Source organism: Massilia sp. Root133, from assembly GCF_001426525.1.
Classification (GTDB): Bacteria; Pseudomonadota; Gammaproteobacteria; order Burkholderiales; family Burkholderiaceae_D; genus Telluria; species Telluria orientalis.
The window spans coordinates 1-57671 of sequence record NZ_LMEW01000001.1 but is presented as its reverse complement, the minus strand read 5'-3'; the positions used below and the strand labels follow the sequence as shown (position 1 = coordinate 57671).

Here is a 57671-nt window from a genome sequence, read left to right as displayed (position 1 = left end):
GCCGAAGCCGAACGGCTGCATGAAGTCGTGCAGGCGGTCGATGCCCATCTCGTTGCCGAGCTGGTAGTAGTAGGTGTCGCACGACATCACGATCGACCGGTACATGTCGATGTAGCCGTGGCCGCCGCGCTTGTCGTCGTTGAAGCGGTGCCCGCCCAGCATAAAGAAACCGGGGTCGTTGATGCCGTACTCGGGGCGGCGCAGGCCCAGCTCCAGCGCGGCCAGCGCCATGTACGGCTTGAACGTGGAGCCGGGCGGGTACGTGCCCGACAGCGGACGGTTCATCAGCGGCTTGTCGAGCGACGTGTTCAGCTCCGTCCAGCTCTGGGTGTCGATGCCGTCGACGAACAGGTTCGGGTCGAAGCCGGGCCGCGACACGTACGCGAGCACATCGCCCGTCGCCGGCTCGATGGCGACCAGCGCACCGCGGTAGTCGCCGAACGCCTGCTCGACGACCTTCTGCAGCTCGATGTCGATCGACAGGATCAGGTTGTTGCCCGGCGTCGGCGGCGTGCGCGACAGGGTGCGGATCGCGCGGCCGCCGGCCGAACGCTCCACTTCCTCGTAGCCCGTCTGGCCGTGCAGCTGGCGCTCGTAGCTCTTTTCCAGGCCTTCCTTGCCGATATGGTCCGTGCCGTTGTAGTTGGCGGCATCGTCGCTGGCGTCGATGACCTTGGCCTCGGCCTGGTTGATGCGGCCGATGTAGCCCAGCACGTGCGAAGCGACTTCGCCCAGCGGATACTGGCGGAACAGGCGCGCCTGCACTTCGACGCCGGGGAAGCGGAAGCGCTGCGCGGTGAAGCGCGCCACCTCGTCGTCGGTCAGGCGGGTGCGGATCGGGACGCTGGAAAAATTCTTCGACTCTTCCATCAATCGTTTAAAGCGTTTCCGGTCTTTCGGTTCGATCGCGACGAGCTTCGCGAGTTCGTCGATGACGGAATCGAGGTTCGCTTCCAGCTTCGACGGCGTGATCTCGAGCGTGTAGGCGGAATAGTTGCTGGCCAGGACGACGCCGTTGCGGTCGACGATCAGGCCGCGGTTCGGCACGATCGGGACCAGTGCGATGCGGTTGTCCTCGGCCTGCGCCATGTACTGGCTGTGCTTGACGACCTGCAGCCAGACGAAGCGTGCGACGAGCAGGCCGAAGCAGATGAAGACGAACAGCACCATCGCCGTCAGGCGCATGCGGAACAGGTGGATCTCGCGATCGCTGTCTTTAATCTCGGTCATTCGGGGAGGCGATGAATAAATGCTTCAGATCGGACGCGTATGGTCCTTGTCGACCGCGCGGCGCTGCGGCGCCAGCAGCAGCCACGTGATCACGGGCCACAGCGCGACGGCGATCACGCTTTCGATGAACACGAGCGCGCCGGGGAAGCGGCCCGTGACGAAGAAGCGCACCATCACCTGGATCGCCTGCGTGAGCAGCAGCAGCGGGAACACGTGCATCGCCTGCGTGACGAGCGGGAACCACAGCACGCGGCGGTGGATCATGATCGCCAGGTACGACAGCAAGGTGTACGCGAGGGCGTTCTCGCCCAGCAGCGTGGCGTCGTGCACGTCCATCAGGAGGCCCATGCAGAACGCGATGCCGATGCCGACCTTGCGCGGCTGGTGGATGCCCCAGAACACGAGCACCAGCGCGACGAAGTCCGGCGCGCCGACCCAGCGGCCCCACGGCAGCAGGTTGAGCATGAACGCGCAGACCAGGCTGAACGCGATGAACAGCGGGCTGACCGGCAGCAGGATGTAGTGCGGACGGTTCGTCGTCGGCATCAGGTGCCCTCCTTCGGCCGGGCCGCGGTGTTGGCTGCGGCCGGCGCGGCGGTGGCCGGCGCCCGGGTGGCCGCCGGTGCGGCCGCAGCCGGGCTGCGCGCCGCGGCAGCGGAGTTCGCACGCGCGGGCGTGGGGTTCTGGTTCGCGGGCGCCGCGGCCGGACGCGCACCGGCGGCGGTACCGGCGGCCGCGGGCGGCGCGACGGCAGGCGCCAGCGGTTGCGGCGGCAGCGGCAGCGGCGGCACGGGTTCCATGCGCGGCAGATTCTTGCGGGACGTGGTGTTGGCGTTGGCCTTCGGCGCTTCCGCGGCCGGGCGCGGCGGCAGCGGCTGGTCGGACATCACGATCAGCAGCTGGCGGTGGCGGTCGATGCCGGCCAGCGGCTGGCAGACGACGCGGCCGAAGGCGCCCTGCGCCACGTTCTCGACCTGGATGACTTTCGCGACCGCGAGGCCGGCCGGGTAGACGCCGTCCAGGCCGGACGTCACGAGCACGTCGCCGACCTGGATGTCGGCATTCGGCGCGACGAAGCGCAGGTCGAGCAGACCCGACTGGCCGCGGCCGTAGGCCACGCTGCGCAGGCCATTGCGCAGCACCTGCACGGGGATCGCCTGTTCCTTGTCGGTGAGGAGCGTGACTTCGGACGTGAACGGGAACACGCGCGTGACCTGGCCGACGACGCCGGCGTTGTCGATCACGGGCAGGCCGAGCTTGACGCCGCTGCGGGTGCCGCGGTCGAGCACCACGCGGCGCGTGGACGGGTCGCGCGCGTCGTACAGGATCTCGCTCATCTGGGAGCGTACGGGCAGGTGCTCGCGCGCGTCCATCAGGCGGCGCAGTTGCGCGTTCTCGGCCATCTGGAGCTGCGCCTGCTGCATGGCCTGGGCCATCGCGACCTGCTGGCTCTTCAGGTCGCGCACTTCCTTCTGCAGCGCGGAGATCGAGGAAAAATACGTCCCCATATTGACCAGCGCGTCGCGCGGCGCGAGGGCAGCCATCTGGAACGGGTACAGGACCGTTGCCGCCACCTGGCGCACGGCGGTGAGCGCGTGCAGGCGGGCGTCGACCACGAGCAGCGCGATCGACAGGAGAGCGAACACGGTCACCTTGACCCTTGCGGGGGCGCCTTGCTTGAACAGCGGCGGAGGACTGTATTCCATGACTTCCAATAATGCGGGGCCTGCGGCGCCCGCGTCAATCCAGACGCCCGGCGCGGGTACGCGTCAGACGGGCACCAACAAACGCGGACGGCGCGTGCCGCCCCCGGATCGCCGGAACGGTCACACGCCCTGTCCGCGCAGCCACGGCCGGGTTACTCGTACGAGAAGATCGAGCCCAGCTTGTCCATGCGCTCGAGCGCCATGCCCGAACCGCGCACGACGCACGTCAGCGGATCCTCGGCCACCAGCACCGGCAGGCCGGTCTCTTCCATCAGCAGGCGGTCCAGGTCGCGCAGCAGTGCGCCGCCGCCGGTCAGCATCATGCCCTTCTCGGCGATGTCCGCGCCCAGTTCCGGCGGGGTCTGCTCGAGGGCGTTCTTGACGGCCGAGACGATGTTGTTCAATGGATCGGTCAGCGCTTCCAGGATTTCGTTGGACGAGATCGTGAACGAACGCGGGATGCCTTCCGACAAATTGCGGCCCTTGACTTCCATCTCCTTGACTTCGGAGCCCGGGAAGGCCGAACCTATTGCTTTCTTGATCGACTCGGCGGTCTGTTCGCCGATCAGCATGCCGTAGTTGCGGCGGATGTAGTTGACGATGGCTTCGTCGAACTTGTCGCCGCCCACGCGCACGGAACCTTTATAGACCATGCCGCCCAGCGAGATGATGCCGACTTCCGTCGTGCCGCCGCCGATGTCGACGACCATCGAGCCGGTCGCCTCGGACACCGGCAGGCCCGCGCCGATCGCGGCCGCCATCGGCTCTTCGATCAGGTAGACCTGCGACGCACCGGCGCCCAGCGCCGATTCGCGGATCGCGCGGCGCTCGACCTGGGTCGAACCGCACGGCACGCAGATGATGATGCGTGGCGACGGACGGAAGAACTTCGAATCGTGCACCATGCGGATGAACTGCTTGAGCATCTGCTCGGTGACGGTGAAGTCGGCGATCACGCCATCCTTCATCGGACGGATCGCTTCGATGTTGCCGGGAACCTTGCCGAGCATTTGCTTGGCTTCCTTGCCGACCGCCTGGATCGTCTTCTTGCCGTTGGGACCGCCTTCCTGGCGGATCGCGACGACCGAAGGCTCGTCCAGCACGATGCCCAGGCCGCGCACGTAGATCAGCGTGTTGGCGGTACCCAGGTCGATGGCCAGGTCGTTCGAGAAATAGCTACGTAAAAAACCAAACATGTGTGTCCTGATATGCGCAATAGGGTGCGCCTAACATTAATCGGGGAATCCTCGCCGCGACTGCCGAGCGCCTCGCGGGCTTTTCATGCGTGGATGCGGGGCAGGTTTCGCCCGGAGAACGCATTAGCCCGCCATTCTACCTTATAATTTACCGATTAAACGCTGAAAAACGGGTGGTTTCGTGCCCATATCAGCCTGTGAGATCGACGGTATTAGAAAGCTTTTATCAGCTTTAGCGCGCCGTTGTCCAAATTTCATTATCTACACACTCATCTTTGAACGCGGTGCCGAACCGCGCCTTTTGCCATGTCCCTGACACTTTCAGACGTAAAACGGATCGCCAACCTGGCCCAGCTCGATATGGACGAGGCCCATGCCGAAATCGCCTTGAACGAGCTGAACGGGATCTTCGCCCTGGCCGACCAGTTGCAGGCTGTCGACACCACGGGTGTTGCGCCGTTGTCGCAACCGCTGGCCAGCGTGCTCGCCCTGCCCCTGCGCCTGCGCGAGGACGTGGTGACGGAAGAAAACCACCGCGACGATTACCAGGCCCCGGCCCCGAAGACCCAGGACGGCCTGTACCTGGTGCCGAAAGTCATCGCCACCGAATAACCCGCAGCGAACGTCGACCATCATGATGCATCAAAAAACCATCAAGGAGCTGTCCGCGCTCCTGCACTCGAAACAAGTCTCGGCGACGGAGCTGACCCGGCACTTCCTCGACCGCATCGCCGCCAGCCAGCATAACGCGTTCCTGGACGTGAATCCGGACCTGTCGCTCGCGCAGGCGCAGGCGGCCGACGCCCGCATCGCGGCGGGCAACGCCGGCCCGCTGACCGGCATTCCCATCGCCCACAAGGATATCTTCGTCACGCAAGGCTGGCGCTCGACTGCCGCGTCCAAGATGCTGGGCAATTACGTCAGCCCGTTCGACGCCACCGTCGTCACGAAATTCGCGGACGCCGGCATGGTCACGCTGGGCAAGCTCAACTGCGACGAATTCGCGATGGGCTCGTCGAACGAGAACTCGGCGTTCGGCGCCGTGAAAAACCCGTGGGACGCGCTGGCCGTGCCGGGCGGCTCGTCGGGCGGCTCGGCCGCCGCGATCGCCGCGCGCCTCGCGCCGGCCGCGACCGGTACCGACACCGGCGGCTCGATCCGCCAGCCGGCCGCGTTCTGCGGCATCACCGGCATCAAGCCGACGTACGGCCGCGTGTCGCGCTTCGGCATGATCGCGTTCGCCTCGTCGCTCGACCAGGGCGGCCCGATGGCCCGCACGGCGGAAGACTGCGCCCTGCTGCTGAACGAGATGGTCGGCTTCGACGAGCGCGATTCGACCTGCCTCACGGCCGAGCAAGGCAATGCGCGCGAAGACTTTACGCGCGACCTGAACGCACCCTTGACCGGGCTGCGCATCGGCGTGCCTGCGGAATACTTCGGCGAAGGCCTGGCCACAGACGTCGAACAGGCCGTGCGCGCCGCGCTGGACGAATTCGTGAAGCTGGGCGCGACGCTGGTCGAGATCTCGCTGCCGAAGACGTCGCTGTCGATCCCCGTGTACTACATCATCGCGCCGGCGGAAGCGTCGTCCAACCTGTCGCGCTTCGACGGCGTGCGCTACGGCTACCGCGCCCCGGAATACACCGACCTGCAGGACATGTACAAGAAGACGCGTGCGCAAGGCTTCGGCAAGGAAGTCCAGCGCCGCATCATGGTCGGCACGTACGTGCTGTGCCACGGCTACTACGACGCCTACTACGTGCAGGCGCAGAAGATCCGGCGCCTGATCGCCGACGACTTCCAGGCCGCGTTCCGCGACAAATGCGACGTGATCATGGGCCCGGTGGCCCCGAGCGTCGCGTGGGACCTGGGTTCCAAGGCGAACGACCCGGTGGCGAACTACCTGGCCGACATCTTCACCCTGTCGACGAGCCTCGCCGGCCTGCCCGGCATGTCGATCCCGGTCGGTTTCGGCCAGGGCGAGAAAAATGAAAAACGCCCGGTGGGCCTGCAAATCATCGGCAACTACTTCGCCGAGGCGAAGCTGCTGAACATCGCCCACCAGTACCAGCAAGCCACGGATTGGCATACCCGCGCGCCCGAAGGCGTTTGACGCACTGACATACAAGAGAGAACACCATGCAATGGGAAGTCGTCATCGGTCTTGAGAACCACGTCCAGCTCACGACCAACTCCAAAATCTTCAGCGGCAGCTCGATCAAGTTCGGCGCCGAGCCGAACACGCAGGCGAGCCCTGTCGACCTGGCGCTGCCGGGCGTGCTGCCCGTGATGAACAAGGGCGCGGTCGAACGCGCCATCTGCTTCGGCCTCGCGGTCGGTGCGAAGATCGCGCCGCAGTCCGTCTTCGCGCGAAAGAACTACTTTTATCCCGACCTGCCGAAGGGTTACCAGATCAGCCAGTTCGAAGACCCGGTCGTGCAGGGCGGCAGCCTCACGTTCGCGTTCGAAAAGGACGGCAAGCTGGAGACGAAGACCGTCAACCTGACCCGCGCCCACCTCGAGGAAGACGCCGGCAAGTCGCTGCACGAGGACTACCACGGCATGAGCGGCATCGACCTGAACCGCGCCGGCACGCCGCTGCTGGAGATCGTCTCCGAGCCGGAAATCCGCAGCGCCGCCGAAGCCGTCGCCTATGCGAAGGCACTGCACGGCCTGGTGATGTGGCTGGGCGTCTGCGACGGCAACATGCAGGAAGGTTCGTTCCGCTGCGACGTCAACGTGTCCGTGCGCCCCGTCGGCCAGAAGGAATTCGGTACCCGCTGCGAGATCAAGAACCTGAACTCCTTCCGCTTCATGGAAGAAGCGATCCACTACGAAGTGCGCCGCCAGATCGAGCTGATCGAGGACGGCGGCAAGGTGGTGCAGGCCACGCGCCTGTGGGATCCGGACCGCAAGGAAACGCGCGAGATGCGCACCAAGGAAGACGCGCAGGATTACCGCTACTTCCCGGACCCCGACCTGCCGCCGCTGGCGATCTCGCAGGACTGGATCGACCGCGTGAAGGCCAGCATGCCGGAACTGCCGGCCGCGATGCGCGAACGCTTCATCGGCGACTACGGCCTGCCGGAATACGACGCGCTGATCCTGACGTCGTCGCAGGCGATGGCCACGTATTACGAAGCCGTCGTCGCCAAGGCCGGCAAGGAAAGCGCCAAGGCGGCCGCGAACTGGCTGATGGGCGACGTGTCGTCCGCGCTGAACCGCGCCGACGTCGCCATCGAGGACTCGCCGGTCGAAGCATCGCAACTGGCCCTGCTGCTGAAGCGCATCGCCGACGGCACGATCTCGAACAACGCGGGCAAGAAGGTCTTCAGCCTGATGTGGGAAGCGCAGTCGGAAGACGAGCACCTGGCCGACACGATCATCGAACGCGAAGGCCTGAAGCAGATTTCCGACACGGGCGCGCTGGAAGCGATCGTCGACGAGGTCCTGGCCAACAATGCGAAGTCGGTCGAGCAGTACAAGGCCGGCAAGGAAGCCGCCATCAACGCGCTGATCGGCCAATGCATGAAAGCGTCGAAGGGCAAGGCGAATCCGGCGCAGGTGACCGAGCTGCTGAAGAAGAAGCTCGCGGCCTGATCCCTGTCAATTGCCTAAAACCGGGGTCAGAGCCCGGTTTTAGGCAATGTTCGCCGGGATATTGCCAAAAAAAGGGCTCTGACCCCGGTTCTTATTCGTAGCGGAGCGCGTCGATCGGGTCCAGGCGCGCAGCCTGGCTGGCCGGGACGACGCCGAACACGACACCCACGCCGCCCGAGAACAGCACCGAAAGCGCCACCGCCCACCACGGCACGACGGCCGGCGGGAAGTCGGGGATCATCGCGGCAATGCCGACGCCCAGCGCGTAGCCGATCACGAGGCCCAGCAGGCCGCCCAGCAGCGACAGGGTGACGGCCTCGATCAGGAACTGCAGCAGGATGTCGCGGCTGCGCGCGCCGATCGCCTTGCAGATGCCGATCTCGCGCGTGCGCTCCTTCACCGACACCAGCATGATGTTCATGATGCCGATGCCGCCCACCAGCAGCGCGATGCCGACGACGCCGCCCATCACGAGCGTCACGGTGCCGCTCAGCTTTTCGAACGATTTCGCGATCTGGTCGGCCGATTCGATCTCGAAATCGTCCGTGTCGTCTGGCTTCAGGCGGTGCGCCTGGCGCATGACCATGCGGATGTGGCTGCGGGTCGCGTCCAGCCGGCCCAGGTCGCGCACGGCGACCGTGATCTGCAGCTGCGGACGCGTGTTGTTGCCGATGATGCTCTGCCCCGTCTTGAACGGGATGATCATGTAGTTGTCCTGCGACATACCGAAGATCTCGCCCCGCTTTTCCATCACGCCGACGATCTTGAACCACTCGTTCGCGTACAGGACGAATTGGCCGACCGGGTTCGGCGGCAGGTGCAGGTCCTCGATCAGCTTCTCGCCGATGACGGCCACGCGGCGCGCGCCGGCGTCGTCGGACTCGCTGAGGAACCGCCCCAGCCGCGCGTAGCGGCCATTCACCTCCTGGTAGCTGGCCGTCGTGGCGAACACCTGCGCCGTCGCCGACATGCCCGTGAAGCGAACCTCGGAAAAACCGGGCGTGAACACGGGGCTGAGGTTGCGGATGCCGTCCACGCGCAGGCGCAGCTGCTCCACGTCGTCGAAACGCAGGTAGTTCACCTTGCCGCGCATGACCTCCTTGAACTCGTTGTGCGGCCGGACCGTCAGGCCGTTGCCGCCCAGTCCTTCGAACTGGTCGGTGACGCTTTTCGACAGGCCCTGGATCAGCGAGATCACCGTGATCACCGACGCCACCCCGATGATGATGCCCAGCGACGTGAGGAAGCTGCGCAGCCGGTGCGCGCGGATCGATGCCAGCGCCGAGCGCAGGCTTTCGAGGAACAGGTTCATGCCGCGTTCTCCGCATCATTCCTCGTGTCCGACACGATGCGCCCGTCGCGCAACCGCACGACGCGCCGGCACTGCGCCGCGATCTCGGGCTCGTGCGTCACCATGACGACCGTCTGCCCGCCCGCATGCAGTTCGCGGATCAGGGCCAGGATCTCTTCGCTGGTGGCGGAATCGAGGTTCCCCGTCGGTTCGTCGGCCAGCAGGATGGAAGGTTTGCCCACGAGCGCACGGGCGATCGCGACGCGCTGGCGCTGGCCGCCCGACAATTCGTTGGGCCGGTGATGCAGCCGTCCGCCGAGGCCCACGCGCTGCAAGGCCTGTTCGGCCAGCGCGAGGCGTTCGCGCAACGGGATGCCGCGGTAGATCAGCGGCTGCGCCACGTTGTCGAGCGCACTCGCGCGCGGCAGCAGGTGAAAGCTCTGGAAGATGAAGCCGATCTCCTGGTTGCGCACGCGCGCCAGTTCGTCGCCGGACATCGTCGCGACCTCGCGCCCGTTGAGCCAATACGCGCCGCTGCTGGGGCGATCGAGACAACCCACGATGTTCATCATGGTCGACTTGCCGGAGCCGGACGCGCCGATGAACGCGACGAATTCATTGGCCCGGATGTGCAGGTCGACGCCCTGCAGCGCATGTACGGTCTGGTCGCCCATCGTGTACTGCCGCGTCACGCCTTCCAGCCGGATCACGGATGCGCTCCTTCCGCGACCTTCACGTCGGCCTTCTTCGCGACCACGGCATCGCCGTCGTGCAGCTCGCGCAGCAGGCGCGCGGGGCCCACGGCGATCGTCTGGCCCGCCACCACGCCCTTCGTCACTTCCTGGTTGGCGTCGTCCGACAGGCCCAGTTCCACCGTCGTCTTCTTGACCTTCCCGTCCTGCACGACGAACAGGTAGCTGGTGTTCTTCACCTTGTCCTTCGCACCCGGGATTTCCTCGCTCAGCACGGCCTGGATCGGCACCGCGGCGCGCGCCGCGCCGTTGCCGACCACGATCTCGACGCGGCACGTCATGCCGGAGCGCAGTGCGAGCTTCGCGTCGTCGAGGCGCAGCTTGACGACGTAGCTGCGGCCCTGCGTCTGCGCGCCGAGGACGGTCTTCGGCGCCATCGCCACGCTTTCCACGCGGCCCGTCACGGGCTGGTCGGGGAACGCGGCCGGGAACACCTTGGCCTGCTGGCCGACGCCCACGCGCGCGATGTCCGCCTCGTCCACGTTCACCTCGGCCATGATCGAGCCGACGTCGGCGATCGTCATCAGCGACGATCCCGCGATGCCGGTGGCGCTGGCGACGGCCGTCTCGCCGATCTTGATCGGCACGGCCGTCACGGTGCCGTCGATGGGCGCGCGCACTTCCGTCTTGGCCAGGTGCTCGCGCGCCTGCGACAGCAGCGCGCTGGCCTGCTCGAGCGTCTCGCGGCTGGCGCGCAGCTCGACCTTGGCGAGATCGACCTGGTGCACGGCGTCGTCGTACTTGGAGATGTCGATGTACTTCGCCTTGTACAGCTGGCCCGTGCGGTCCAGGTTGCGCTGCTGGTTCGCGAGGTTGATCTGGGCGCGCTCGATCGCGATGGCGGCGTTGCGGCGGTTCGCCTCCTGCTGCGCCACCTCGGCCAGGTACACGGTCGGATCGAGCCGCAGCAGGATCGTCCCGCGCTCGACGTGGTCGCCCTCCTTCACCAGCACGCCGGCCACCTTGCCGATGACCTCCGCCGACAGCTGCACCTCCTGGCGGAACACGAGGTTGCCGGTCGCGAGGATGGCCGGGTGGATGGCCAGCTTCTGCACGGTCGCCAGCTCGGCCTCGCGGCGCGTCTGCTTGCCCGCGAACTTCACCGCCACGGGGACGATGAAGAACGCCGCGACGACGGCCGCGCCTATCAGTTTCTTCTTCATGCGCTTATCCGAGGAAGGCGATCTTCGCGGCCCAGATGCCGTAGACGACCGCGTACGGCAGCACGGCGACCGTCACGCAGGCGGCGGTCGAGCGTCCCGTCCACGCCTTCAGGCCAAGCACGGCCAGCGCGATGGACCACACGGACGAGAGGTCGAGATTGGTGGCGAAGCCGAACCAGGGGCTGGACATGGGCACGTGCAGCAGCAGGTAGTTGAGCGACACCATGTTCATGTCTTCCGGCGCCAGGCGGCCGCCCGACGTCAGGATCTGCAGCGCCGACAGGGGCACCGTCAGCAGGCGCGGGATGCTGGTCCAGACGGCGAAGCCGAACCACTTGCCGTAGCCGATGCCGGTGCCCATCACCTTGCCCGCCAACAGGTAGTACAGCGCCACGATGGCGCAGATGAGCGGCGTGCCCAGGACGGCGCCGGCGCCGGAGCTCCACATCATCGTCTTCGGCGTCAGGAACTGCGCCATCGCGGCCCGCGCTTCCGGCTTCATGGGCCCCTGCGCCGCCAGCATGTGCTCGCGGAACCAGGCGAAATCGAGCGACGAGACGTACCAGCAGCTGACGGCCAGCGTCAACAGGATCAGGACGAGCAGCGGGATGAAAGGGCGAGGCTTGTCCTTCAGCCGTGCGAAGGTGGGCGAAGGCGCGAGAATGACGTTTCCGATGTCGAAGAGCGGCTGCGTGGGCATGTATTGACTCCCTGGTTATTGTGACCAGGTAGCACCCGCCACCCGGTGCCAAGCAGTCTAGGGTGTTTACGCCACGAAAAACTCACCAATTGTCATGACAACGGGGAGACGCCCCAATTTATACGCGGCGTTTACATCGCTTCCAGCAGGGCCAGGGCCTGCGTCCTCGCGGCCGCCCGCAGCGAGCGGCGCAGCGCGGCATCGTCCGTCGTCCGCGCCAGCACCATCCCGCCCACGCACAGCGCAACGATGGCCTGCGCGCGCTGCTCGCCGTCCGCTTCGTGCGCGAGCGCGCCCGCGTACACGTGCACGAGATTGCGGATCAGCTGCGTGTACGCCTTCTGCGGCGACAGCCCCGCGCGCGCGACGTCGCCCGGCAATGCATACAACGGACAATGCGCCTCGATGTTATCGAACACTTCGTCGCTCAGGTAGATGTCGACCAGCATGCGCGCCAGTTCGCGCGGCGCGGGCGGCGGCGAGTCCTTGAAATCGGGCTTGAACGGGTTGCAGGTGCTGAAGCTGGCGACGGCCGCCGCGTACAGATCGTCCTTGCTGTCGAAGTGGTGATAAAAGCCGCCGCGCGTGAGGCCTGCCTCGGACATCACGCGGTCGATCGACACCTGTTCGAAGCCATGGCGGTTGAACAGCCGGCGCGCCGCATGCACGATGCGTTCGCGGGTCTGGGCCTTGTGTTCGCTACTGTAGGGCATTCGCGTCTCCTTTCGAGAACGGCATTATGCGCGTATTCACATTATGTTCTTGAACATATTATGTGGCCGCGTATTCTGGTTTCCATTCACCACAAGGAGACGACACATGTACACGCTGACCACCTTCCGTTCGGTTCCCTCGTTTGCCGTGGGCCACGTGCGCGACCTGCGCGTGCGCTGGGCCCTCGAGGAAGCGGGCCAGTCCTACGACCTGCGCCTGATCGGCTTCGAGGACAAGGAATCGCCCGCCTACCGCCGCGAGCAGCCGTTCGCCCAGGTGCCCGTGCTGCACGACGGCGACCTGGCGCTGTTCGAAACCGGCGCGATCCTGCTGCACCTGGGCGAGCGCCATCCCGTCCTGCTGCCGCGCGATCCGGCCGCGCGTGCGCAGGCCACGATGTGGATGTTCGCCGCGCTGAATTCGGTCGAGCCCTACGTGGGCAACCTCGCCAACCTCGTCGCGTTTTCCATGGACCAGCCTTGGGCCGAGGCGCAGCGCCCCGTGCTCGAAGAGATCGCGCTCAAGCGCCTGGGCCAGGTGGACGACTGGCTGGAAGGCCGCACGTATCTCGCCGGCGAATTCGGTGCGGCCGACATCCTCATGACGACCGTCGTGCGCCTGCTCGACGGCATGGGTTATGTCGAGCGCTTCGCCCGCCTGACGGCCTGGCGCGACCGGTGCACGGCCCGTCCCGCCTATCGCAAGGCGCTGGCGGCCCAGGTGGCGCAGTACGTCGTCGAGCCCACGGTCGCCTGATTCAATCGGTCACGGGTACCAGCGGTATCGTGGCCGGCCCGCGCCGGCGCGCGAAGTCCGACGCGATGCCGGCGCGGATCGCTTCGAGCCGGCGGCCGTCGCGGTACAGCAGGTTGTAGCTTTCGAACGGGACGAGGCGGCCGTCCGGCAGCGCGAAGTGGATGCACGATTTCTTCAGCGCGCGCACGTCCAGCGAATACGCGTCCATGAACTGCACGATCAATACCCGGAACACGTTGTCGTAGCGGAGCGCGGATGGCGCCCTGACGAGCGGCAGGCAGCACATCAGCTCCGACAGGCAGTTGGCCTGCGATTCCGGCGAGTGGTTCGTCGAGAACAGTTCAAAGATGCGGTCCTTCACGGCGCCGTGCAGCGCGGGGTCGCGTTCGAACACGATCGTATTGCCGCTGCCTTCGACGAGCGTCTGCGGATCCAGCCAGCGCGTCAGCGGCACGGTGCCCTCTTCCGTCTTGATCGCGTACGCCATCGCCAGCGTGTCCGGATTGCACGGCACGGGCACCACGTCCTCCAGCGTGAACAAGCCGCTTTGCTCGGCGATGCGGCGGCGGATCTCCGACACCGTCAGGCGGTGCAGGCGCGGATCGTAGTCTTCCACGCGGCCGGCATCCTGGATCGGCTGCAAGGTCACGCCGCGCACGCAGGGCTGTTGCAGCGCGAAGTCGATGATGTCTCCGATCTCGCCGTCGTTCAGGCCCTTCTTGAGCGTGACGACGAGCGTCGTCGACAGGCCGGCTTCGTTGAGGTTGTCGAGCGCCTGGCGGCGGATGCGCGTGAGGTCGGCGCCGCGCAATTCGCGATGCACCTCGGCGCGCAGCGAATCGAATTGCAGGTAGACCTCGACGCCGGGCGCATAGCTCGCGAGGCGCCGCACGAATGCCTTGTCCTGCGCGAGCACGATGCCGTTCGTGTTGATCATCACGTGCCTGATGGGGCGCGCTTTCGCGGCGTCGAGGATGGCCCAGAACTGCGGATGCAGGGTGGGCTCGCCGCCGGACAGCTGCATCACGTCCGCCTCGCCTTCGTTGGCGACGACGGCGTCGAGCATGCGGATGACCTCTTCCAGCGGGCGATGGCGTTCGCGGTGCGTCCCGCTCTCCGCATAGCACACGGGGCAGTTCAGGTTGCAGTTGTCCGTGATCTCGACGACGGACAGGCACGAGTGCTGCATGTGGTCCGGGCACAGGCCGCAGTCGTACGGGCAGCCGTACTCCATCTTCGTGTTGAACTGCTGCGGCATCTCGGGGTGCTTGACGAAGACTTCGCGGCACAGGCGGTAATATGCGACGTCGTCGCTGACGAGCACGCGCTCGGTGCCGTGCGCGCCGCACCATTTGTCCATGTAGACCTTGTCGTCCTTGAACACGATCTTCGCTTCGACCGGATGCAGGCAGGTCGAGCAGACGGACGTCGTCGTGTCGTAGAACAGATAGGGGCGGGTCTTGCGGGTCATGGGAGCTCCTTGCGCGGCGGCGCGGGATAGTCGCGTTCGGACGCCGCGACCTGGCGGCGCAGGTCGTCGGCCAGGCGGTCGGCGGCGGCGACCATATCTGCAGGAAGCATGGCTTTGGCGCCTGCGACGGCCGCGGCGTTGCCGGTCAACGTCAGCAGCGCCAGCGCATCGATGCGCTCCACGGGGGAAGCGCGATCTGCTTTCGCCTCCCACGACAGATAGTTCACGTCTCCGCCGCCGCAATGCAGGATGTTGCGCGCCCGCCAGAGCCGGGACTCGTCGGCGCGGCCGGCACGGGCCAGCAGCTGCGCGGCCCGCAGCGCGGGCTCGACGCGAAACATGTCCGGTCCGGGCTGGACCACGCAAATTTTGGTGGCGGCACGCTGCAGCAGGACGATGCCGCGCGCTCGATCCCGTGGGTTGGCGCCGAAAGGTTCGTAGCCGCCCCACGACCTCATACCGCCCAACATCTCGCCCAACAGCGCCTGGGCCGGGGCGTAGTCCTGCGCGCTCGCCTGCTCCAGCAGATCCAGCGCACGCGGCACGTCCGCCTGTTTCCGGTCCCGCGTCGACACCAGGGTATACGCGAGCGAGGTGCGCGCTGCCGGGTTGCCCGCCGCGGCAGCGCCCGCCAGCTCGGCGATGCGGCGCTGGCGGGCTGCTTCCGCGTCGCGCTGCTGACGCTCATCGCGGTTCTTGTTGACCGCATCGATCGCGACGCAGCCGGTGCCGCCGATGAAAGCGAGAGCCAAAATCAGCATCCCGCCACGTGCGCGGGAATCAGCGAAAAGAGTCATGTACGGACAAGCTCCCGTGACTGGAGGAACACGAACGGCAGGTAGCACACCAGCGCCGCGATGCACACCCACTGGATGCCCGACAGCCCGAACGCATACGCATACGGCACCGGCTTGATGGCGTCCACGACGAGGCGCCAGGCCAGGTAGGACGCGAGATACAGCTTGAATGCGAGCCCCGGACTGCGCGCGAGCGGCGCGCGCCAGCGCCACAGCAAGCCGCCCACGCCCAGCACGAACAGCATGTCGTAGACCTGCGTGGGATGGCGCGCGATGCCGTCGCCGAAATCGACGCCCCACGGCAGCGCGGTCGGCACGCCGTACGTCCCATCGTTCAGGCCCGCGAGGAAGCAGCCGATGCGGCCGACGACCGTACCGGCGACGAGGGGCAGGATGAACTGGTCGCCCGTCGAGCGGCGGATACGCGTGAGCTTCTTCGCGATCTCCACGCCCAGCAGGCCGCCCAGCAGCCCGCCGACGATCGACTGGCCCGACGCGATCAGGCGCCAGTCCGGCACGGTGCCCTGCCACAGGTGCGGCATCTCGATCCAGAACACGAGCTTGTTGCCGATGGCGGCGCCGAGGATGCAGCCGACGACGACGGCGAAGGAGTCCGGCTGCAGCAGCGCGGGTTGATGGGCGCGCCGGCGCTGCCAGCGGTACAGTTGCACGCCGCCGGCGAGGGCCAGCCATTCGAATACGAGATGGACCGGTTGCGCGGTCGCGGCGGAAAGCGCGGGACCGTTCATGCGCCGCCGGGCGGACGCTTGCGCCACAACCTGACGACAATCCAGCCGCACACGAAGGCGATGCCGAGCCCGATCAGGCCGAAGACGAGCGCGACCGACGAGAAGTTCTCGGGCCCGGGCGAGGACAGGCCGGCCAGCCCGCCGAAAGTGCCGGCGGCGCCGCACAGGCCGAAGCCCGCGAGCGCCAACGAGAGAATGGCAGTCAGAAAACCGCGCGCGACATTGTTCATGGCAGCTCCCAAATAGTTGCCGCCATTACATCACAATCCTCGGGTTCAGGCCACGCCGTATTGCTGGCGGTACGCCGCCACGGCGTCCTTGTGCTGGGCCAGCGACGGATCGGCTTCCAGGTAGCAGAACAGGTCGGCCAGGCTGGCGATCGAGATCACGGGGATGCCGTAGGCCTGGCTGACTTCCTGCACGGCCGACAGCGGCGACAGCACGCCGTCCTTGCCGCCCCGTTCCATGCGGTCGAGCGCGATCAGCACGGCGGCCGGTTCGGCGCCGGCGGCGCGGATCATCGCCACCGATTCGCGCACCGAGGTGCCGGCCGAGATCACGTCGTCGATGATGACGACCTTGCCCGCCAACTTGGCGCCGACGATGGTGCCGCCTTCGCCGTGGTCCTTGGCTTCCTTGCGGTTGTAGGCGAACGACGTGTTGCGGCCTTTCGCGGCCAGCGCCACGGCGGTCGCGGAGGCGAGCGTGATGCCTTTATAGGCCGGGCCGAACAGCATGTCGAATTCGAGGCCGGAATCGAGCAGGGTCTGGGCGTAGAAATCGGCCAGCTTGCCGAGCGTGGCCCCGTCGTGGAACAGGCCCGCGTTGAAGAAGTACGGCGACTGGCGGCCCGCCTTGGTGATGAACTGGCCGAACTTCAAGACTTCGGCTTCGACTGAAAACGCAATGAACTGTTGGCGCAGATTGTCCACGACACGACCCTCGAACTGTGAAAACCGGTATTGTAATCCGCCCCGCCCCCGCCCGCGAAGCCGGTATTCCACCACCCGCGCGAGACGGTGCAGGCGCCGTTCCGTGCGCGGCGCTCGCAGCGCCCGGCCGACCATGGCGAGGAATGCGTCCTCGGCGCGGCGGACGTCCTCCAGTTCGGCCTGGATGCGCACATGTTCGGTCGTGTCGCGCACGAAGCAGCGGGTGTAGCGCAGGCGGCCGTCCTCGAAACAGGCGTTCGAGCGGATGAGCACGTGCCGGATCGAACCGTCCTTACAGCGCAGGCGCGCCGGCTGGTCCAGCACCGTTTCGCCGGCCGCCAGCCGCGCCAGCATGTCGGCGGCGATGGCCGGATCGGCGTGGAACCGGGCGGCGTTGTGCCCGACGTATTCTTCCCAGCGGTAGCCGAGCATTTGCAGCTCGGCCTTGTTGGCCCACAGGATCGTGCCGTCGGCGCCGACCTGGTGCAGTCCCTCGGCCGCGTTCTCGACCATGTCGGCGAACTCGCGTTCGCGCCGCAGCAGGTCGCGCTCCGCCTGGCGCCGCCGCGCCGCCTCCGCGTGCAGCGCATGCACTTTCTGCTCGAGCCGGACCAGGTTGATGTCGACGGGTTGCCCGGACGGCAGCGGCGCCGCCACGTCGGCGCAAGCGTGGTCGTGCCCCGCGCAGACCTGGCGGAACACGTGCGCCGCGTCGGGCGACGGAAACAGGGTCCAGGGATAAGCGCAGAACAGCGAGAAATCGAGCTTGCGCGCCAGCTCGTTCCACAGCCGCTCCAGGTGCAGGGCCGCGTCATAGCGGCCGCGCGCGCACAGCAGCGCCACCATCTCGCCGAACGCGTGGACGGGCGCGCCGCCGGCACAGGCTTCGGCGACCACGCGACCGACCTCGTACTCGAAACGGGCGCGGTCGGGCCAGCCGTCGACCATCAGGCGCGCCAGGGTCGTTTCGGCGTCGAACCATGTGACGTCGCGCGACGGCGGGGCGGAGCGCCCTTCCGCCCGCGCCAGTTCGTCCAGGCGCCGGCGCAGCGCATCGGTGTGCGCGCCGGTGGCGATGACGATGGCCCGTCCCCGCGTCCGCAAGGCCCGCTCGATGAAGGACGCGACCTCGTCGAGCAGCATGTCGCTGTCGTCGTAGAAACGCACGAAATGCCCCGTCTTGCCGTGTTTGCCGGACAACAGGTCATCGGTCTTGATCAGCATGGGGGTTTCTGATGGATGAAAGATGTCATTCTATCCATGTCAAGGGCGGTCAAGACGGCGGCGGCCGTTCAGGTCGCCGTTGTATTGACATAAATCAAAACGTCAGACGTTCAGTCGGTGCCCGCAGCCAGCCGCACGACGACATCGGGATTGACCGGTTTGACGAGGTGCGCGTCGAACCCCGCCCGGGCACTTTGCTCGCGGTCGGCCGGCAGGCCGTAGCCGGTCAGGGCGACGAGGCGGCAAGGGTGGTCGTGCAACAGCGCGCGCAGGCGGCGCGCCACCTCGTAGCCGTCGAGGACCGGCAGCCCGATGTCCAGCACGGCCAGGTCGGGCAGGAAGTCCGGCACGGCGGTCAGGGCAGCCACCGGTTCGTGGAAGACCCGCACGTCATGGCCGTGCGCGGCCAGCAGGCGCGCGAGCGTGTCGGCGCCGTCGACGTTGTCGTCCACGACCATGATCCGGCGCCGGACGGCCGCCGCCGCGTTCGCAGCCGGCGCCACGTCCGGCACGGCGCAGGCGGCCGGGGTACGCCGGGGCAGCAGCACGACGAACTCGCTACCTTTGCCCGGCCCGGCGCTGTGCGCTTCCACCTGGCCGCCATGCTGTCCGACGATGTTCCTGACGAGCGCGAGCCCGATGCCCAGGCCGCCCTCGGCGCGGTCGATGGCGCGCTTCCCCTGGAAGAACAGATCGAACACCTGGGCGCGCAGTTCCGGGCTCATGCCGATGCCGGTGTCGCTGACCGCGAGGCGCACCCGTTCGCCGTCCACGCCATGCGCGCGCAGCACGACCTTGCCGCCGGGCGGCGTGTAGCGCGCCGCGTTCGTCAGCAGGTTCGACACCACCTGGGCCAGGCGCATCGGATCGCCCTCCCAGGCCAGGTCCGGTTCGATGTCGACGTCGAGCCGGTGGCGGCGCTGTTCCAGCAGCGGCCGGGCCATCTCGATGGCCTTGCCCAGGGGCTGCGCGAGGTCGACCCGTTCGCACTGCAGCTCCACCTTGCCGCGGGTGACGCGCGAAATGTCCAGCAGGTCGTCCACCAGCCGCACCAGGTGCTGCACCTGGCGTTCGATGATCTCGCGCTCGCGCGCGAAGCCGGTCTCGCCGCGCATGCGGATCAGTTTCAGCGCGCTGACGATCGGCGACAGCGGATTGCGCAGCTCGTGGCCGAGCATGGCGAGGAATTCGTCCTTGGCGCGGCTGGCGGCCGTCAGTTCGGCCAGCAGTTCGGCGCGTTCGGCGTGGGCGTGCTCGATTTCCTGGCGGGTGCGCACGTGCTCGGTGACGTCGACGGCCACCACGATCATGCCGCGCTCCTCCCCTTCTTCCACCGCCAGCGGCTCGACGCTGAACTTGAGATAGCGCCCGTGCACGTGCAACTCTTCCACGCGGGCCGCGCGGCCGGTGGCGTGGACGTGTTCGAGCAGGTGGTGGATCTCGCCGCCGCGCAGTTCGGGAAAGGCACGCAGCAGCGGCAGCCCTTCGATGCCGTCGCGGCCCACCAGGTCGCGGTAGCAACGGTTGGCCAGGCGGAACACGAAGTCCGGCCCCATCAGCAGGGCCGCCGCCACCGGGGCGTCGAGCAGCATGCGGTCGCGCTGCTTGAGCGCGATGTCGCGCTCGCGCCTCTCGGTCGCGTCGCGCGTGAAGCAGCGCGTGTAGCGCAGCTGGCCGTCCTCGAAGCTGCCGTTCGAGTGGATCAGCACATGCCGGATCGAGCCGTCCTTGCAGCGCAGCCGGGCCGGATAGTCGTACAGCGTGTCGCCGCACGCGAGGCGGGTGACGATGTCGTCGATGACCGGGCGGTCGACGTGGAACTCGGCGATGTTGTGGCCGACGTATTCCTCCCAGCCGTAGCCGAGCATCTGCAGCTCCGCGCGGTTGGCCCACAGGATGGTGCCGTCGGCGCCGACGCGGTGCAGGCCTTCGACCGCGTTCTCGACGAAGTCCGCGAGTTCGCGCTCGCTCCGGCGCAGCACCCGTTCATTGTCCTTGTACCGGCGCACCTCCGCGCGCAGCGCCTGCACCTCCTGCTCGAGCCGGATGCGGCCGATGTCGGCGTCGCCCTCGGCCGGCAGGGCCAGCGCCGTGTCGGCGCAGGCATGATCGTGTTCGGCGCACACGCGGCGGAACGCCTGCGCCAGCTCGGGCGTGGGGAACGCATCCCAGGGATAGGCGCAGAACAGCGAAAAGACCAGGCGCCGGGCCAGGTCGTTCCAGAGTTCCTCGAGCCGCAGCGCCGCATCGTGGCGGCCGCGCGCGCACAGGAGCGCCACCATTTCGCCGAACGCATGGACGGTCGTGCCGCCGGCGCAGGCCGCGGCCACCGCGCTGCCCACCGCGGCCTCGAAACGCGCCGGGTCGGGCCACCCGTCGACCATGAACTGCGCGAGCACGGCGTCGGCGTCCATCCACGCGACCCGCACGGCCGCCGCCGGACCGAGGCGCCGGCGCAGCACGTCGATGTGGTCTGGCGTGGCGATCACGATGCCCTTGCCGCCCATAGGCACGGCCTGCGCGAGGAACGTCGCGACTTCGTCCAGCATGACGTCGCCCTCGTCGTAGAACCGTACGAAATGTCCACTCCTGCCGTATTTCCCCGACAGCAGATCATCCGATCTGATCAGCACGTCAACTCCTTGTGCGGGGTGAAAGTGCCCGGACCCCGGGCACAATGGACCAGTTTAACATACCGGACCGGACATTTAACGTTTGTTTATCCGCCATGGATGTGTTGATGGAAGTCAAAACGAGCTACACTATCGCCCTTGGCCCACCGCACTTTTGTCCAGATCCATGCCACGAATTATCTCCGCCAACCTGAACGGCATCCGTTCCGCCCACAAGAAGGGTTTCTTCAACTGGATGGCCAGCCAAGACGCCGATTTCATCTGCGTCCAGGAGCTGAAAGCCCAGCAGGCCGACATGACCGAGGAATTCCTCGCGCCGCACGGCTACCACGGCCATTTCCACTATGCCGAGAAAAAGGGTTACTCGGGCACGGGCGTCTACAGCCGCACGAAGCCGGATGCCGTCAGCACGGGCTTCGGCTGCGTCGAATTCGACAACGAAGGCCGCTACACGCGCGCCGACGTGGGCAACCTGACCGTCATTTCCGTCTACTGCCCGTCCGGCTCGTCGTCGCCGGAGCGCCAGGAAGCCAAGTTCCGCTTCATGGAAGTGTTCCTGCCACACCTGCAGGCGCTCAAGGCCGAGGGCCGCGAAATCGTGATCTGCGGCGACTGGAACATCGCGCACAAGGAAATCGACCTCAAGAACTGGAAGGGCAATAAGAAGAATTCCGGCTTCCTGCCGGAAGAACGCGCCTGGATGACCCGGATCTTCGACGAACTGGGCCTCGTGGACGTCCACCGCGGCATCGACCAGCGTCCCGAGCAATATACGTGGTGGAGCAACCGCGGCCAGGCGTGGGCGAAGAACGTCGGGTGGCGCATCGATTACCACGTCGCCACGCCGGGCATCGCCGCGAAGGCGCACACCGTCTCCATCTACAAGGACGAACGGTTTTCGGACCATGCGCCGCTGATCATCGATTACCACCTCTGATAATTCCCCCCGGCAAGGGGGAAATCCACTCATATATGTCGTAAAAACATCAACTTACCCACTTCCAAGGTGGGTTTGTTGATATGATCGTTCACTAAGTTTTCCTTGTGGAATCTTTTTCCACGACGTCAAACACTGTCCGCGAACGATCATGCCCACCCAGACCCCTCTTTCCTTCGTGCCGAAGTTACTGGCGCCCCCTACGCCGATCTTCACGCCGGGCCACACGAGTATTACCCTGGATTTCAGCACCGACATGGCGGCTGGGAGCGGGTCGGTCATCATCACGGACGGTGCCATACAGACCGTGATCGACCGCGTAACGGGCGAGCCCACGCTGCGGGTGGTCGGCGCGACCGACACGCACACGATATCGGCATCCAGCCTCGTCATCGAGGGCACCCAGGTCAAGCTGGACGTGGCCGGCCTGCTGCCCGACCACACCTACAGCCTCGTCATGGGCGCGGATGCGCTGCAGTCGACAGCGCATGTGGCATTCGGCGGGGTACGCTCGACTTCGCAGGTGCCGATCGTCACGCCGGACGCCCCGGACACGCTCGGCCCGCAGTTACTCAAGATCGACACCGACAGCAGCGTCCTGAAAGCGGGGGGCAGCATCGTCGTCACGTTGACGTTCTCCGAAGCCGTCGACGCACTGCCGGCGGATGCGTTGAGCGCGCAGCACGCGGAGATCAGCAGCCTGACCAGGAGCGGCGACGGACTCACGTGGAAAATGACCCTGACGGCGCCGAAAGACGCCACGACGGCGCCCGGCAACGTCCTGAGCCTGGACATGACCAAGGTGCTCGACGCGGCCGGCAACCACGGCAGCGGCACGAGCAACCTCGCCAGCTACACGGTCGACACGCAGGCACCCACGGCCACCGTCACGCTCGACCACACCCTGCTCGGCGGCGGCGTCGATGCCGTCGCGACCATCAAGTTTTCCGAAGCCGTCACGGGCCTCACGTCCGCCGCGCTGAGCGCCGGGCACGCGACCGTCTCGAACCTGCACACGACGGACGGCGGCACGACCTGGACCGCCACGCTGAGCGGCACCGCGGCCACCAGCGCGGGCGGCAACGTCCTTGCCGTCGACCTGGGCCAGGTGAAGGACCTGGCCGGCAACGCGGGCAGCGGCAGCGCGGTGTCGGCGGCCTACACGGTCGATACGCAGGGACCGAACGCCGTCGCCATCGCCCTCGACAGCGCCACGCTCGCCGCCGGCAAGCCCGTCCATGCGACGTTCACGTTCGCGGAACGCGTGCAGAACCTGGCGCCGGACGCGATCACGGCACCGCATGCGACGGTGTCCGATCTCGCCAGCAGCGACGGCGGCAAGACCTGGACCGCGACGCTCGCCGCGGACGGCACCGGCACCTGGACCGGCAACGCCGTCAGCGTCGACCTGGGCAAGGTGGCCGACCTGGCCGGCAACGCGGGCAAGGGCACGAGCGCGAGCCCGGCCTACACCGTCGACACGCAGGGGCCGACCGCCACCCTGGCACTGGACGGAACGGCCGTGCGCACGGGCGGCACCCTGGGCCTGACGCTGCATTTCAGCGAGGCCGTGAAAGACCTGACGGCAGCCGCGCTGCAGGCGCCCAATGCGGCGCTCGCCAACCTGCAGCACTCCGCCGACTACCTGACGTGGACGGCCACGCTCACCCCGCAGGGCGGCGTCACCGACGCGACCAATGCCGTCATCCTCGATCTCGCGAAGGTGCACGACGCCGCGGGCAATGCCGGCAGCGGCAGCACGGCCTCCGGCAACTACGCCATCGACACGCACGGCCCCGGCGCCGTCGCCATCGCGCTGGACGGCGCCACGCTCGCCGGCGGCAACAGCATCCACGCCACGTTCACGTTCGACGAAGCCGTGCAGGACCTGCCGCTCGCCACGATCGGCGCGCCGCACGCGCACGTGACCGGCCTCGCGACTAGCGACGGCGGCAAGACCTGGACCGCGACCCTGACCGCGGACGGCAGCGGCACCTGGACCGGCAATGCCGTCTCCGTCGACCTGACGCAGGTGAAGGACCTGGCCGGCAACGCGGGCAGCGGCACCTTCACCGGCGCGGCCTACGCCGTCGACACGGAAGGCCCGACCGCCACGCTGGCGCTGGACAGCACGACCCTGCACGGCGGGAGCAGCGCCACGCTGACGATCCGGTTCAGCGAAGCAGTGACGGACCTGACCGCGGCCGCGCTGCAGGCCCCGAACGCGGCGCTCACGAACCTGCAGCATTCGGGCGACGGGCTGACGTGGACGGCCACGCTGACGCCGGCGAGCGGCATCGAGGATGCGGTCAATACCGTGACCCTGGACCTCGCGAAGGTGCACGACGCGCTCGGCAACGCGGGCAGCGCCAAGGCGATCTCCGGCAACTACGCCGTCGACACGCAGGGCCCGACCGCTACGCTGGCGCTGGACAGCACCGTGCTGCACAGCGGCGGCGGCGCCACCCTGACGATCCGGTTCAGCGAAGCCGTGACGGACCTGACGGCGGGCGCGCTGCAAACACCCAACGCAACGCTCGCGAACCTGAAGCAGTCGAGCGACGGATTGACCTGGACGGCCACGCTCACGCCGCAGGGGGGCCTGACCGAAGCGGGCAATACGGTCACCCTCGATCTCACGAAGGTGCACGATGCGCTCGGCAACGCCGGCCGCGACAGCGCCGTCTCGACCGCCTACAAGGTCGACACGGTGGCGCCGACCGTGACCCGCATCGAGCTCGACAACACGAACCTGGACGCCACCCACGGCGCCACGCTTGCCATCCGCTTCAGCGAAGCGGTGGCCGACCTGGGCACGGACGCCATCACCGCCCCGCACGCGGCCGTCAGCGGCCTGCACACGGCGGACGGCGGCCTGACGTGGACCGGCACGCTGGCCAGCAACGACCTGGCGCCCAGCAGCGGCAACGTGCTGTCCGTCGACCTCACCAGGGTGCACGACCTGGCCGGCAACGCGGGCAGCGGCAGTGCCCAGTCGGAGGGCTATGCGGTCGCGGGCATCGCCAACACGCTCGTCATCGCCCTCGACGGGACGAGCCTCGACGCGACCCACGCGATCCAGGCCACGTTCACGTTCACGCAGGCCGTGCCGAACCTGCCCCTCGCCGCGATCTCGGCGCCGCATGCAAGCGTCTCGAACCTGGTGGGCAGCGCAGACGGCAAGACCTGGACCGCGCTGCTGTCGGCCAACGGCAGCGGCGACTGGACCGGCAACGTCGTCGGCGTGGACATGGCCAAGGTGCTGGACGCGAGCGGCCATGCCGGCACCGGCAGCGCGTGGAGCGCCCCGTACGCGGTCGACACGATCGGCCCCGCGGGCGCGACGATCCTGCTTGCCGCCGGCACGCTGAACGCGGGCGGCACGATGGACGTGACCTTCGCGTTCGCCGAGGGCGTGAGCACGCTGCCGGCAACCGCGATCAGCGCGCCCGGCGCCACCGTGAGCGGCGTGCACACGGCCGACGCCGGCAAGACGTGGATGGCGACGCTGACGGCCCAACCCGGCATGGACACGGGCGGCCTGCACGTCGTGCTCGACCTGGCCCAGGTCGTCGACGCCCACGGCAACCGGGGCGGCGGCTTCGCGGCCAGCACGGCCGCGTACGCGATCGACAGCAAGCCGCCCGTCGTGGCGGACATCCTGTTCGACGACACGACGATCGGCCCGTCGCACGGCATCGGCTTTTCGATCACGTTCTCGGAAAGCGTGAGCGGCCTGGCCGCCGCCGCGCTGCAGGCCCCGCACGCGACCGTGAGCGGCCTGGCGACGGCGGACGGCGGCAAGACGTGGACCGGCACCCTGAACGCCGAGGCCGGCGCCGGCAGCAGCACGGGCAACCAGCTGCGCGTGGACCTGACCCAGGTGCACGACGCGGCCGGCAACGCGGGCAGCGGCAGCGCGGCGTCGCTGTCGCACTACAGCGTGAACACGGATGCGCTCACCGCCACCGTCTCCCTGGACGGCGGCGCGCTGGTCAGCGGCGGCAGCGTCGGTCTCACGGTGCGCTTCTCGGCGGCGGTGACGGCGCTCGACGCCTCGGCCCTCGACGCGCCGCACGCCGCGCTCACGAACCTGCACCACTCGGACGACTACCGGACGTGGTACGCGACCCTGTCCGCGGCCGACGCGGGCATCGTCGACAACACCAACACCGTCGGCGTCGACCTGACGAAAGTGCACGACACGCTCGGCAACGCGGGCAGCGGCACGGCCAGCTCCGGCAACTACACGTACGACACGACGGTGGCGGCCTACATCTCCGGACTCTTCGTCAGCGACGAAGGTCCGTATGCCGACGACGGCATCACGAACAGCGGCGGCGAATACGCCTACGGCTATTTCATCGGCACCCTGGCCGGCAACCAGCAGTTGAAGGTGATGATCGACGAGCAGGAAGTGGACCCGTACGGCCTGCACGTGTACTCGGCGGAAGGCGGCAGCACGTACTGGTATTACGCGAGCGAGGCGTACCTGACCCCGGGCGTGCACACGTACACCGCGAGCATCGTCGACGATGCCGGCCACGCCAGCGCCACTGTGTCGAAGCAGATCACGATCGACACGACGAATCCGCATGTCACCGGTTCGCCCGACGGCAGCACGGCGTTCGACGTCGCGGGCGACCTCGTCCTCACGTTCGACAAACCCGTGTACTGGACGAGCGGGGAAAGCAGCCACGACGGCCTGCAGCTGTACGACTTCGACGGCGCCAGCAGCTACATCCCCCTGACGGAAGCGAACTTCTCGGCCGACCACAAGACCATCACGCTCACGGCCGACGAGCTGCACCTCGGCTCGGGCAACGACTATTCCCTCTACCTGCCCTACGCGCTGACCGACCTGGCCGGCAACCAGGTGGCGGAGCACAGCATCGTCTTCCACACGGCCGGCACCTACGTCGACGTGACGGCGCCGCGCGCGACGAACCTGCGCGCCGACGTCGGCGGCGGCGACTACGGCGTCGGCGAAACCATCGGGATCCGCGTGACGTTCAGCGAACCGGTCGACGTACGCGGCGCCCCCAGCCTCGAACTCAACAACGGCGCCCAGGCCCACTTCAAGGGCCTGAGCGACGACCATCGCAGCGCGCTGTTCGAGTACACGGTGGCCGCCGGCGACAACGACGTGTCCGGCCTGGACTTCGCCACCAGGGGCGACCTGACGGACCATTTCGCGGACGGCGCCGGCAACGTGCTCGACCTCGCGCACATCACGTACGGCTACCTCGGGGACTCGGACGGCTACGGCAGCACGATCCGGATCGACACGCACGCCCCGGACGCCCCGTCCGCGCCGACGCTCGCCGCCGCATCCGATACCGGCACCGCCGGCGACAACGTCACGAGCGTCGTGGCGCCCACCTTCACGGGCAGCGGCGCCGATGGCTGGGCCCAGATCGAACTGTACGTGGGCGACCGCCTGGTCGGCAGCGGCTGGGCCGACGGCGGCGGCAAGTGGAGCATCGACGACGTCCTGCTGGGCACCAACGGCACCTACACGGTCAAGGCCGTCCAGTACGACGCGGCGCACAATGCGAGCGCACCGTCGCAGCCGCTGACGGTCACCGTCGCCGGCTCGACCGCCGCGGGGGCGACGTTCTTGCCGGGCGCCGACAACGGCCTGTCCTCCAGCGACACCATCACGAGCTTCACCGCGCCGGCACTGACGGGCACCGTGGCCGCCGGCACCCAGGTGACCGTGTGGGACGGGGGCACGATCCTGGGTTCCACCACCGCCGGCGACAACGGCGTATGGCATTTCTCGCCCCTGTGGGACCTCGCGAACGGCCAGCACACGATCACGCTGGAACTGCAGGATACCGGGGGCAACGTGACGCCGCGCGACCTGTCGGTCCCGTTCACGTTCACGGTCGACGCCATCGAACCGGACGCCCCGGGCCAGCCGGTGCTGGCGGCGGCGAGCGACACGGGCGTCTCGTCCTCCGACGGCATCACGAACGACACGATGCCCACGCTGACCGGCACGGCGGCCGAAAGCGGCGGCCGGATCCTGGTCTACGACGGCGCGTCCCTGGTGGGTGGGGCCGACGTCGGCAATAACCGGAGCTGGACGGTCACGCTCGGCGGCGGCGGGCCGCTCACGGACGGCGTGCACACGTTCACCGTGGTCCAGGAAGATGCGGCCGGCAACCAGGGCGTCGCATCCGCGCCGTTGTCGGTCACGATCGACACGACGGCACCGACGGTGGCATCGACCCAGTCGACCAGCAAGGCGGGGGCGAACTGGCACAGCCTGACGTTCAGCGAAAAGATCGTGTTCGCGCAGAACGGCACGATCGACGTGCTCGACAGCGGCAACGTGGGGCGCTCGCACCATGCGTGGGACGTGCTGACCAACTGGGACATCGCGACCGACACGCGCACGCTGGAGCTCAACCTGGGCACGCTGAACGGCGCCTACCACCTCACGGTGAACGGTAATGCGATCGAGGACGTGGCGGGCAACGTCGCCATCATCGGCAGCGACACCTTCGGCGTCGGACTGACGGCCTGACGTCTCGACCCAAAGTCGTTCCCGCGAAGGCGAGAACCCAAGTCTTGCTTGCGTCGCCGCAGCGTGACGAACCTGGGCCCCGGCCTTCACGGGGGCGACGGTTTCAAGCCGGCCACGCCAGCGCGCGGCGGCTGTCGAAGCGGCGTGCTTCTCCCGTGAGCGGATCGTCGAACGCGATGGACCGCGCCAGCAGTTGCAGCGGCGCGGAGAAATCGTCGCCTTTGCACGGCAGCGCGACGGGATAGAAGGCGTCGTTCAGGATCGGCACGCCCAGCGACGCCATGTGCAGGCGCAGCTGGTGCTTGCGGCCCGTGTGCGGATGCAGGCGGTAGCGCGCCACGTCGCCGCGCGTTTCCAGCAGCTCGACGAACGTCTCGGAATTCGGCTCGCCCTCTTCTTCGCGCATCACGAAGAACTTGTCGCCGTCGACCATGCGGCTGCGGTAGGTGAACGGGAAGTCGCGCCCGTGCAGCACGGGCGCCAGCGCCTCGTACACCTTGCGGATGCTGCGCTTCTGGAACATCGACTGGTACGTGCCGCGCGTGGCGAGGTTGTGCGAGAAGATGACGACGCCGGCCGTCTCGCGGTCGAGGCGGTGGATCGGCGTCAGGTGCGGCAGGTCGAACTTCTGTTTCAGCCGCACGAGCAGGGTCTCGCGCAGGAAGCGCCCCGTCGGGATCATCGGCAGGAAATGCGGCTTGTCGACGACGAGCAGGTGCTCGTCCTGGAAGATGATGCCCTCCTCGAACGGAATCGGCGTCTCGTGTTCCAGCTCGCGGTAGTACCAGATGCGCATGCCCTGGCGTACGTGGCTGTCGGCCTGCAACGGCGTACCCTGCGCATCGACGACGTCGCCGCGCGCGAGGCGTTCGGCCCAGGACGGGCCGGCGATGGCGGGAAAACGCTCCTCGAGGAAGGCCAGCATGCCGCCGGTCCGGGTTGCCGTGATCCACAGATAGCTGGGCGCCACGCCGTCGCGCACCGGCAGCGGCACGACGGCGTTGGCCGCGGCCTGGTGGCCCTTCCTGACGAAACGAACCATCGATCCCTTATTTATCAGCGTTGCGCGACGTTGGAGCGGTAAGGCGGCAACCGGTCGACGGACGTGCCCTTGCTGCGCGCATACAGCGGCAGCAGCACGTTCATGTGGCTGTCGATCTGCTCGATGCGATCGCTGCCGCCCGGGTGCGTGGACAGCAGCTCGATCGGCGCGCCGCTCTGGTTCAGCGCCGCCATCTTGTTCCACAGCGCGATGCCCGCGCGCGGGTCGTAGCCGGAGCGCGCGGCGATGTCGAGGCCCACGAGGTCGGCTTCGCGTTCCTCGTCGCGCGAGAATTTCAGCACGAGGAGCTGGCCGGCCGCGTTGGTCGCGCCGCGCACGTCCACGCCGAGCCAGGCCGACAGCGCGGCGCCGCCCAGCTGGCTCGCGAGGCCCGTCGCCGCCGCCTTGCTCTGGCGGTCGCGCCCGTGCTCGCGCAGCGCGTGCGCGATCTCGTGGCCCATCACGGCCGCGATCTCGTCGTCCGTGAGGCGCAGCTTGTCGATGATGCCCGTGTAGAACGCGATGCGCCCGCCCGGCATGCAGAACGCGTTCACCTCGCCGGACTGCAGCAGGTTGACCTGCCACTTCCACTGCTGGGCATCGGAATTCCAGCGCGCCGTATTCGGGATGATGCGTTTCGCGATGGCGCGCAGGCGCTGCACGCGCGGGTCGGATTCCGGCACGAGCGCGCCTTCCTGCTTCGCCTTGCTCATCAGCGCCAGGTATTGCTGGGCCGACTGCTGGTTGATGGCGTCCTCGGGCGCGGCGATGTCGCGCCACACGCCGCCGATCGAATTGCGCTTGAGCGGCTTGACGGCGATGCCGTCCTGCACGACCTGGTCCTGGTTCGGGCGGTCGTCCTGCGCGCGCGCGGCGTACGCGCCGGGCGTGGCGACGCTCAGGGCGAGCAGCACGGCCGCGCCGTGCTTGAAGAGTCGATTCATGGTGTTCTCCTGCTGGGTTCTGGACACATGATGCCCAAGTCGCGCTCGTAAGTACAACACGATACGCCTACCCGGGCAGCGACGCAGGCGGGGAAACGTCAGACCTTGCTCACGAGATCGCGCTTGCGCAGGCGGAACACCGCCAGGCTGCCGCGCAAATTCGGCAGGAACGACACCGGCTTGCCCTCGGCCAGCGCGACGTATTCCAGCACTTCCAGGCCGCATTTCTCGGCCAGGTCCTTGAAGTCGTAGATCGTCGCGTAGCGCAGGTTCGGCGTGTCGAACCACTGGTAAGGCAGGGTGCGCGACACCGGCATGCGCCCTTTCAGCAGCGCGGCGCGGTGCGGCCAGTACGCGAAGTTCGGGAACGACACGATCGCTTCCTTGCCGACGCGGACGATGTCGCGCAGGCGCGCCTCCACGTGCTGCATCATCTGCAGCGACGACAGGCACAGGACCACGTCGAACGCGTCGTCCGCGAACAGGCCGAGGCCCTGCTCCATGTCGTGCTGGATCACGCTGATGCCGCGCTGCGTGCTTTCCAGGACCTTGTCGTCGGCGATCTCCACGCCGTAGCCCGTGCAGCGCTTGGCCTGCTCCAGGTAGCGCAGCATGGCGCCGTCGCCGCAGCCGACATCCAGCACGTGGGCGCCGTCGCCGACCCAGTGGGCGATGAACGCGAGGTCGGACCGCAGGGTCAGGTCTTCGTATTTCATGCGGCCTCCTTCTGCTCTGCAGCGATGCGCTGGAAGTAGGCACGGACGATGTTCATGTAGCGCACGTCCTCGAGCAGGAAGGCGTCGTGGCCGTGCGGCGCGTCGATCTCGGCATAGGTCACCTTGCGGCGGTTGGCCAGCAGCGCTTCCACGATCTCGCGGCTGCGCTCCGGCGAGAAGCGCCAGTCCGTCGAGAACGACGCGACGAGATATTGAGCCTGCGTGTTTTCCAGCGCCTTGGCGAGGTTGCCGCCATGCTCGCGCGCGGGATCGAAATAGTCGAGCGCCTTGGTGATCAGGAGGTAGGTGTTGGCGTCGAAGTATTCCGAGAATTTATCGCCCTGGTAGCGCAGATAGGATTCGATCTCGAAGTCGATGCCGAAGTCGAATTTGTAGTCGTTCCTCTCGGCGGCGTTGCGCAGCTTGCGGCCGAATTTCTCCGCCATGTCGTCGTTCGACAGGTACGTGATGTGGCCGACCATGCGCGCCACCTTCAGGCCGTTCTTCGGCACCACGCCGTGTTCGTAGAAGTCGCCGCCGCGGTAGTCCGGATCGGTGAGGATGGCCTGGCGCGCCACGTCGTTGAACGCGATGTTCTGCGCCGAGAGTTTCGGCGTGGATGCGATCACGATGCAGTGACGCAGGCGCTCGGGGAACATGATGCTCCACGCGAGGGCCTGCATGCCGCCCAGCGATCCGCCCATCACGGCGGCAAAACACGCGATGCCGAGGCGGTCGGCCAGCAGCGCCTGCGCGGCGACCCAGTCTTCCACCGTCACGACGGGGAACGTGGCGCCGTACGGTTTTCCCGTGGCCGGATTCGTGTGCATCGGGCCCGTGGAACCGAAGCAGGAGCCGAGGTTGTTGACGCCGATGACGAAGAAGCGGTCGGTGTCGACCGGCTTGCCCGGCCCCACCATGTTGTCCCACCAGCCCGCGCTCTTCGGCTGGTCGGCGTAGTGGCCGGCGACGTGGTGCGACGCGTTCAGCGCGTGGCAGATCAGCACCGCGTTCGATTTGTCGGCATTCAGCGTGCCGTACGTTTCATACATCAGCGTGTAGTCGCCGATCGCCGCGCCGCTTTGCAGGCGCAACGGTTCGGCGAAGTGCATCGCCTGGGGGGAGACAATTCCGATCGATCCCATGAAGACTCTTAAGTTGTAACTAGACGGACTGCAGCTGCTCCACGGCTTCGGCGATGGCCGCCGGTTCCATCGCGCGCAGGATGCGCCTGGTGCGCGGCACGAGCCGCGCCAGGTCGCTGGACAGGATTTCCTGCTTGACGGCCAGGAGCTGGGCGGGATGCATCGAGAACTCGCGCAGGCCCATGCCCAGCAGCAGGCGGGTGAGCTTGACGTCGCCCGCCATCTCGCCGCACACGGCGACGTCGATGCCGGCCTTGTGCCCGGCCTCGATCGTCATCGCGATCAGGTTCAATACCGCCGGGTGCAGCGGATTGTACAGGTGCGCCACCTCGTAGTCGACGCGGTCGATCGCCAGCGTATATTGAATCAGGTCGTTGGTGCCGATGGACAGGAAGTCCAGGCGCTTGACGAACATCGGCAGCGCCAGCGCGGCAGCCGGGATCTCGATCATGGCGCCGACTTCCACCGCCGCGTCGTACTTGATGTTCTGCTCGCGTAGCTGGGCCTTGGCCTGCTCGATCATGCCGAGCGTCTGGTCGATCTCGAACGCATGCGCCAGCATCGGGATCAGGATGCGCACCTTGCCGAATGCGGACGCGCGCAGGATCGCGCGCAGCTGCGTGAGGAACAACTGCGGCTCGGCGAGACAGTAGCGGATCGCGCGCAGGCCCAGCGCCGGGTTCAGCGCCGTGTGTTCCGTCTGGTCGAGCGGCTTGTCGGCGCCCACGTCGAGCGTGCGGATCGTGACCGGGCGGCCCTTCATCGCCAGCACGGCCTTGCGGTACTGCTCGAACTGCTCGTCCTCGCCCGGCACTTTCAAACCCTGTGCGCCACGGCCCATGAACAGGAATTCGGAACGGAACAGGCCCACGCCGACGGCGCCCGCTTCCAGCGCCGGACCGCAATCGTCCGGCAGCTCGATGTTCGCGAGCAGCGTGATCGGCGTGCCGTCCTTCGTGACGGCCGGCGTCTTCTTGAGCTTGAGGAGGCGTTTGCGCGCCTTCATCAGGTTGGCCTGGCGCGCGCGGTACTGCTCCATCACGAGCGCGCTCGGATTGCAGATCACGACGCCGGCATCGCCGTCGACGATCACCCAGTCGTCCTGCTCGATCAGGCGCGACGCCTGGCTCATGCCGACGGCGGCCGGGATGTCCAGGCTGCGCGCGACGATCGCCGTGTGCGAGTTCTGGCCGCCCACGTCGGTGACGAAGCCGACGAACGAGCGGTCGCGGAACGCGAGCATGTCGGCCGGCGAGATGTCGTGCGCGACGACGATCATCTGCGGCTGGAAGTGGTCTTCCTCGGGCACCGGCGGGGCCGACAGCGCGGTCCCCATCAGCACCTTCAGCACGCGCTCGGCCACCTGCTGGATGTCCTGCTTGCGCTCGCGCAGGTACTCGTCCTCGATCTCGTCGAACTGCGCGGACAGCTCGTCGATCTGCGTGACGAGCGCCCATTCCGCGTTGTAGTGGCGGCTGCGGATGATGTCGAGGGGCGCCTCCGAGATCATCGGATCGGACAGGATCAGCACGTGCACGTCGATGAACGCGCCCAGTTCCGTCGGGGCTTCCTTCGGCAGCTCGGTCCACAGCTCCTGCAGGTTGCGGTGCACCTCGGCGATCGCGTCCTGCAGGCGCTTCACTTCCGCCTCGACCTGCTCTTCCGGCACGAGGTAGTGCTTGACGTCGAGCGCGGCCGGCGTGAGCAGGTGCGCGCGCCCGATCGAGATCCCGCGCGAGACCGGAATGCCGTGCAGTGTGAACGATGCCATGGAGGGTCCCGGGTGACGGCCAGCTCGGCTGCTGTCCGGCATTACTCGCCTTCGCCGAATTTATCGTTGATGAGGCCGGTGAGCGCGGCGATGCATTCCTGTTCGTCGGGGCCGTCCGCTTCCAGGGTCACCTTGGCGCCCTTGCCGGCGGCCAGCATCATGACGCCCATGATCGACTTGGCGTTGATGCGGCGGCCGTTGCGGGTGAGCCAGACGTCGCTCTGGAACTTGGCGGCCAGCTGGGTGAATTTGGCGGATGCGCGGGCGTGAAGGCCCAGCTTGTTGATGATCTCGAGTTCCTGTTGAATCATATTTTAATTGTCGTTTCTCTCGTTCATCTGTCCGGTCAGGTGCCGACCCGGATGCGGTTGTCGACCCGGACGGCGCCGTTCTGCGCGCCGGTCAGGGCCATCTCGACCACGACGTCCAGCGTGTCACGCCGGTACGTAATCGCGCGCAGCAGCATCGGCAGGCTGATGCCCGCGATGACTTCCACGCGACCGGCCTCGGCCAGCGTGTTGCAGCAATTGGACGGCGTCCCGCCCTTGATGTCGGTGATGACCAGCACGCCATCGCCTTCGTCCAGGCGCTGGATTGCACTCTTCGCCAGTGCGTGGATCTCGTTCGTGTCCTGGTCCGCCGTCACGTCGATCGCCTCGAAGCGCTCGGTGGGGCCGCGGAACACGTGCGCGACCGCGGCGATGAATGCCTGGCCCAGCGGTGCGTGGGTCATCAGCAGGATGCCTACCATGTCTTTAATTTCCCGTTACCCGGCGCTCGACGGCGTCGATGAACATCGCCGCGACGTCGAAACCGGTCTGGTCGGTGATCTCCTGGAAACACGTGGGGCTGGTGACATTCACCTCGGTCAGGAAATCGCCGATCACGTCCAATCCTACCAGCAACAGGCCACGCGCCGCCAGAATCGGGCCGAGACTTTCCGCGATCTCGCGGTCGCGCTCCGTCAGCGGCTGCGCGACGCCGGTGCCGCCGGCCGCCAGGTTGCCGCGCACTTCCCCGGCCTGCGGAATGCGCGCCAGCGAAAACGGGACCGGCTTGCCGTCGATGACGAGCACGCGCTTATCGCCCTTGACGATGGCGGGAATATATTTCTGCGCCATGATCGTGCGCGCGCCGTTGTCCGTCAGCGTCTCGATGATCGAACCAAGGTTCAGGCCATCGTCCTTGACGCGGAAGATGCCGGCGCCGCCCATGCCGTCCAGCGGCTTGAAAATCACGTCGCCGTGTTCGGCGTGGAAGGCGCGCAGGCGCGTGCCGGACGACGACACGAGCGTGGGCGACGTGAACTGGCTGAACTGGGCGATGGTCAGCTTTTCGTTGTGGTCGCGGATCGCCGAGGGTTTGTTGAACACGCGTGCGCCCTGGCGCTCGGCCAGTTCCAGCAGATACGTGCCGTACACGTATTCCATGTCGAACGGCGGGTCCTTGCGCTCGATGACGGCGTCGAACGCGGAAAGGGGCACGGTATCGGTGTCGCCTTCACGGTACCAGTCGTCCGGATCGCCGGTCAGCTGGATCTCGGTGGCCTCGGCCGTCACGACGCCCTCTTCCAGCACCAGGTGGCGCTGTTCGAAGGCATAGATCCGATGGCCGCGCCGCGCCGCTTCGCGCATCATCGCGAACGTCGAGTCCTTGTAGATTTTGAAGCCGGACAGCGGATCTGCGAGAAAAGCGATTTTCATGATGGTCCCAATGGAGGCAATACCACGATTTTAGCCGGAAACGCGGATGTTCGCGGAAAGGCGGCCGCGTCCGGCGGACGAGTTACCGGAGCATCTTCCTGTTGGCAAAACGTCATCTATTCAATCTGCATTTGCGAACCGTCAAACGTGCCGCCGGACCACTTGGGAAGATGCGTCCCAGGAGGACACGATGAGCGACCAAGCCGAGCAGGAACGCATCAACCAGGTCTATCGCCAATGGCATGGCGGCGCCGGGCTGGCGAAACACGCCTGGCACCGGCCCGACATCGTCCGCCAGGCGGCGGCGCGGGCGCGCGTGCTGGCCGACCTGCTGCCGCTGACGGTGGGCCGCGACCTGTCCGCCGTGCGCGCGCTGGACGTCGGCTGCGGCGGCGGCGGCTTCCTGCGCCAGCTGATCGACTGGGGCGCCACGCCGTCCCACCTCGCCGGCACGGAGCTGCAGCCCGACCGCCTGGAACAGGCCCGGGCCCGCACGGCGCCCGGCGTGCGCTGGCACCTGGGCCAGATCGACGTCTTTCCCGACGCGAGCATGGACCTCGTGAGCGCGCACACGGTGTTTTCCGCGCTCCTGGACGAAGACCTGCGGCGCGGCCTGGCCGCCGAGATGTGGCGCGTGCTGCGTCCGGGCGGCTGGACGATGATTTTCGATGTCCGCTACGGCAGCCCGCGCAATGCCCACGTGCGCAAGGTGACGGACGTCGAACTGCTGCGCTTCTGGCCTGCCGCCAGCCGCCACTACCGCACGCTGGTGCTGACGCCGCCCGTGGGGCGCACGCTGGCCGCCCTGCCCTGGCTGATTCCGGAAGCGCTGGCGATGTTGCTGCCGCCGCTGCGCTCCCACTTCATCTACATGGCGCGCAAGCCGGAGACGGACCGTATGGTCTGAATCAATAGATTTCCGGGTCCGGATCGGTCCGTTCCAACTCCAGCGAAGCAGCCAGCAACGCAAGACGCGCCACCACGCCGTACACGTAGAAGCGGTTCGGCGCGGCCGTCCCCGGCTTCGCCTTCAGGTCGGGCACCGCGTGCTGCTGCGCGAACGCGAGCGGCACGTATTGCGAGCCCGGCGCGTTCAGGTTCTGGTCCACGCCGCGCTCGGCGTGCACGCGGTAGAAGCCGCCGACGACGTAGCGGTCGATCATGTACACGACCGGCTCCGCCACCGCGTCGTTGATCGACTCGAACGTGGGCACGCCTTCCTGGATCATCACGTCGGTGACGGTGACGCCATCCTTGATGACCGACATCTTGTTGCGCTGCTTGCGGTTCAGGTCCTTGACCTCGCTCGCATCCTTGACGGTCATGATGCCCATGCCGTACGTGCCGGCATCCGGCTTGACGATGACGAAGGGTTTCTGGTCCTTCATCCCGTATTCCTTGTACTTCTTCTTGATCTTCGACAACAGCGCCGACACGTTATCGGCCAGGCATTCCATGCCCACGTCTTCCTGGAAATTGACCTCGCCGCATTTGCTGTGCAGCGGGTTCACGAGCCACGGGTCGATGTCGATCAGCTTGCCGAACTTCTTGGCGACCTCGTCGAACGCCTTGAAGTGATTGCTCTTGCGGCGCACGGCCCAGCCGGCGTGCAGCGGCGGCAGCAGCGATTGCTCGTGGACGTTTTCGAGGATGCCCGGGATGCCGGCGGACAGGTCGTTGTTCAGCAGGATCGTGCACGGGTCGAAGTCGGCCAGGCCCACGCGACGGCCGTTGGGCGAGCGCACGAGCGGTTCCACGACCAGCATGTTCCCGTCCGGGAGCGCGAGCGGCGTCGGCTCAGTCACCTCGGGCGACAGCGAGCCCAGGCGCACGTGCAGGCCCGTCTGGCGGAAGATCTGCATCAGGCGCTGCACGTTCTGCAGGTAGTACGGGTTGCGCGTATGGCTTTCCGGGATCAGCAGCAGGTTGCGGGCGTCCGGGCAGTATTTGTCGATCGCGGCCATGGCGGCCTGCACCGTCAGCGGCAGCATTTCCGTCGACAGGTTGTTGAAGCCGCCCGGGAAGAGGTTCGTATCCACCGGCGCCAGCTTGTAGCCGGCATTGCGCAGGTCCACCGAGCAGTAGAACGGCGGCGTGTGCTCCTGCCACTCGAGGCGGAACCAGCGTTCGATGGCAGGCGTGGCTTCGAGGATCTTCTTTTCCAGGTCCAGCAGGGGACCGGTCACGGCGGTGGCGAGGTGGGGAACCATAAAAATGACGTCCTTCGGGCTTCTTGGCGATATGGTAAGCCGAGATTGGGGTGTTCGAACGTTTTTTAAAGACCTTTATGCAATTTAGAAATAAAAAAAGCGCCCCGGAGGGCGCTTTCGCATATTGCATTCCTGATAATCAGGAGTGGTAAGCCTGCTCGCCGTGGCTCGTGATGTCCAGGCCTTCGCGTTCCTCTTCCTCCGGGACACGCAGGCCGACGACGACGTCGACGATCTTGTAGGCGATGAACGAGACGACGGCCGACCACACGATGGTGGTGCCGACGGCTTCCGCCTGCACGAGGACCTGGTGGCCGATCGAGTACGGGTCGGCGGACATCTTGTTGGTGACGTAGTCGAAGATGCCCTGGCCGCCCAGTTGCGGTGCCGCGAACACGCCGGTCAGCAGCGCGCCCAGGATACCGCCCACGCCGTGGACGCCGAACACGTCCAGCGAGTCGTCGGCGCCGATCATGCGCTTCAGGCCGTTCACGCCCCACAGGCAGACGATGCCGGCGACGAGACCGATGACCAGGCCGCCCATCGGACCGACGAAGCCGCAGGCCGGGGTGATGGCGACGAGGCCGGCGACGGCACCCGAGGCGCCACCCAGCATCGACGGCTTGCCCTTGGTGATCCACTCGCCGAAGACCCACGACACGGTGGCGGCGGCGGTGGCCAGCAGGGTGTTGACGAAGGCCAGCGCGGCGACGTCGCCCGCTTCCAGTGCCGAACCGGCGTTGAAACCGAACCAGCCCACCCACAGCAGCGAGGCGCCGATCATGGTCATGGTCAGCGAGTGCGGGGCCATCGATTCACGGCCGTAGCCGACGCGCTTGCCGATCAGGATCGCACCGACGAGGCCGGCGATAGCGGCATTGATGTGCACCACGGTGCCGCCCGCGAAGTCGAGGGCGCCCTTCTGCCACAGCCAGCCGGCCTTGGCGGTCTCGGCATCGATGGTCGCGGCGGTGAACGCATCCGGACCGGTCCAGAACCAGACCATGTGCGCGACCGGCAGGTAACCGAACGTGAACCACAGCACGACGAACAGCAACACGGCGGAGAAGCGGACGCGCTCGGCGAACGCGCCGACGATCAGGCCGCAGGTGATGGCCGCGAACGTGCCCTGGAACGCCACGAAGACGAACTCGGGGATGACGACGCCCTTGCTGAAGGTGGCCGCGGTCGAGAACGCTCCCTTGACCGGATCCCAGATCCCGTTCAGGAACAGGCGGTCGAAGCCGCCGATGAACGCGGTCTTCTCGGTGAACGCCAGCGAGTAGCCGTACAGGCACCACAGGACGATGATGACCGCGAAGATCATGAACACCTGCAGCAGCACGGACAGCATGTTCTTGGAACGGACCAGGCCGCCGTAGAACAGGGCCAGGCCCGGAATCGTCATCATGATCACCAGCAAGGTGGCGACCATCATCCAGGCGGTGTCGCCCTTCTGCGGGGTCGGTGCGGCAGCCGGCGCGGCCGGTGCGGCGGCAGCTTCCGGTGCTGCAGCGGCAGCTGCGGCCGGCGCGGCGGCGACCGGTGCGCTGGCGGCCGGTGCGGCCGCGGGTGCTGCGGCTTCCGCGGCGGCTGCCGGTTTGGCGGCATCCTGGGCCATGGCCGGGGCGGCGGCTGCCAGCGCCACGGCGACGGATACGCCTGCGATCAGTTTCGTGATGGTGTGGATCATCGGATTCCCCTTACAGCGCTTCGTTGCCGGTCTCGCCGGTACGGATACGGACTACCTGCTCCAGGTTGGAGACGAAAATTTTGCCGTCGCCGATCTTGCCGGTGCGCGCGGCGCTCTGGATGGTGTCGATCACCTGGTCGACGATGGCATCGTCGACCGCTGCCTCGATCTTGGTCTTCGGCAGGAAATCGACGACGTATTCCGCGCCACGGTAGAGCTCGGTATGGCCCTTCTGGCGACCGAAACCCTTCACTTCCGTCACGGTGATACCCTGGACGTTGATTTCCGAGAGGGCTTCACGCACCTCGTCGAGCTTGAAGGGTTTGATGATGGCGGTGATCATTTTCATGTGATTGCCTCTTCAAAAAGTTTTTGAAACAGTGAGCAGGGCCGCGGACTTGCCCAGGTTTTCCGCGGACGGGCTCACGTACGCGCTGGTGTCGGCCTTGATCCAGGACAGGGCCACGGAGCAGATGCCCAGGTCCTTGGTGACGCCGAGCTTGTAGTCGGTGTACGACAGCGAACCGTTGTGGCGCACGTTCTGGCGGCCGGCGTGCAGGTTCAGCGTGAAGCCGCTGCCGACGTCGACGTTGGCGCCGATGTCCAGGTAGCCGCTGCCCTTGCTGTCGGCCGTGCCGAACAGGTTCGTCAGCGAATGCGAGTACTTGACGTAGGCCGGGCCGAAACCGAGCTGGCCGTACAGTTCGAACGTGTTGGCATTCGGATGCAGGCCATTGCTCGGGTAGAAGTAGTACAGGCCGCCGACGTCATAGGTGATGTCGCTCGTGAGGTTGCCGCGCTTGCCGCCGTACAGGTCCCACTCGACGTCGCCGCTGCCGCCCAGGTCCTTGGTCCACTTGATGGTGGACAGCCAGGTGCCCGCGTACAGGCCGGTCGGGTTGTGCGTGTAGTCGGCACCGCCTTGCAGTGCGGGGTCGAGACGGGACTGGGAAATGCCGCGGTAGCGATAATCGCTCGTGACCGCCGCGTTGAAACTCACTTCATTGTCCGGCTTCTGCTCTTCGGCGCCGGCCAGCCCGATATGAAGGCTCCACAGGCTTGCTGCGAGTACTGCGGCGTGGGACCAGTTGCTGTTACGACGCTTCATACGACACTCCCTTTAGTTGAACATATTCTTGGGTTGCGGTTTACAATCCGGGATTGCGACCTCTTATGGTTAATGGTTGATTAGCAGGATGCGTGCCACCCCCATGCCGGGCGGGTTCCCGCTTGTTTTTCACCCCTTCCGCCCCCAGTTTTTTAATTTCAAAATACAAACGGGACCAGGACGCGTGCGCCGTCACGGTGCACGCACCAAATCAGGTATGTACGCACCTTCTTGGTGCGGGGTGCCGACTCAAGGACTAGTGTGAAATGAACAATTTTTTCAATGATTTGCAGGGCAAGATCAACCAGGCGTTCGAAAACTCGCCCGCCAAGGACATCGAGCGCAACGTCAAGGCGATGATGACCCAGGGCTTTTCGAAGCTGGACCTGGTGACGCGCGAAGAGTTCGACATCCAGGCCCAGGTGCTGGCCAAGACGCGCGCCAAGCTGGAGGCGCTGGAACTGCGCGTCGCCGAACTGGAAGCGAAGCTGGCCACGGCCGACGCCAAGGCCTGAGCCGCCCTTGTAAACGACGCGGCCGCGCCGCGCCGGTGGGAACCGGTGCGGCGCGGCCGCGTTGCCGTTTACCTGATCAATGCCCCGAAGGCGCGTCCGGCGTGCTGGCGGTGCGGAACACGGCCGGATTCGGGTCGCCCGTCACGTACAGGAAGCCCGCCAGCCCCTTTTCCATCCGCGACAGGGCGTGGTCGACGAGGACATAGCGTCCGGGTACGTCGACCTTGAATTCCACCACCGTGGCGCCGCCCGGTGCCACGGTCGTCGTCTGCACGTTGCGCAGCGGCGGCGAGACCAGGTCGCCCAGATTGTAGACGCGGTCGAAGATCTCGCCGATGACGTGGAAACTGGAGGTGAAATTCGGTCCGCCCACGCCAAAATAGATGCGCACCGTTTCGCCGACCTTCGCTTCCATCCGGTGGGTCTTCGTCAGGGCGTTGTGGTTACCGTTGAACATCAGGTGCTCGGGCTGCTCGTTCAGCAGTTTTTCCAGCGAAAACTCGTTCTCGCCCGTCGAGCCATGGCGTTGCGCCGTGTACAGCTCGCCCTGCATCACATAGAACTCGCGGTCCACCTTCGGCAAGCCGCCTTCCGGCTCGACGAGGATCAGGCCGTACATGCCGTTCGAGATGTGCTGGGCGACCATCGGCGTGGCGCAGTGGTACACGTACAGGCCCGGATTCAGCGCCTTGAAGGTGAAGCCCTTGGTGCTGCCCGGCGCGGCCTGCGTGACGGCCGCACCGCCGCCGGGGCCCGTGACCGCATGAAAATCGACCGAGTGGATCATGTGGCTGTCCTTCGCGTTGGACAGGTCGACGTCCACGGTATCGCCGACCCGGACCCGGATGAACGGGCCCGGCACCTTGCCGTTGAAAGTCCAGTATTTGTAGGTGGCGCCGTCCGTCAACTGGCCCGTCACCTCCGTGGTCTCGAGGGAGACCTTGAGATGCTGCGGCGCGCGTTTGCCGATCGGCGGTGGCAGGTCGTGCGGATCGCGCGAGAGGTCCGCGGCCTTCGGCGAGGTGTCGGCGGCACCCTCGCCCACGACGATCTTGCCGATCATGCCGGCCTGCACGTGCCCCGGCAATGTACAGATGTAATCAAACGTCCCCTTCTTCGTGGCCCGGAAGACGATGGCCGTACTGGCGCCCTTGTCGTTGAGCTGGTTCGACTTGACGCCGAACTCGGCCACACTCAGGTCGTGCGTGGCACCGTCGCCATTGACGAGATTGATCTGCACGACGGCCCCGACGGGCACATTCAACGTGGGATTGGTCTTGCCCGCGATCTTGCCGGCATCGCCCATGAAGACCAGCTTGCCGTCGGCGATATCGGTACGCAGGGTGAACGTGACATCCGCGACGGTCTGCACGGCCGTGGGATGGAGATGCTCATGCTGGGCATGGGCGGGCGCCAGGAAGGTCATGCCGAGCATGAGGGCTGCGATCAGCACGGGCATCGTCTTGCGTTTCATTTTTTCACCTCGATCGTTGTTTTGGACTTGCTGCGAAAAAATCTTACGTGGCGCGGTTCCAATCCCTGGATGAACCAGATCAAGCATTTCGTAAACAACACAGAAATGTACTCGCCATAAGCAATCGATATGTTTGTAGCTGAACCTTGATCTGGTTCATACGAAATCGATGTCGACCGCACCTATGCTGTTCTCCAGCACAAGACGATTCGACATTGATGAGGAAAAAAATGAAGATCTGCCATCTGGCCGCCGCCCTCGCCGCCCTGTTTCCCGCCCTCGCCTCCGCCAGCTGCGGAGCCGCCTTCTGCACCGTGAACACGAACTGGACCACGCAGAGCGCGCTCCTCGCGCCCGGCCCGGCATTCGACGTGCACTACGAATACATCGACCAGGACCAGCCAATGGCGGGCGGCGACAAGGTCGCGGTCGGGCAGGTCCCGCATCACCACGACGAAGTCGCTACCGTGAACCGCAATCTCGTCGCCACCTGGAGCCGCGGCTTCGGCAACGGCTGGGGCGTGACCGTGAGCGCACCGCTCGGCGACCGCGATCACCGGCACGTCCACAACCACCATGGCGAACAGATCGGCGAAAGCTGGTCGTTCACGGAACCGGGCGATGTCCGCGTCGTCGGCCGCTATCAGGTCGCGTCCGGCGGCGACCTGCTGAATCCCAGCGACAGCGGCGTGACGTTCGGATTGAAACTGCCTACTGGACGCTTCACGGTCGCGAACGGCGACAACGAGCGGGCCGAGCGCAGCCTCCAGCCCGGCACCGGAACGACCGACCTGATCCTCGGCGCCTACCGCCACCAGCGCCGCAACGCCAGCGATGCCGCGTGGTTCGTGCAGGCCCAGTACCAACACGCGGTCGACAGCCGCGCCGGCTACAAGCCCGGCGCCCAGTTCAGTGCCGACGCCGGTGTGCGCAAGGGCTTCGGCCCGGGCTTCGGCGCCCTGCTGCAGCTGAACTTCGTGCACAAGCGCGCGGACAGCGGGAGCGCGGCGGAACCGGCCGACAGCGGCGGCCGTTACCTGTTCCTGAGTCCCGGATTGTCCTATGCCATCAACGGCAGGCTGCAGGTCTACGGCTTCGTCCAGCAACCGCTCGTGCGCCATGTGAACGGCGTCCAGTTGACGGCGGACCGTGCCTTCCTGGCCGGGGTGTCCGGCCAGCTGTGGTGAACCTCAATGCGCGGCGGCCCGCGTCAACAGACGCCAGAGGCCGTACAGCGCGGCCCCGCCCAGGCTGACCGCAAACACGATCGCCACCATCGACCCCATCGGATTGGCCAGCCCGAGACTGTCCGCGCCGAAGACGAGCGCGGACGCCAGCGCCACCTGCGCGATCCACATGGCCCGCAGCGGCCGGAACGCTTCGAGATCCCCGCGCTTCCACAGGCGCAGCGCAACCCACGTGACGGGTCCGCACAGCAGGCAGAACAGTACCGCGAGGGCGAGCAGGGTCAGGATCAGTCGGGGCATGCGTGGACAGGAGAAGGCGGAGCCCGCTACATTACCAGACACCTCGCAGACCCGACGCGAAAAAAGTTCGGCATACAGGCCTGTCCCCTCTCAACAGGCATCGTCTCCGCTTGCCTAAGATGAGGCCTCGCCCACCGTCGAAGGAGTCCGATGAGCCTCGCCGTCCTCAGAAGCCGCGCCCTGGCCGGCATGGAAGCACCGGCCGTCAGCGTCGAAGTTCACCTGGCCAATGGGCTACCGGCGATGAATATCGTGGGGTTGGCGGACGCCGAGGTGCGCGAATCGAAAGACCGCGTACGCGCCGCGCTGCAGAACTCGGGCTTCGAGGTTCCCAGCCGGCGCATCACCATCAATCTCGCGCCGGCCGAGCTGCCGAAAGAATCGGGACGGTTCGACCTGCCGATCGCGCTGGGCATCCTCGCGGCGTCGGACCAGATCCCGGCCGCCGCGCTGGACGGCTACGAGTTCGCGGGCGAGCTGTCGCTGTCGGGAGAATTGCGCCCCGTGCGCGGTGCGCTGGCGATGAGCTTTGCCATGCTGCGCCAGCACGCCGACGAGGACACGTCCGCGCGCGCCTTCGTGCTGCCGTGGGCGAACGCGGACGAGGCGGCGCTCGTGACGGACGCCGTCATCTACCCTGCCCGCTCGCTGCTGGACGTGTGCGCGCACTTCGCCGCGAAGTCGGACGAGGCGCGGCTCGTGCGCTACCGCCCCGTGCCGTCTGCCGGTCCACCCGTGTACCCGGACTTCGCCGACGTCAAGGGACAGCAGCAGGTCAAGCGCGCGCTCGAGGTAGCGGCCGCGGGCCTGCACTCCGTGCTGCTGATCGGACCGCCGGGCGCCGGCAAGAGCATGCTCGCGTCGCGCTTCCCCGGCCTGCTGCCGCCGCTGCGCCAGGAGGAAGCGCTGGAGACGGCCGCGCTCCAGTCGCTCGCGGGCAGCTTCGCCATCGCGCGCTGGAGAAAACGGCCGTTCCGCAGTCCGCACCATACGAGTTCCGGCGTGGCCCTGGTCGGCGGCGGCCAGGGGCCGCGTCCCGGAGAAATCTCGCTCGCCCACCACGGCGTATTGTTCCTCGACGAGTTGCCGGAGTTCGACCGGAAAGTCCTCGAAGTGCTGCGCGAGCCGCTGGAAACGGGCGCCATCACGATCTCGCGCGCCGCGCGCCAGGCCGACTTCCCCGCCAGTTTCCAGTTGATCGCGGCGATGAATCCATGTCCGTGCGGCTGGCTCGGCCACCCGTCGGGCAAGTGCCGCTGCACGCCGGACGCCGTACAGCGCTACCAGGACCGCATCTCCGGCCCCCTCCTCGACCGCATCGACATCCAGGTGCCCGTGGCCGCGATGACGCCGGACACGATGGCGCAACTGGCCGACGGCGAGCCCAGCGCCGCCATTGCCGCGCGCGTCACGCAGGCGCACGCGCGCCAGTTGTCGCGCCAGGGCAAGGCCAACCGGAAGCTGACGACGCGCGAGATCGACCACCACTGCCACCTCGACACCGCCGCCGCGCGCCTGCTGGGCGACGCCATGCAGCACCTGCACTGGTCGGCGCGCGCCTATCACCGCGTGTTGAAGGTGGCGCGCACGATCGCCGATCTCGCCGGCGCCGATACGGTGAATGCCCAGCACGTGGCCGAGGCGATCCAGTACCGGCGCGGCTTATGCGACCACTAATCCACGAGCTTGCTGGCGCCGCTCGATGACGAGCACGAGCAGCAAGGCCAGCACCTCGAAACTGCCGCCCACCCAACCCACGACGCCGGGCGACGCGTGCGCCACCGTGAACCCGCCCGCCAGCGCGCCCAGCGAAAAGCCGGCGTACTGGAACGATGCGTTCAGCGACAGCACGACGGGCGCCAGCGCCACGCCGCTGCGGTTGACGAGGCTGTTCTGCTGGGCCGGATAAAAGCCCCATGTGGCGAGGCCCCACAGCACGACACCCGGCAACAGCAGGCCGAGCGGCCAATGGCCGAAGCCGGCCATCGCCGCGAGGTAGTAGAACGACGCGGCCAGCAACAGCAGCGCGGGCACGACCACGTTGAGGGACCCGAAGCGGTCCGTCGCCCGTCCGCCCAGCGCCAGGCCGACGGCGGCTGCGACGCCCCACAGCAGCAGCACGCCGCTCATCCCTTCGGCCGGCATGTCCGCCACGAGTTTCAGGTACGGCGCCAGGTAGGTCAGCACGGCATACGTGCCGGTACCCCACAGCAGGGTCACGACGAGCGTCGGCAGCACGCCCGGCAGGCGGGCGGCGTCGAGTCTCGCCTTCAAGCTGACGGGCGGCGCGCCGGCACCGAGGGACTTCGGCAGGCCCACGGCCAGCGCCACGGCGGCGAATGCGGACAACAGCGCGACGGCGCCAAACGTGGCGCGCCAGCCGAGGTGGGTGCCGAGCAGGGTGCCGAGGGGCACGCCGGCGACGATCGCGATGGTCAGGCCGCCGCTGACGATGGCCAGCGCGCGGCCCCGCTGCGCCGGCGGCGCGATGGCGCTGGCGAGGGCATTGGCGCTGGGGGTGTACAGGCCGGCCGTCAGCGCCAGCAGCACGCGGGCGATCAACAGGCCGAGGTAGTCATGACTGGCGAATGCGAGCGCATTGCCGAGGGCGAAGGCGGCCATGCCGCCGACCAGCACGGTGCGGCGCGGCCAGCCGCTCGTGAAGATGGCGAGCAGCGGCCCGCCGATCGCATACGTCAATGCGAAGACCGTCACGAGCAGGCCGGCCTGCGTCACGGTCACGGCCAGGTCGGACGCGATGCGCGGCAGCAGGCCCGCGATCATGAAGCTTTCGGTGCCGATGGCGAAGGTGCCCAGCGCCAGCGTGTATAAAAGGCCTCTGGGCAGGGAGGTGGGTTCGGTGGACATCGTCGACTCCGTTCTGTTTGCCTGATGCAGGCATCTTTTCAGAACGGAGCACGACGCGTGAGACCAATCGGCCTCGATTCAGGCCATCGCTCCCCTGTCGAAGGATCAGGCGAGGCCCGTGGTCTGCTGTTCGCGCGCCGCGCGCTTGATGGCCTGGGGCGGCTGGCCGAAGGCGCGCAGGAAGGCTCGGCGCATGCGCTCGGGATCGGAAAAGCCGGTCTCGCGCGCGACGACGTCGATCGAGTGGTTGCTGCCCTCGATCATGGCGCGCGCCGCTTCCACGCGCAGCACCTCGATCGCGCGGGCCGGGGACTGGCCCGTCTCGATGCGGAACGTGCGGCTGAACTGGCGCGTGCTCAGGTTGGCCGCCTCGGCCAGCTCGTCCACGGACAGCGGCTTGCGCAGGTGGCGCTTGGCGTACGACAGCGCCTGCTGGATGCGGTCGGATTTCGGTTCGAGTTCCAGCAGCGCGGAGAACTGCGACTGGCCGCCGCTGCGGCGGTGGTAGACGACCAGCTTGCGTGCGATGTTGCGCGACAGCTCGATGCCGTAGTCGCTCTCGACGAGGGCCAGGCACAGGTCGACGCAAGCCGTCATGCCGGCCGACGACCACACCTTGCCCTCGTTGATGAAGATGCGGTCTTCCTCGACGCGCACCTTCGGGTACATGCGCTGCAGGTCGCGCGCCAGCGACCAGTGGGTGGTGGCACGCTTGCCGTCCAGCAGGCCCGCCTCGGCCAGCAGGAAGGCGCCCGTGCAGATGCTGCCCACGCGGCGCGACTGCACGCCGGCCTGGCGCAGGATCTCGACGAAGCCCGGCGACGACGGACGCCGCGGCGCCATCTGCCCCGCCACCAGCAAGGTGTCGTAGTCGTAGCGCGCGACGGCTTCCGTGAGCACGCTGATGCCCGAGGAACTGGTCATCGCGCCCCCATGCTCCGACAGCATCGTGACTTCGTAGCTGGCTTCTTCCAGCAAGGTATTGGCCAGTTCATAGACCGTCGTCGCCATGAGATCCAGGACCTGGAAGCCGGGTGGCAGCAAGAGTCCGATTCTGCGTTTCATGTTGTCCTCAGTGATGATCAGGTTCGCCGGAGAGTCCGGCGCCACAGCGTCTGCTGCAGTGCATGATGGTAATCATACGACAACCGCTCCGGTCCAACCAAAAACAACTGACAAAGTAGATAGGCATCCGAATATATGTGCATACGCACACTTTGTCCTGATTCGAGGGTTCTTTGTCATTCAGGGCAAACATGTTTGCGCCAACATTGATCCCAGAAGACAACATCTTCCAAATCCCTGATAACCGAAACGGAGAATCACCATGCAACTCACGCACAATACCATCTTCATCACCGGCGGTACCTCGGGCATCGGCCGCGGCCTGGCGGAAGCGTTTCATAAACTGGGCAACCAGGTCATCATCGGCGGCCGCCGCAAGGCCCTGCTGGACGAGGTGACGCGCGCCAACCCGGGCATGCGCGCCGTCGAGCTGGACATCGCCGATCCGGCCAGCATCGAACGCGCCGCCGCGGCCCTCATCGCCGAGTATCCCGCGCTGAACGTCCTGATCAACAATGCCGGCATCATGCCGTTCGACGATCCGTCCGGCATGATCGACGACGCCACGGCCGTGTCGACCATCGAGACGAATCTGCTCGGCCCGGTCCGCATGACGTCCGCCCTCGTCGGCCACCTCAAGAAGCAGCCGCGCGCGACGATCATCAACAACACGTCCGTGCTGGCCTATGTGCCGATCGCCACGAACGCCGTGTACTCGGCCACCAAGGCCGCGCTGCACTCGTACACGCTGTCGCTGCGCTTCATGCTGCGCGCTACCGGCGTGACGGTGCAGGAAATCGCGCCGCCGTGGGTCAACACCGACCTGATCCACAAAGGCGACGACCCGCGCGCCATGCCGCTGGACGCCTTCATCGCCCAGACCATGCAGGCCCTGGCCACGGACCGCGAAGAAGCGCTGGTCGACATCGCCGTCCCGCTGCGCAACAACGCGGGACCGGACGAGCACAAGCTGGTCAACGAGTTCAATGCGCACATCGCGGAGAACCCGATCCCGGTCGCCTGAACCGTCCGGCCCTGTTACCATGTCGTCATGACAAGACGACGCTTCGCGGCCCTCGTGGCCGCGCTCAGCCTGCTTCTAGCGGGCTGTTCCCCCAAGTACAACTGGCGCGACTATGCAAGTCCGGACGCGCCCTACCGCGTCATGTTCCCGGCGAAACCGGCGACGTTCACGCGCACCATCGACCTCGACGGCATGCAGGTCGCGATGACGATGACGGCGGCCGAGGTCGATGGCGCGACGTTCGCCGTCGGCGCGGCCGAAGCGCCGGACGCGGCGCGCGCCCAGGCCGCGCTGGAAGCGATGCAGCTCGCGCTGGTGCGCAACATCGGCGCCACCATCACCAGCCAGAAGGCGACGGCGGACACGGACCGCGCCACGCGCGACGTCGACGCCAGCGGCACCCGCAACGGCGAGACCATGCACCTCGTCGGCCACTTCGAAGCGCGCGGCAAGCGCTTCTACCAGGTGATCGCGATCGGCAAGAAGGATGCGCTGCCCGCCGAACAGGTCGAACAATTCATCACGTCTTTCAAACTGCCCTGAGATGAATAGCGAGTCCCCTGCCCTGCGCCTGTCCGGCCTGCGCAAATCCTTTGGCCGTCCCGCCGTCGACGGCCTCGACCTGACCGTGCGGCGCGGCGAACTGTACGCGCTGCTGGGCCCCAACGGCGCCGGCAAGACAACGACCTTGCGCATGGTGACCGGCCTGCTGGCCCCCGATGCCGGCGACGTGCAAGTGCTCGGCATCGACCTCGCGCGCGATCCCGCGGGCGCGAAGCGCGGCATGGCCTATCTGCCGGACGACCCGCTGCTGTACGGCAAACTGCGGCCGACGGAATACCTGGAATTCGTCGCCGGCCTGTGGGGCATCCGCGCGCAGGACGCCGAACCGCGCGCGCGCCGCCTGCTCGACTGGCTCGACCTCACGAAACACGCGCACGAGCTGACGGAAGGGTTTTCGCGCGGGATGAAGCAGAAGCTGGCGCTGGCCGGTGCGCTGATCCACGAGCCCGAGCTCCTGATCCTGGACGAACCGCTGACCGGCCTCGATGCGGCGGCCGCGCGCCAGGTGAAGGACCTGCTCGTGTCGCACGTCGAGCAGGGCGGCACCGTGATCCTGACGACGCACATCCTCGAGGTGGCGGAGCGCCTCGCGCAGCGCATCGGCATCATCCGCCAGGGCCGCCTGATCGCCGAGGGCACGCTGGCCGAACTGCGCGAACGCACGCAGGGCGGCAGCCTGGAAGACGTGTTCCTGCATCTGACCGAAGGACAGCCAGGGTGAGTGCCGCGCCGGGAAGCATCCGCTGGCTGCTGGGCCACGAGCTGCGCCTGGCCTGGTATGGCGCGACCATCAACAAGGGCGGCAAGCGGCGTCCGGGCTGGCCCGCCATCGCCGTGTTCGTGGTCGGGTTCATCGGCTTGCACCTGATCGCGTTCGCGCTGCTGCGCGCATTGGGCCGCGACGGCATCGGCGATGCCATGCTGGCCATCCCCATCAGCCTGCTGGTGGTCGTATGCTCGACCTTCATGCTGTCGAGCAGCCTGCGCGCCTGCGTGCTGGCGCTGTTCGAGCGCGGCGACCTCGATCTGCTGCTGTCATCGCCCCTGCCCTCGCGCAGCATCTTCGCCGTGCGCCTGCTCGGCATCGCGGCCGCCACGGCCCTGCCTTACGTGTACCTGGCCGGTCCGTTCGCCAACGTCGCGCTGGTGCTGGGTCATCCCGGCTGGCTCGGCCTGTACGTGACGATATTCTCCTGCGCGACGCTGACGGCCTGCGCCGGCATGCTGCTCACGCTTGCCCTCGTGCGCGTGCTGGGCGCGCGCCGCACGCGCGTGGTGGCGCAGGTGCTGGGTGCCATCGCGGGCGCGCTGATCTTCCTGCTGTCGCAGGCGTATAACTTCACGCGCCATGACGGGAGCGTGGGACCGCGCATCATGGAGATGATGACGCACCAGTCCCTGTTCGGACCGGACAGCGTGGTGTGGCTGCCCGGCCGCGCCGTCCTCGGTGCGCCGTTGCCGCTGCTGGGCGCCGTCCTGCTGGCGGGGCTCGCCTTCATGCTGACCCTGGCCCGCACGCACCGCTTCTTCGTCCATGGCCTGCAGCAGGCCGCAGGCATGGGGCGCGTGCGTGCCCGCCCGGCCGGCGCGCTGCGCTTCCGTTTCCGCGCCAGCCTGTTCGACACTGTCGTCAGCAAGGAATGGCGCCTGATCGCGCGCGACCCGCACCTGATCGCCCAGGTACTGCTGCAGTTGGTCTATCTCGTGCCGATGCTGTTCCTGATCATGCGCGGCGACTCGGCCGGCCCCGCGCTGGGCGCTGGCCTCACGCTGCTGTGCAGTTCGTTGACGGGCAGTCTCGCCTGGATCGTGATCTCGGCCGAGGATGCGCCCGACCTGCTGCTGTCGGCGCCGGCGCAGCGCCGCACGCTGCAACTGGCCAAGCTGGCGGCGGCGACGATGCCGGCCCTGCTGCTCGTCGCGCTGCCGCTGCTGTGGCTCGTCGTGCGCACGCCGCTGACGGGCCTGCTCGTCGCGTTCCCGGTCAGCGCGGCCGTGCTGAGCGCCGGCCTGATCGTGCAGTGGACGGGACGGCCCGCACCGCGCAGCGATTTCAAAACACGCGGCAAGGAAAATTTCCTGTGCACGATGCTGGAACTGATCAGCAGCCTGTGCTGGGGCGGGCTCGGCTGGCTGCTGGTCGCGCTGGCGGCCGGTGGACCGGCCTGGATGCTGCCCGCCGCGGCGGGGGTGCTGACGGCGGGGTTGCTGGTGCTGCTGCTGGCCCGCGCAATGCGGCGGCGCCCGGTGTGAGAGGTAGCCCACTGACCTCCAGGCGCGACTCGTGATATCGTTGGGCTACTCACAATAGAATGAGACAACTATGTTAATCACCTTTAAATCCAAGGCTTACCCGAACGTCATGATGTACCAGGACCACGCCAAGCGGATCCTGGACCTCCTGCACAAGGACAGTGAACGCGGTGTCATCACCGCCGAAGAAGCGACGCAAGCCGTCAGACTGCTGGAAAACGAGATCGAAGAAAGCCGGAAGCACCAGGCCACCGACGAGATGGAACAGGACGTCAAGGCCCATCAAGGCGAAGAGGACGCGGAACACCAGCCCATCGAAACCGTGACGTTCTCGACCCGAGCCTTCCCGCTGCTGGAAATGCTGCGCGCATCGCGCGACCTGCAGACCGACGTGCTCTGGGGCGTCTGACCCCGTCCGATCGGGACGTTTTCCGATCGAGCGCTTCCGCCACCGGCGCAACACGGCCCTTGCCCTCGCGCCTGGCTGCATACAGCGCCTGGTCGGCGCGTGCCAACAGGTTGGCAAGGTCCTGCAGTTCATGCAGCAACTGCAGGGCCACGCTGATGCTGGCTCCCACCCGCACGCTCCCGCTCGCCAGTTTGTACGGCCGTACCAGCTGGTCGAGCAGGACATGCGCCCTGTCTTCGGCATCCCGCGCATCGTTCTTTGGTGGTAGAAAAGCAAAAAGCCCGCTCAGAGCGAGGATTGGCAGTGCCAATCCGGGCRAGCGGGCTTCGTTTTTCCAAAACGAAAAACCCCGTCGAGATCACTCGACGGGGTTTTCTTAATAACTAGCCTGACGATAACCTACTTTCACACTGGTTGCAGCACTATCATCGGCGCAGAGTCTTTTCACGGTCCTGTTCGGGATGGGAAGGGGTGGTACAGACTTGCTATGGTCATCAGGCATAACTTGTACGAGTGCCGCAGCTTAWTGCGTGCGTCACTCTGAATCYGGAAGAAGYAGTTTTCGTAATCTGTTGTCTCAACAAACAGCTGAACCCTTGCRTTGGCAATGACTGCCAAGGTTATAGGGACAAGCCGTACGGGCAATTAGTATCAGTTAGCTTAATGCATTACTGCACTTCCACACCTGACCTATCAACGTCCTGGTCTCGAACGACCCTTCAAGGAGCTCAAGGCTCCGGGAAATCTCATCTCAAGGCGAGTTTCCCGCTTAGATGCTTTCAGCGGTTATCTCTTCCGAACTTAGCTACCCGGCAATGCCACTGGCGTGACAACCGGTACACCAGAGGTTCGTCCACTCCGGTCCTCTCGTACTAGGAGCAGCCCCCTTCAAATTTCCAACGCCCACGGCAGATAGGGACCAAACTGTCTCACGACGTTTTAAACCCAGCTCACGTACCACTTTAAATGGCGAACAGCCATACCCTTGGGACCGGCTACAGCCCCAGGATGTGATGAGCCGACATCGAGGTGCCAAACTCCCCCGTCGATATGAACTCTTGGGAGGAATCAGCCTGTTATCCCCAGAGTACCTTTTATCCGTTGAGCGATGGCCCTTCCATACAGAACCACCGGATCACTATGTCCTACTTTCGTACCTGCTCGACTTGTCGGTCTCGCAGTTAAGCACGCTTATGCCATTGCACTATTAGCACGATGTCCGACCGTACCTAGCGTACCTTCGAACTCCTCCGTTACACTTTAGGAGGAGACCGCCCCAGTCAAACTGCCTACCATGCACTGTCCCCGACCCGGATYACGGGCCAAGGTTAGAACCTCAAACGAACCAGGGTGGTATTTCAAGGTTGGCTCCACGAGAACTGGCGTCCCCGCTTCAAAGCCTCCCACCTATCCTACACAGATTGGTTCAAAGTCCAATGCAAAGCTACAGTAAAGGTTCATGGGGTCTTTCCGTCTAGCCGCGGGTAGATTGCATCATCACAAACATTTCAACTTCGCTGAGTCTCGGGAGGAGACAGTGTGGCCATCGTTACGCCATTCGTGCAGGTCGGAACTTACCCGACAAGGAATTTCGCTACCTTAGGACCGTTATAGTTACGGCCGCCGTTTACTGGGACTTCAATCAAGAGCTTGCACCCCATCATTTAATCTTCCAGCACCGGGCAGGCGTCACACCCTATACGTCCACTTTCGTGTTTGCAGAGTGCTGTGTTTTTATTAAACAGTCGCAGCCACCAGTTTATTGCAACCCTTTCACCCTTCCACAGTAAASYGGTCAAGCTACYGGGGCGTACCTTATCCCGAAGTTACGGTACCAATTTGCCGAGTTCCTTCTCCCGAGTTCTCTCAAGCGCCTTAGAATACTCATCTCGCCCACCTGTGTCGGTTTGCGGTACGGTCTCGTATGACTGAAGCTTAGAGGCTTTTCTTGGAACCACTTCCGATTGCTTCGTGTCACAAGGACACACGTCTCGACCCCTTGAATTACGYGCCCGGATTTGCCTAAGCRCCTTCTATGAGTCAAGAACCARCTATTCCAACAGYTGGACAACCTTCCGCGATCCGTCCCCCCATCGCATCATACGACGGTGCAGGAATATTAACCTGCTTCCCATCAGCTACGCATCTCTGCCTCGCCTTAGGGGCCGACTCACCCTGCTCCGATGAACGTTGAACAGGAAACCTTGGGCTTTCGGCGAGAGGGCTTTTCACCCTCTTTATCGCTACTCATGTCAGCATTCGCACTTCCGATACCTCCAGCATCCTTTACAAGACACCTTCTCAGGCTTACGGAACGCTCTCCTACCATATGTGCAAGCACATATCCGCAGCTTCGGTGACTGGCTTAGCCCCGTTACATCTTCCGCGCAGGACGACTCGATCAGTGAGCTATTACGCTTTCTTTAAATGATGGCTGCTTCTAAGCCAACATCCTGACTGTTTTAGCCTTCCCACTTCGTTTTCCACTTAGCCAATCTTTGGGACCTTAGCTGGCGGTCTGGGTTGTTTCCCTCTTGACGCCGGACGTTAGCACCCGACGTCTGTCTCCCAAGCTCGCACTCATCGGTATTCGGAGTTTGCAATGGTTTGGTAAGTCGCAATGACCCCCTAGCCATAACAGTGCTCTACCCCCGATGGTGATACTTGAGGCACTACCTAAATAGTTTTCGGAGAGAACCAGCTATTTCCAGGTTTGTTTAGCCTTTCACCCCTACCCACAGCTCATCCCCTAATTTTTCAACATTAGTGGGTTCGGACCTCCAGGGCGTGTTACCGCACCTTCATCCTGGCCATGGGTAGATCACCTGGTTTCGGGTCTACACCCAGCGACTGTCGCCCTGTTCGGACTCGATTTCTCTACGGCTCCCCTATTCGGTTAACCTCGCCACTGAATGTAAGTCGCTGACCCATTATACAAAAGGTACGCCGTCACCCCACGAAGAGGCTCCGACTGTTTGTATGCACACGGTTTCAGGATCTATTTCACTCCCCTCCCGGGGTTCTTTTCGCCTTTCCCTCACGGTACTGGTTCACTATCGGTCGATTACGAGTATTTAGCCTTGGAGGATGGTCCCCCCATCTTCAGACAGGATTTCTCGTGTCCCGCCCTACTTGTCGTACGCTTAGTACCACCGTTCGAATTTCGTGTAAGGGGCTATCACCCTCTATGGCCAGCATTTCCAGGCTGTTCCACTATTCRATCGACTATCACGTACAAGGCTCATCCCATTTCGCTCGCCACTACTTTGGGAATCTCGGTTGATTTCTTTTCCTGCAGCTACTTAGATGTTTCAGTTCGCCGCGTTCGCTTTGCATACCTATGTATTCAGTATGCAATGACCTAAAAGGCCGGGTTTCCCCATTCGGAAATCTGCGGATCAAAGTGTGTTTGCTCACTCCCCGCAGCTTATCGCAAGCTACTACGTCCTTCATCGCCTGTAATCGCCAAGGCATCCACCATGTGCACTTATTCACTTGTCCCTATAACGTTGGCCCCTGCATGAGTATCAGGGAACGTCATATCGACAAGAGTTCAGCTTACTATGTTTGTTGATACATACAGATTACTACCCTAAGTGTGCATCTGATCRTTAGACCAGCTACACGCTTAAAGAAAACTTTACTTCTTCCAGATTGTTAAAGAACGAGAACTACRCTTATCTAAAGCTTGTGCCTTACATAAATGCAGTGAACAGAGAGTTGGTGGAGGATGACGGGATCGAACCGACGACCCCCTGCTTGCAAAGCAGGTGCTCTCCCAGCTGAGCTAATCCCCCGACGCATAACGTGGTAGGGCTGGTTGGACTCGAACCAACGACCCCCGCGTTATCAACACGGTGCTCTAACCAGCTGAGCTACAGCCCCGAAAACTCTTCTCGTTTAACTTTAATAACAGCCGATAAGCGTGGGCGCTTGATGATGGAGCGTTAGCTCCCGTGCCACTCTAGAAAGGAGGTGATCCAGCCGCACCTTCCGATACGGCTACCTTGTTACGACTTCACCCCAGTCACGAATCCTACCGTGGTAAGCGCCCTCCTTGCGGTTAAGCTACCTACTTCTGGTAAAACCCGCTCCCATGGTGTGACGGGCGGTGTGTACAAGACCCGGGAACGTATTCACCGCGGCATGCTGATCCGCGATTACTAGCGATTCCAACTTCACGCAGTCGAGTTGCAGACTGCGATCCGGACTACGATACACTTTCTGGGATTAGCTCCCCCTCGCGGGTTGGCGGCCCTCTGTATGTACCATTGTATGACGTGTGAAGCCCTACCCATAAGGGCCATGAGGACTTGACGTCATCCCCACCTTCCTCCGGTTTGTCACCGGCAGTCTCATTAGAGTGCCCTTTCGTAGCAACTAATGACAAGGGTTGCGCTCGTTGCGGGACTTAACCCAACATCTCACGACACGAGCTGACGACAGCCATGCAGCACCTGTGTTCAGGCTCYCTTTCGRGCACCCYYCAATCTCTCGRRGGTTCCTGACATGTCAAGGGTAGGTAAGGTTTTTCGCGTTGCATCGAATTAATCCACATCATCCACCGCTTGTGCGGGTCCCCGTCAATTCCTTTGAGTTTTAATCTTGCGACCGTACTCCCCAGGCGGTCTACTTCACGCGTTAGCTGCGTTACCAAGTCAATTAAGACCCGACAACTAGTAGACATCGTTTAGGGCGTGGACTACCAGGGTATCTAATCCTGTTTGCTCCCCACGCTTTCGTGCATGAGCGTCAATCTTGACCCAGGGGGCTGCCTTCGCCATCGGTGTTCCTCCACATCTCTACGCATTTCACTGCTACACGTGGAATTCTACCCCCCTCTGCCAGATTCAAGCCTTGCAGTCTCCATCGCAATTCCCAGGTTAAGCCCGGGGCTTTCACGACAGACTTACAAAACCGCCTGCGCACGCTTTACGCCCAGTAATTCCGATTAACGCTTGCACCCTACGTATTACCGCGGCTGCTGGCACGTAGTTAGCCGGTGCTTATTCTTCAGGTACCGTCATTAGCCCAGGATATTAGCCTGAGCCGTTTCTTCCCTGACAAAAGAGCTTTACAACCCGAAGGCCTTCTTCACTCACGCGGCATTGCTGGATCAGGCTTGCGCCCATTGTCCAAAATTCCCCACTGCTGCCTCCCGTAGGAGTCTGGGCCGTGTCTCAGTCCCAGTGTGGCTGGTCGTCCTCTCAGACCAGCTACTGATCGTCGCCTTGGTGAGCCTTTACCTCACCAACTAGCTAATCAGATATCGGCCGCTCCAGGAGCATGAGGTC

46 protein-coding genes, 2 tRNA genes, 3 rRNA genes and 2 pseudogenes (1 of these 53 running past the window's edge) are annotated in these 57671 nt (G+C 65.7%); 15 read left to right on the top strand and 38 right to left on the bottom strand.

Annotated features, from left to right (window positions below):
- From mrdA to ASD28_RS00240, 4 genes are all read right to left on the bottom strand, one after another.
- Positions 1–1230, bottom strand: partial view of a penicillin-binding protein 2 gene (gene mrdA, locus ASD28_RS00255; protein WP_056122204.1) — the 5' portion only. The gene continues 750 nt to the left of window position 1, outside the view; the window shows 1230 of its 1980 coding nt (coding positions 1–1230); its start codon is at positions 1228–1230; its stop codon lies off the left edge, out of view.
- A 24-nt stretch (positions 1231–1254) separates the two neighbouring features.
- Positions 1255–1776: a rod shape-determining protein MreD gene (gene mreD / locus ASD28_RS00250; protein ID WP_025511654.1), complete on the bottom strand. Its 522-nt coding sequence runs from the start codon at positions 1774–1776 to the stop codon at positions 1255–1257.
- The gene (gene mreC / locus ASD28_RS00245) at positions 1776–2936 is read right to left on the bottom strand and encodes a rod shape-determining protein MreC (RefSeq protein WP_056122201.1); all 1161 of its coding nucleotides are present in this window, start codon (positions 2934–2936) and stop codon (positions 1776–1778) included. Before mreC ends, mreD begins: the two co-directional genes overlap by 1 nt.
- Before the next feature lie 152 nt (positions 2937–3088).
- Positions 3089–4132, bottom strand: a complete 1044-nt coding sequence (locus tag ASD28_RS00240) for a rod shape-determining protein (RefSeq protein WP_025511657.1) — start codon at positions 4130–4132, stop codon at positions 3089–3091.
- Positions 4133–4438: 306 nt separating this feature from the next.
- Here ASD28_RS00240 and gatC point away from each other — a divergent pair, with 306 nt between their 5' ends.
- The 3 genes from gatC to gatB are packed head-to-tail and all read left to right on the top strand — an operon-like array spanning position 4439 to position 7732.
- On the top strand, positions 4439–4744 hold the full coding sequence (gene gatC, locus ASD28_RS00235; protein ID WP_056122198.1) for an Asp-tRNA(Asn)/Glu-tRNA(Gln) amidotransferase subunit GatC: 306 nt from the start codon (positions 4439–4441) through the stop codon (positions 4742–4744).
- Between the two features lie 25 nt (positions 4745–4769).
- Positions 4770–6245 (top strand): Asp-tRNA(Asn)/Glu-tRNA(Gln) amidotransferase subunit GatA, encoded by a 1476-nt coding sequence (gatA, locus tag ASD28_RS00230; protein ID WP_056123551.1) that lies wholly within the window; start codon positions 4770–4772, stop codon positions 6243–6245.
- 26 nt (positions 6246–6271) lie between these two features.
- Positions 6272–7732, top strand: coding sequence for an Asp-tRNA(Asn)/Glu-tRNA(Gln) amidotransferase subunit GatB (gene gatB, locus ASD28_RS00225; RefSeq protein WP_056122194.1), 1461 nt, complete (start codon positions 6272–6274; stop codon positions 7730–7732).
- 91 nt (positions 7733–7823) lie between these two features.
- On the opposite strand, the gene ASD28_RS00220 is transcribed toward gatB, so the two are convergent.
- From ASD28_RS00220 to ASD28_RS00200, 5 genes are all read right to left on the bottom strand, one after another.
- Positions 7824–9044 carry an ABC transporter permease gene (locus ASD28_RS00220; protein ID WP_056122191.1) on the bottom strand — a complete coding sequence of 407 codons (1221 nt, stop codon included), beginning with the start codon at positions 9042–9044 and terminating at the stop codon, positions 7824–7826.
- Entirely contained in the window at positions 9041–9733 is a 693-nt protein-coding gene (locus ASD28_RS00215) for an ABC transporter ATP-binding protein (protein ID WP_200948755.1), read from the bottom strand. Before ASD28_RS00215 ends, ASD28_RS00220 begins: the two co-directional genes overlap by 4 nt.
- On the bottom strand, positions 9730–10938 hold the full coding sequence (locus tag ASD28_RS00210; RefSeq protein WP_056122188.1) for an efflux RND transporter periplasmic adaptor subunit: 1209 nt from the start codon (positions 10936–10938) through the stop codon (positions 9730–9732). Before ASD28_RS00210 ends, ASD28_RS00215 begins: the two co-directional genes overlap by 4 nt.
- A 4-nt stretch (positions 10939–10942) precedes the next feature.
- A complete protein-coding gene (locus tag ASD28_RS00205) occupies positions 10943–11638 on the bottom strand; it encodes a YIP1 family protein (protein ID WP_056122185.1) in 696 nt (231 codons plus the stop codon).
- 131 nt (positions 11639–11769) lie between these two features.
- Entirely contained in the window at positions 11770–12351 is a 582-nt protein-coding gene (locus tag ASD28_RS00200) for a TetR/AcrR family transcriptional regulator (RefSeq protein WP_056122182.1), read from the bottom strand.
- A gap of 106 nt (positions 12352–12457) precedes the next feature.
- Here ASD28_RS00200 and ASD28_RS00195 point away from each other — a divergent pair, with 106 nt between their 5' ends.
- Complete coding sequence (locus ASD28_RS00195) at positions 12458–13108, top strand: glutathione S-transferase family protein (protein WP_056122178.1); 651 nt, start codon at positions 12458–12460, stop codon at positions 13106–13108.
- Between the two features lies 1 nt (position 13109).
- On the opposite strand, the gene ASD28_RS00190 is transcribed toward ASD28_RS00195, so the two are convergent.
- From ASD28_RS00190 to ASD28_RS00165, 7 genes and pseudogenes are all read right to left on the bottom strand, one after another.
- The gene (locus tag ASD28_RS00190; protein WP_056122176.1) at positions 13110–14579 is read right to left on the bottom strand and encodes a radical SAM protein; all 1470 of its coding nucleotides are present in this window, start codon (positions 14577–14579) and stop codon (positions 13110–13112) included.
- Positions 14576–15376, bottom strand: coding sequence for a hypothetical protein (locus ASD28_RS00185; protein WP_162252912.1), 801 nt, complete (start codon positions 15374–15376; stop codon positions 14576–14578). The genes ASD28_RS00190 and ASD28_RS00185 overlap by 4 nt, the downstream gene beginning before the upstream one ends.
- Complete coding sequence (locus ASD28_RS00180) at positions 15373–16125, bottom strand: prolipoprotein diacylglyceryl transferase (RefSeq protein WP_056122169.1); 753 nt, start codon at positions 16123–16125, stop codon at positions 15373–15375. The genes ASD28_RS00185 and ASD28_RS00180 overlap by 4 nt, the downstream gene beginning before the upstream one ends.
- Positions 16122–16355 carry a hypothetical protein gene (locus ASD28_RS00175; protein ID WP_056122166.1) on the bottom strand — a complete coding sequence of 78 codons (234 nt, stop codon included), beginning with the start codon at positions 16353–16355 and terminating at the stop codon, positions 16122–16124. The genes ASD28_RS00180 and ASD28_RS00175 overlap by 4 nt, the downstream gene beginning before the upstream one ends.
- Positions 16356–16400: 45 nt before the next feature.
- Positions 16401–17057, bottom strand: a complete 657-nt coding sequence (gene pyrE, locus ASD28_RS32565; protein WP_056123545.1) for an orotate phosphoribosyltransferase — start codon at positions 17055–17057, stop codon at positions 16401–16403.
- A gap of 183 nt (positions 17058–17240) precedes the next feature.
- A pseudogene (locus tag ASD28_RS32560) lies at positions 17241–18281 on the bottom strand (MEDS domain-containing protein); the annotation flags it as partial.
- 110 nt (positions 18282–18391) lie between these two features.
- Entirely contained in the window at positions 18392–20914 is a 2523-nt protein-coding gene (locus ASD28_RS00165; RefSeq protein ID WP_229412369.1) for an ATP-binding protein, read from the bottom strand.
- Between the two features lie 166 nt (positions 20915–21080).
- Here ASD28_RS00165 and ASD28_RS00160 point away from each other — a divergent pair, with 166 nt between their 5' ends.
- Entirely contained in the window at positions 21081–21851 is a 771-nt protein-coding gene (locus ASD28_RS00160) for an exodeoxyribonuclease III (RefSeq protein ID WP_056122163.1), read from the top strand.
- 151 nt (positions 21852–22002) lie between these two features.
- The gene (locus tag ASD28_RS00155; protein ID WP_156403653.1) at positions 22003–28386 is read left to right on the top strand and encodes an Ig-like domain-containing protein; all 6384 of its coding nucleotides are present in this window, start codon (positions 22003–22005) and stop codon (positions 28384–28386) included.
- A gap of 103 nt (positions 28387–28489) precedes the next feature.
- Here ASD28_RS00155 and ASD28_RS00150 read toward each other — a convergent pair whose 3' ends face one another.
- The 8 genes from ASD28_RS00150 to gshB all read right to left on the bottom strand — a co-directional run bounded on the left by ASD28_RS00150 (position 28490) and on the right by gshB (position 35707).
- A complete protein-coding gene (locus ASD28_RS00150) occupies positions 28490–29428 on the bottom strand; it encodes an RluA family pseudouridine synthase (protein ID WP_056122157.1) in 939 nt (312 codons plus the stop codon).
- Between the two features lie 14 nt (positions 29429–29442).
- A complete protein-coding gene (locus ASD28_RS00145; RefSeq protein ID WP_056122154.1) occupies positions 29443–30372 on the bottom strand; it encodes a M48 family metallopeptidase in 930 nt (309 codons plus the stop codon).
- Between the two features lie 98 nt (positions 30373–30470).
- Entirely contained in the window at positions 30471–31088 is a 618-nt protein-coding gene (gene metW / locus ASD28_RS00140) for a methionine biosynthesis protein MetW (protein WP_056122150.1), read from the bottom strand.
- The gene (locus ASD28_RS00135) at positions 31085–32233 is read right to left on the bottom strand and encodes a homoserine O-acetyltransferase (RefSeq protein WP_082577027.1); all 1149 of its coding nucleotides are present in this window, start codon (positions 32231–32233) and stop codon (positions 31085–31087) included. The genes metW and ASD28_RS00135 overlap by 4 nt, the downstream gene beginning before the upstream one ends.
- Before the next feature lie 19 nt (positions 32234–32252).
- The gene (gene ptsP, locus ASD28_RS00130) at positions 32253–34004 is read right to left on the bottom strand and encodes a phosphoenolpyruvate--protein phosphotransferase (RefSeq protein ID WP_056122144.1); all 1752 of its coding nucleotides are present in this window, start codon (positions 34002–34004) and stop codon (positions 32253–32255) included.
- Between the two features lie 41 nt (positions 34005–34045).
- A complete protein-coding gene (locus tag ASD28_RS00125) occupies positions 34046–34315 on the bottom strand; it encodes an HPr family phosphocarrier protein (protein ID WP_056122141.1) in 270 nt (89 codons plus the stop codon).
- Between the two features lie 35 nt (positions 34316–34350).
- Complete coding sequence (locus ASD28_RS00120) at positions 34351–34755, bottom strand: PTS sugar transporter subunit IIA (protein WP_056122138.1); 405 nt, start codon at positions 34753–34755, stop codon at positions 34351–34353.
- A 4-nt stretch (positions 34756–34759) separates the two neighbouring features.
- Positions 34760–35707, bottom strand: a complete 948-nt coding sequence (gene gshB, locus ASD28_RS00115; protein ID WP_056122136.1) for a glutathione synthase — start codon at positions 35705–35707, stop codon at positions 34760–34762.
- A gap of 190 nt (positions 35708–35897) precedes the next feature.
- On the opposite strand from gshB, the gene ASD28_RS00110 reads away from it, so the two are divergent.
- Positions 35898–36614 carry a class I SAM-dependent methyltransferase gene (locus ASD28_RS00110; protein WP_056122134.1) on the top strand — a complete coding sequence of 239 codons (717 nt, stop codon included), beginning with the start codon at positions 35898–35900 and terminating at the stop codon, positions 36612–36614.
- Position 36615: 1 nt separating this feature from the next.
- Here ASD28_RS00110 and gshA read toward each other — a convergent pair whose 3' ends face one another.
- From gshA to ASD28_RS00090, 4 genes are all read right to left on the bottom strand, one after another.
- Positions 36616–37917: a glutamate--cysteine ligase gene (gene gshA, locus ASD28_RS00105; RefSeq protein WP_056122131.1), complete on the bottom strand. Its 1302-nt coding sequence runs from the start codon at positions 37915–37917 to the stop codon at positions 36616–36618.
- 139 nt (positions 37918–38056) lie between these two features.
- Positions 38057–39610: an ammonium transporter gene (locus tag ASD28_RS00100; RefSeq protein ID WP_056122128.1), complete on the bottom strand. Its 1554-nt coding sequence runs from the start codon at positions 39608–39610 to the stop codon at positions 38057–38059.
- Positions 39611–39620: 10 nt separating this feature from the next.
- Positions 39621–39959, bottom strand: a complete 339-nt coding sequence (locus tag ASD28_RS00095) for a P-II family nitrogen regulator (RefSeq protein ID WP_025511601.1) — start codon at positions 39957–39959, stop codon at positions 39621–39623.
- Positions 39960–39971: 12 nt separating this feature from the next.
- The gene (locus tag ASD28_RS00090) at positions 39972–40718 is read right to left on the bottom strand and encodes a TorF family putative porin (RefSeq protein WP_056122125.1); all 747 of its coding nucleotides are present in this window, start codon (positions 40716–40718) and stop codon (positions 39972–39974) included.
- Positions 40719–40984: 266 nt separating this feature from the next.
- Here ASD28_RS00090 and ASD28_RS00085 point away from each other — a divergent pair, with 266 nt between their 5' ends.
- Positions 40985–41233, top strand: a complete 249-nt coding sequence (locus tag ASD28_RS00085) for an accessory factor UbiK family protein (RefSeq protein ID WP_056122122.1) — start codon at positions 40985–40987, stop codon at positions 41231–41233.
- Between the two features lie 76 nt (positions 41234–41309).
- On the opposite strand, the gene nirK is transcribed toward ASD28_RS00085, so the two are convergent.
- A complete protein-coding gene (gene nirK / locus ASD28_RS00080) occupies positions 41310–42707 on the bottom strand; it encodes a copper-containing nitrite reductase (protein WP_082577028.1) in 1398 nt (465 codons plus the stop codon).
- A gap of 230 nt (positions 42708–42937) precedes the next feature.
- On the opposite strand from nirK, the gene ASD28_RS00075 reads away from it, so the two are divergent.
- Positions 42938–43894, top strand: coding sequence for a transporter (locus ASD28_RS00075; protein ID WP_056122119.1), 957 nt, complete (start codon positions 42938–42940; stop codon positions 43892–43894).
- A 3-nt stretch (positions 43895–43897) separates the two neighbouring features.
- Here the strand turns inward: ASD28_RS00075 and ASD28_RS00070 are convergent, their stop codons facing one another.
- Positions 43898–44194 (bottom strand): hypothetical protein, encoded by a 297-nt coding sequence (locus ASD28_RS00070; RefSeq protein ID WP_056122115.1) that lies wholly within the window; start codon positions 44192–44194, stop codon positions 43898–43900.
- 150 nt (positions 44195–44344) lie between these two features.
- Here ASD28_RS00070 and ASD28_RS00065 point away from each other — a divergent pair, with 150 nt between their 5' ends.
- Positions 44345–45871, top strand: a complete 1527-nt coding sequence (locus ASD28_RS00065) for a YifB family Mg chelatase-like AAA ATPase (protein WP_056122112.1) — start codon at positions 44345–44347, stop codon at positions 45869–45871.
- On the opposite strand, the gene ASD28_RS00060 is transcribed toward ASD28_RS00065, so the two are convergent.
- Both ASD28_RS00060 and ASD28_RS00055 read right to left on the bottom strand, forming a co-directional pair.
- The gene (locus ASD28_RS00060) at positions 45857–47062 is read right to left on the bottom strand and encodes an MFS transporter (protein WP_056122109.1); all 1206 of its coding nucleotides are present in this window, start codon (positions 47060–47062) and stop codon (positions 45857–45859) included. The two genes, ASD28_RS00065 and ASD28_RS00060, sit on opposite strands and share 15 nt — an antisense overlap.
- 105 nt (positions 47063–47167) lie before the next feature.
- Positions 47168–48127: a GlxA family transcriptional regulator gene (locus tag ASD28_RS00055; RefSeq protein WP_056123537.1), complete on the bottom strand. Its 960-nt coding sequence runs from the start codon at positions 48125–48127 to the stop codon at positions 47168–47170.
- 262 nt (positions 48128–48389) lie between these two features.
- Between ASD28_RS00055 and ASD28_RS00050 the strand changes: the two genes are divergently transcribed.
- The 5 genes from ASD28_RS00050 to ASD28_RS00030 all read left to right on the top strand — a co-directional run bounded on the left by ASD28_RS00050 (position 48390) and on the right by ASD28_RS00030 (position 52377).
- The gene (locus ASD28_RS00050) at positions 48390–49151 is read left to right on the top strand and encodes an SDR family oxidoreductase (RefSeq protein ID WP_056122106.1); all 762 of its coding nucleotides are present in this window, start codon (positions 48390–48392) and stop codon (positions 49149–49151) included.
- A 27-nt stretch (positions 49152–49178) separates the two neighbouring features.
- Entirely contained in the window at positions 49179–49694 is a 516-nt protein-coding gene (locus ASD28_RS00045; RefSeq protein ID WP_056122103.1) for a hypothetical protein, read from the top strand.
- Position 49695: 1 nt separating this feature from the next.
- Positions 49696–50436, top strand: coding sequence for an ABC transporter ATP-binding protein (locus ASD28_RS00040; RefSeq protein WP_056122101.1), 741 nt, complete (start codon positions 49696–49698; stop codon positions 50434–50436).
- Positions 50433–51968 carry a hypothetical protein gene (locus ASD28_RS00035; protein WP_056122098.1) on the top strand — a complete coding sequence of 512 codons (1536 nt, stop codon included), beginning with the start codon at positions 50433–50435 and terminating at the stop codon, positions 51966–51968. Before ASD28_RS00040 ends, ASD28_RS00035 begins: the two co-directional genes overlap by 4 nt.
- 70 nt (positions 51969–52038) lie before the next feature.
- Positions 52039–52377 carry a DUF1840 domain-containing protein gene (locus tag ASD28_RS00030; RefSeq protein ID WP_056122095.1) on the top strand — a complete coding sequence of 113 codons (339 nt, stop codon included), beginning with the start codon at positions 52039–52041 and terminating at the stop codon, positions 52375–52377.
- 67 nt (positions 52378–52444) lie between these two features.
- On the opposite strand, the pseudogene ASD28_RS31550 reads toward ASD28_RS00030, so the two are convergent.
- From ASD28_RS31550 to ASD28_RS00005, 6 genes and pseudogenes are all read right to left on the bottom strand, one after another.
- A pseudogene (locus tag ASD28_RS31550) lies at positions 52445–52687 on the bottom strand (diguanylate cyclase domain-containing protein); the annotation flags it as partial.
- A gap of 76 nt (positions 52688–52763) precedes the next feature.
- Positions 52764–52876, bottom strand: a 5S ribosomal RNA gene (rrf, locus tag ASD28_RS00025).
- A gap of 125 nt (positions 52877–53001) precedes the next feature.
- A 23S ribosomal RNA gene (locus tag ASD28_RS00020) occupies positions 53002–55878 on the bottom strand.
- 220 nt (positions 55879–56098) lie between these two features.
- A tRNA-Ala gene (locus tag ASD28_RS00015) sits at positions 56099–56174 on the bottom strand.
- Between the two features lie 11 nt (positions 56175–56185).
- Positions 56186–56262, bottom strand: a tRNA-Ile gene (locus tag ASD28_RS00010).
- Between the two features lie 83 nt (positions 56263–56345).
- Positions 56346–57671, bottom strand: a 16S ribosomal RNA gene (locus ASD28_RS00005); the annotation flags it as partial.

Coding starts and splice junctions, on each gene's coding strand:
- mreD (WP_025511654.1), bottom strand. CDS start 1,776: ATGCCGACGACGAACCGTCCGCACTACATCCTGCTGCCGGTCAGCCCG.
- mreC (WP_056122201.1), bottom strand. CDS start 2,936: ATGGAATACAGTCCTCCGCCGCTGTTCAAGCAAGGCGCCCCCGCAAGG.
- ASD28_RS00240 (WP_025511657.1), bottom strand. CDS start 4,132: ATGTTTGGTTTTTTACGTAGCTATTTCTCGAACGACCTGGCCATCGAC.
- gatC (WP_056122198.1), top strand. CDS start 4,439: ATGTCCCTGACACTTTCAGACGTAAAACGGATCGCCAACCTGGCCCAG.
- gatA (WP_056123551.1), top strand. CDS start 4,770: ATGCATCAAAAAACCATCAAGGAGCTGTCCGCGCTCCTGCACTCGAAA.
- gatB (WP_056122194.1), top strand. CDS start 6,272: ATGCAATGGGAAGTCGTCATCGGTCTTGAGAACCACGTCCAGCTCACG.
- ASD28_RS00220 (WP_056122191.1), bottom strand. CDS start 9,044: ATGAACCTGTTCCTCGAAAGCCTGCGCTCGGCGCTGGCATCGATCCGC.
- ASD28_RS00210 (WP_056122188.1), bottom strand. CDS start 10,938: ATGAAGAAGAAACTGATAGGCGCGGCCGTCGTCGCGGCGTTCTTCATC.
- ASD28_RS00205 (WP_056122185.1), bottom strand. CDS start 11,638: ATGCCCACGCAGCCGCTCTTCGACATCGGAAACGTCATTCTCGCGCCT.
- ASD28_RS00200 (WP_056122182.1), bottom strand. CDS start 12,351: ATGCCCTACAGTAGCGAACACAAGGCCCAGACCCGCGAACGCATCGTG.
- ASD28_RS00195 (WP_056122178.1), top strand. CDS start 12,458: ATGTACACGCTGACCACCTTCCGTTCGGTTCCCTCGTTTGCCGTGGGC.
- ASD28_RS00190 (WP_056122176.1), bottom strand. CDS start 14,579: ATGACCCGCAAGACCCGCCCCTATCTGTTCTACGACACGACGACGTCC.
- ASD28_RS00185 (WP_162252912.1), bottom strand. CDS start 15,376: ATGACTCTTTTCGCTGATTCCCGCGCACGTGGCGGGATGCTGATTTTG.
- ASD28_RS00180 (WP_056122169.1), bottom strand. CDS start 16,125: ATGAACGGTCCCGCGCTTTCCGCCGCGACCGCGCAACCGGTCCATCTC.
- ASD28_RS00175 (WP_056122166.1), bottom strand. CDS start 16,355: ATGAACAATGTCGCGCGCGGTTTTCTGACTGCCATTCTCTCGTTGGCG.
- ASD28_RS00160 (WP_056122163.1), top strand. CDS start 21,081: ATGCCACGAATTATCTCCGCCAACCTGAACGGCATCCGTTCCGCCCAC.
- ASD28_RS00155 (WP_156403653.1), top strand. CDS start 22,003: ATGCCCACCCAGACCCCTCTTTCCTTCGTGCCGAAGTTACTGGCGCCC.
- ASD28_RS00150 (WP_056122157.1), bottom strand. CDS start 29,428: ATGGTTCGTTTCGTCAGGAAGGGCCACCAGGCCGCGGCCAACGCCGTC.
- ASD28_RS00145 (WP_056122154.1), bottom strand. CDS start 30,372: ATGAATCGACTCTTCAAGCACGGCGCGGCCGTGCTGCTCGCCCTGAGC.
- metW (WP_056122150.1), bottom strand. CDS start 31,088: ATGAAATACGAAGACCTGACCCTGCGGTCCGACCTCGCGTTCATCGCC.
- ASD28_RS00135 (WP_082577027.1), bottom strand. CDS start 32,233: ATGGGATCGATCGGAATTGTCTCCCCCCAGGCGATGCACTTCGCCGAA.
- ptsP (WP_056122144.1), bottom strand. CDS start 34,004: ATGGCATCGTTCACACTGCACGGCATTCCGGTCTCGCGCGGGATCTCG.
- ASD28_RS00125 (WP_056122141.1), bottom strand. CDS start 34,315: ATGATTCAACAGGAACTCGAGATCATCAACAAGCTGGGCCTTCACGCC.
- ASD28_RS00120 (WP_056122138.1), bottom strand. CDS start 34,755: ATGGTAGGCATCCTGCTGATGACCCACGCACCGCTGGGCCAGGCATTC.
- gshB (WP_056122136.1), bottom strand. CDS start 35,707: ATGAAAATCGCTTTTCTCGCAGATCCGCTGTCCGGCTTCAAAATCTAC.
- ASD28_RS00110 (WP_056122134.1), top strand. CDS start 35,898: ATGAGCGACCAAGCCGAGCAGGAACGCATCAACCAGGTCTATCGCCAA.
- gshA (WP_056122131.1), bottom strand. CDS start 37,917: ATGGTTCCCCACCTCGCCACCGCCGTGACCGGTCCCCTGCTGGACCTG.
- ASD28_RS00100 (WP_056122128.1), bottom strand. CDS start 39,610: ATGATCCACACCATCACGAAACTGATCGCAGGCGTATCCGTCGCCGTG.
- ASD28_RS00095 (WP_025511601.1), bottom strand. CDS start 39,959: ATGAAAATGATCACCGCCATCATCAAACCCTTCAAGCTCGACGAGGTG.
- ASD28_RS00090 (WP_056122125.1), bottom strand. CDS start 40,718: ATGAAGCGTCGTAACAGCAACTGGTCCCACGCCGCAGTACTCGCAGCA.
- ASD28_RS00085 (WP_056122122.1), top strand. CDS start 40,985: ATGAACAATTTTTTCAATGATTTGCAGGGCAAGATCAACCAGGCGTTC.
- nirK (WP_082577028.1), bottom strand. CDS start 42,707: ATGAAACGCAAGACGATGCCCGTGCTGATCGCAGCCCTCATGCTCGGC.
- ASD28_RS00075 (WP_056122119.1), top strand. CDS start 42,938: ATGAAGATCTGCCATCTGGCCGCCGCCCTCGCCGCCCTGTTTCCCGCC.
- ASD28_RS00070 (WP_056122115.1), bottom strand. CDS start 44,194: ATGCCCCGACTGATCCTGACCCTGCTCGCCCTCGCGGTACTGTTCTGC.
- ASD28_RS00065 (WP_056122112.1), top strand. CDS start 44,345: ATGAGCCTCGCCGTCCTCAGAAGCCGCGCCCTGGCCGGCATGGAAGCA.
- ASD28_RS00060 (WP_056122109.1), bottom strand. CDS start 47,062: ATGTCCACCGAACCCACCTCCCTGCCCAGAGGCCTTTTATACACGCTG.
- ASD28_RS00055 (WP_056123537.1), bottom strand. CDS start 48,127: ATGAAACGCAGAATCGGACTCTTGCTGCCACCCGGCTTCCAGGTCCTG.
- ASD28_RS00050 (WP_056122106.1), top strand. CDS start 48,390: ATGCAACTCACGCACAATACCATCTTCATCACCGGCGGTACCTCGGGC.
- ASD28_RS00045 (WP_056122103.1), top strand. CDS start 49,179: ATGACAAGACGACGCTTCGCGGCCCTCGTGGCCGCGCTCAGCCTGCTT.
- ASD28_RS00040 (WP_056122101.1), top strand. CDS start 49,696: ATGAATAGCGAGTCCCCTGCCCTGCGCCTGTCCGGCCTGCGCAAATCC.
- ASD28_RS00030 (WP_056122095.1), top strand. CDS start 52,039: ATGTTAATCACCTTTAAATCCAAGGCTTACCCGAACGTCATGATGTAC.